The 57,671-nt window shown below is 46.1% G+C and carries 53 protein-coding genes, 1 tRNA gene, 1 pseudogene and 1 riboswitch (2 of these 56 running past the window's edge); of the genes and pseudogenes, 17 read left to right on the forward strand and 38 right to left on the reverse strand.

Going from position 1 to position 57,671, the window contains the following annotated elements; genetic code table 11:
- Positions 1 to 2,444: the 5' portion of a DNA polymerase III subunit alpha gene (locus tag CFX1CAM_RS05820; RefSeq protein ID WP_157891749.1), read on the reverse strand. The gene continues 634 nt to the left of window position 1, outside the view; 2,444 of the gene's 3,078 nt are visible here — the first part of the coding sequence; it begins with the start codon at positions 2,442 to 2,444; its stop codon lies off the left edge, out of view.
- Between the two features lie 425 nt (positions 2,445 to 2,869).
- Here CFX1CAM_RS05820 and CFX1CAM_RS05825 point away from each other — a divergent pair, with 425 nt between their 5' ends.
- From CFX1CAM_RS05825 to CFX1CAM_RS05840, 4 genes are read left to right on the forward strand one after another with little or no spacing between them, the layout of a single operon-like run.
- Positions 2,870 to 3,094 carry a FeoA family protein gene (locus CFX1CAM_RS05825; protein WP_087862116.1) on the forward strand — a complete coding sequence of 75 codons (225 nt, stop codon included), beginning with the start codon at positions 2,870 to 2,872 and terminating at the stop codon, positions 3,092 to 3,094.
- The gene (feoB, locus tag CFX1CAM_RS05830) at positions 3,094 to 5,007 is read left to right on the forward strand and encodes a ferrous iron transport protein B (protein ID WP_087862117.1); all 1,914 of its coding nucleotides are present in this window, start codon (positions 3,094 to 3,096) and stop codon (positions 5,005 to 5,007) included. The genes CFX1CAM_RS05825 and feoB overlap by 1 nt, the downstream gene beginning before the upstream one ends.
- 9 nt (positions 5,008 to 5,016) lie before the next feature.
- The gene (locus CFX1CAM_RS05835; RefSeq protein WP_087862118.1) at positions 5,017 to 5,586 is read left to right on the forward strand and encodes a class I SAM-dependent methyltransferase; all 570 of its coding nucleotides are present in this window, start codon (positions 5,017 to 5,019) and stop codon (positions 5,584 to 5,586) included.
- Between the two features lie 22 nt (positions 5,587 to 5,608).
- On the forward strand, positions 5,609 to 5,935 hold the full coding sequence (locus CFX1CAM_RS05840) for an SCP2 sterol-binding domain-containing protein (RefSeq protein ID WP_087862119.1): 327 nt from the start codon (positions 5,609 to 5,611) through the stop codon (positions 5,933 to 5,935).
- A gap of 54 nt (positions 5,936 to 5,989) precedes the next feature.
- Here the strand turns inward: CFX1CAM_RS05840 and CFX1CAM_RS05845 are convergent, their stop codons facing one another.
- The 4 genes from CFX1CAM_RS05845 to CFX1CAM_RS05860 form a co-directional block, all read right to left on the reverse strand.
- Entirely contained in the window at positions 5,990 to 6,337 is a 348-nt protein-coding gene (locus tag CFX1CAM_RS05845) for a metal-sulfur cluster assembly factor (RefSeq protein ID WP_087862120.1), read from the reverse strand.
- Positions 6,338 to 6,340: 3 nt separating this feature from the next.
- Entirely contained in the window at positions 6,341 to 6,622 is a 282-nt protein-coding gene (locus CFX1CAM_RS05850; protein WP_157891750.1) for a hypothetical protein, read from the reverse strand.
- 207 nt (positions 6,623 to 6,829) lie between these two features.
- The gene (locus CFX1CAM_RS05855) at positions 6,830 to 7,447 is read right to left on the reverse strand and encodes a hypothetical protein (protein WP_087862122.1); all 618 of its coding nucleotides are present in this window, start codon (positions 7,445 to 7,447) and stop codon (positions 6,830 to 6,832) included.
- Between the two features lie 13 nt (positions 7,448 to 7,460).
- Positions 7,461 to 7,967 carry a LysM peptidoglycan-binding domain-containing protein gene (locus tag CFX1CAM_RS05860; RefSeq protein ID WP_157891751.1) on the reverse strand — a complete coding sequence of 169 codons (507 nt, stop codon included), beginning with the start codon at positions 7,965 to 7,967 and terminating at the stop codon, positions 7,461 to 7,463.
- A 129-nt stretch (positions 7,968 to 8,096) separates the two neighbouring features.
- Between CFX1CAM_RS05860 and CFX1CAM_RS05865 the strand changes: the two genes are divergently transcribed.
- The 5 genes from CFX1CAM_RS05865 to CFX1CAM_RS05885 all read left to right on the forward strand — a co-directional run bounded on the left by CFX1CAM_RS05865 (position 8,097) and on the right by CFX1CAM_RS05885 (position 12,625).
- Positions 8,097 to 8,267, forward strand: a complete 171-nt coding sequence (locus tag CFX1CAM_RS05865) for a hypothetical protein (protein WP_087862124.1) — start codon at positions 8,097 to 8,099, stop codon at positions 8,265 to 8,267.
- A gap of 360 nt (positions 8,268 to 8,627) precedes the next feature.
- Positions 8,628 to 9,404 carry a Fe-S cluster assembly ATPase SufC gene (gene sufC / locus CFX1CAM_RS05870; protein ID WP_087862125.1) on the forward strand — a complete coding sequence of 259 codons (777 nt, stop codon included), beginning with the start codon at positions 8,628 to 8,630 and terminating at the stop codon, positions 9,402 to 9,404.
- A 21-nt stretch (positions 9,405 to 9,425) separates the two neighbouring features.
- Positions 9,426 to 10,838, forward strand: a complete 1,413-nt coding sequence (sufB, locus tag CFX1CAM_RS05875; RefSeq protein WP_087862126.1) for a Fe-S cluster assembly protein SufB — start codon at positions 9,426 to 9,428, stop codon at positions 10,836 to 10,838.
- Positions 10,839 to 10,896: 58 nt separating this feature from the next.
- A complete protein-coding gene (gene sufD, locus CFX1CAM_RS05880) occupies positions 10,897 to 12,258 on the forward strand; it encodes a Fe-S cluster assembly protein SufD (protein ID WP_157891752.1) in 1,362 nt (453 codons plus the stop codon).
- A gap of 73 nt (positions 12,259 to 12,331) precedes the next feature.
- On the forward strand, positions 12,332 to 12,625 hold the full coding sequence (locus tag CFX1CAM_RS05885) for a hypothetical protein (protein WP_087862128.1): 294 nt from the start codon (positions 12,332 to 12,334) through the stop codon (positions 12,623 to 12,625).
- A 108-nt stretch (positions 12,626 to 12,733) separates the two neighbouring features.
- Here CFX1CAM_RS05885 and CFX1CAM_RS05890 read toward each other — a convergent pair whose 3' ends face one another.
- From CFX1CAM_RS05890 to fdhD, 6 genes are all read right to left on the reverse strand, one after another.
- A complete protein-coding gene (locus CFX1CAM_RS05890; RefSeq protein WP_087862129.1) occupies positions 12,734 to 13,381 on the reverse strand; it encodes a PIG-L deacetylase family protein in 648 nt (215 codons plus the stop codon).
- A 6-nt stretch (positions 13,382 to 13,387) separates the two neighbouring features.
- On the reverse strand, positions 13,388 to 14,188 hold the full coding sequence (locus tag CFX1CAM_RS05895; RefSeq protein WP_087862130.1) for a class I SAM-dependent methyltransferase: 801 nt from the start codon (positions 14,186 to 14,188) through the stop codon (positions 13,388 to 13,390).
- A gap of 140 nt (positions 14,189 to 14,328) precedes the next feature.
- A complete protein-coding gene (gene hypB, locus CFX1CAM_RS05900) occupies positions 14,329 to 14,994 on the reverse strand; it encodes a hydrogenase nickel incorporation protein HypB (protein WP_087862131.1) in 666 nt (221 codons plus the stop codon).
- Positions 14,994 to 15,341 (reverse strand): hydrogenase maturation nickel metallochaperone HypA, encoded by a 348-nt coding sequence (hypA, locus tag CFX1CAM_RS05905; RefSeq protein WP_087862132.1) that lies wholly within the window; start codon positions 15,339 to 15,341, stop codon positions 14,994 to 14,996. Before hypA ends, hypB begins: the two co-directional genes overlap by 1 nt.
- Positions 15,342 to 15,388: 47 nt before the next feature.
- Positions 15,389 to 15,862, reverse strand: a complete 474-nt coding sequence (locus tag CFX1CAM_RS05910; protein ID WP_087862133.1) for a Crp/Fnr family transcriptional regulator — start codon at positions 15,860 to 15,862, stop codon at positions 15,389 to 15,391.
- 280 nt (positions 15,863 to 16,142) lie between these two features.
- A complete protein-coding gene (gene fdhD, locus CFX1CAM_RS05915; RefSeq protein ID WP_157891753.1) occupies positions 16,143 to 16,907 on the reverse strand; it encodes a formate dehydrogenase accessory sulfurtransferase FdhD in 765 nt (254 codons plus the stop codon).
- Positions 16,908 to 17,077: 170 nt separating this feature from the next.
- Here fdhD and mobA point away from each other — a divergent pair, with 170 nt between their 5' ends.
- Entirely contained in the window at positions 17,078 to 17,713 is a 636-nt protein-coding gene (gene mobA, locus CFX1CAM_RS05920; protein WP_269457031.1) for a molybdenum cofactor guanylyltransferase, read from the forward strand.
- Between the two features lie 49 nt (positions 17,714 to 17,762).
- On the opposite strand, the gene fdhF is transcribed toward mobA, so the two are convergent.
- The 11 genes from fdhF to CFX1CAM_RS05975 form a co-directional block, all read right to left on the reverse strand.
- Positions 17,763 to 20,522, reverse strand: coding sequence for a formate dehydrogenase subunit alpha (gene fdhF, locus CFX1CAM_RS05925; protein WP_087862136.1), 2,760 nt, complete (start codon positions 20,520 to 20,522; stop codon positions 17,763 to 17,765).
- A gap of 134 nt (positions 20,523 to 20,656) precedes the next feature.
- Entirely contained in the window at positions 20,657 to 22,273 is a 1,617-nt protein-coding gene (nuoF, locus tag CFX1CAM_RS05930; protein WP_231940965.1) for an NADH-quinone oxidoreductase subunit NuoF, read from the reverse strand.
- A gap of 13 nt (positions 22,274 to 22,286) precedes the next feature.
- The gene (nuoE, locus tag CFX1CAM_RS05935; RefSeq protein ID WP_087862138.1) at positions 22,287 to 22,766 is read right to left on the reverse strand and encodes an NADH-quinone oxidoreductase subunit NuoE; all 480 of its coding nucleotides are present in this window, start codon (positions 22,764 to 22,766) and stop codon (positions 22,287 to 22,289) included.
- Between the two features lie 24 nt (positions 22,767 to 22,790).
- On the reverse strand, positions 22,791 to 24,575 hold the full coding sequence (locus tag CFX1CAM_RS05940; protein ID WP_087862139.1) for an NADH-quinone oxidoreductase subunit NuoF: 1,785 nt from the start codon (positions 24,573 to 24,575) through the stop codon (positions 22,791 to 22,793).
- A gap of 55 nt (positions 24,576 to 24,630) precedes the next feature.
- Entirely contained in the window at positions 24,631 to 24,999 is a 369-nt protein-coding gene (locus CFX1CAM_RS05945) for a (2Fe-2S) ferredoxin domain-containing protein (protein WP_087862140.1), read from the reverse strand.
- Between the two features lie 5 nt (positions 25,000 to 25,004).
- The gene (locus tag CFX1CAM_RS05950) at positions 25,005 to 25,559 is read right to left on the reverse strand and encodes an ATP-binding protein (RefSeq protein WP_087862141.1); all 555 of its coding nucleotides are present in this window, start codon (positions 25,557 to 25,559) and stop codon (positions 25,005 to 25,007) included.
- The gene (locus tag CFX1CAM_RS05955; RefSeq protein ID WP_087862142.1) at positions 25,560 to 26,078 is read right to left on the reverse strand and encodes an NADH-quinone oxidoreductase subunit NuoE family protein; all 519 of its coding nucleotides are present in this window, start codon (positions 26,076 to 26,078) and stop codon (positions 25,560 to 25,562) included.
- Positions 26,079 to 26,212: 134 nt separating this feature from the next.
- A complete protein-coding gene (locus tag CFX1CAM_RS05960; protein WP_087862143.1) occupies positions 26,213 to 26,977 on the reverse strand; it encodes a PHP domain-containing protein in 765 nt (254 codons plus the stop codon).
- 1 nt (position 26,978) lies between these two features.
- Positions 26,979 to 27,329, reverse strand: coding sequence for a DRTGG domain-containing protein (locus tag CFX1CAM_RS05965; protein WP_087862144.1), 351 nt, complete (start codon positions 27,327 to 27,329; stop codon positions 26,979 to 26,981).
- Between the two features lie 30 nt (positions 27,330 to 27,359).
- A complete protein-coding gene (locus CFX1CAM_RS05970) occupies positions 27,360 to 28,331 on the reverse strand; it encodes a CBS domain-containing protein (RefSeq protein ID WP_087862145.1) in 972 nt (323 codons plus the stop codon).
- A gap of 13 nt (positions 28,332 to 28,344) precedes the next feature.
- Positions 28,345 to 28,716 carry a DRTGG domain-containing protein gene (locus tag CFX1CAM_RS05975; protein ID WP_087862146.1) on the reverse strand — a complete coding sequence of 124 codons (372 nt, stop codon included), beginning with the start codon at positions 28,714 to 28,716 and terminating at the stop codon, positions 28,345 to 28,347.
- 141 nt (positions 28,717 to 28,857) lie between these two features.
- On the opposite strand from CFX1CAM_RS05975, the gene hisS reads away from it, so the two are divergent.
- The 7 genes from hisS to CFX1CAM_RS06010 all read left to right on the forward strand — a co-directional run bounded on the left by hisS (position 28,858) and on the right by CFX1CAM_RS06010 (position 37,857).
- On the forward strand, positions 28,858 to 30,135 hold the full coding sequence (gene hisS, locus CFX1CAM_RS05980) for a histidine--tRNA ligase (protein WP_087862147.1): 1,278 nt from the start codon (positions 28,858 to 28,860) through the stop codon (positions 30,133 to 30,135).
- Positions 30,136 to 30,162: 27 nt separating this feature from the next.
- Positions 30,163 to 30,234 (forward strand) — tRNA-His (locus CFX1CAM_RS05985).
- A gap of 422 nt (positions 30,235 to 30,656) precedes the next feature.
- Positions 30,657 to 33,803 (forward strand): isoleucine--tRNA ligase, encoded by a 3,147-nt coding sequence (gene ileS / locus CFX1CAM_RS05990; protein WP_087862148.1) that lies wholly within the window; start codon positions 30,657 to 30,659, stop codon positions 33,801 to 33,803.
- Positions 33,804 to 33,821: 18 nt separating this feature from the next.
- Positions 33,822 to 34,352: a signal peptidase II gene (gene lspA, locus CFX1CAM_RS05995; protein WP_157891755.1), complete on the forward strand. Its 531-nt coding sequence runs from the start codon at positions 33,822 to 33,824 to the stop codon at positions 34,350 to 34,352.
- 11 nt (positions 34,353 to 34,363) lie between these two features.
- Positions 34,364 to 35,299, forward strand: coding sequence for an RluA family pseudouridine synthase (locus CFX1CAM_RS06000; RefSeq protein ID WP_087862150.1), 936 nt, complete (start codon positions 34,364 to 34,366; stop codon positions 35,297 to 35,299).
- Positions 35,299 to 36,339, forward strand: coding sequence for a low-specificity L-threonine aldolase (gene ltaE, locus CFX1CAM_RS06005; RefSeq protein ID WP_087862151.1), 1,041 nt, complete (start codon positions 35,299 to 35,301; stop codon positions 36,337 to 36,339). The genes CFX1CAM_RS06000 and ltaE overlap by 1 nt, the downstream gene beginning before the upstream one ends.
- A gap of 231 nt (positions 36,340 to 36,570) precedes the next feature.
- On the forward strand, positions 36,571 to 37,857 hold the full coding sequence (locus tag CFX1CAM_RS06010; protein ID WP_087862152.1) for a TolB family protein: 1,287 nt from the start codon (positions 36,571 to 36,573) through the stop codon (positions 37,855 to 37,857).
- A gap of 202 nt (positions 37,858 to 38,059) precedes the next feature.
- Here CFX1CAM_RS06010 and CFX1CAM_RS06015 read toward each other — a convergent pair whose 3' ends face one another.
- The 16 genes and pseudogenes from CFX1CAM_RS06015 to CFX1CAM_RS06085 all read right to left on the reverse strand — a co-directional run.
- Complete coding sequence (locus CFX1CAM_RS06015) at positions 38,060 to 39,034, reverse strand: 4Fe-4S binding protein (RefSeq protein ID WP_087862153.1); 975 nt, start codon at positions 39,032 to 39,034, stop codon at positions 38,060 to 38,062.
- Positions 39,035 to 39,048: 14 nt separating this feature from the next.
- Complete coding sequence (locus CFX1CAM_RS06020; RefSeq protein WP_087862154.1) at positions 39,049 to 39,906, reverse strand: FAD/NAD(P)-binding protein; 858 nt, start codon at positions 39,904 to 39,906, stop codon at positions 39,049 to 39,051.
- The gene (locus CFX1CAM_RS06025) at positions 39,899 to 40,918 is read right to left on the reverse strand and encodes a 4Fe-4S dicluster domain-containing protein (RefSeq protein WP_087862155.1); all 1,020 of its coding nucleotides are present in this window, start codon (positions 40,916 to 40,918) and stop codon (positions 39,899 to 39,901) included. Before CFX1CAM_RS06025 ends, CFX1CAM_RS06020 begins: the two co-directional genes overlap by 8 nt.
- 13 nt (positions 40,919 to 40,931) lie before the next feature.
- Positions 40,932 to 41,885 carry a 4Fe-4S dicluster domain-containing protein gene (locus tag CFX1CAM_RS06030; protein ID WP_087862156.1) on the reverse strand — a complete coding sequence of 318 codons (954 nt, stop codon included), beginning with the start codon at positions 41,883 to 41,885 and terminating at the stop codon, positions 40,932 to 40,934.
- Positions 41,878 to 42,318, reverse strand: coding sequence for a hydrogenase iron-sulfur subunit (locus CFX1CAM_RS06035; RefSeq protein WP_162287660.1), 441 nt, complete (start codon positions 42,316 to 42,318; stop codon positions 41,878 to 41,880). Before CFX1CAM_RS06035 ends, CFX1CAM_RS06030 begins: the two co-directional genes overlap by 8 nt.
- Positions 42,318 to 42,911: a 4Fe-4S dicluster domain-containing protein gene (locus CFX1CAM_RS06040; protein ID WP_087862158.1), complete on the reverse strand. Its 594-nt coding sequence runs from the start codon at positions 42,909 to 42,911 to the stop codon at positions 42,318 to 42,320. Before CFX1CAM_RS06040 ends, CFX1CAM_RS06035 begins: the two co-directional genes overlap by 1 nt.
- The gene (locus CFX1CAM_RS11740) at positions 42,908 to 43,462 is read right to left on the reverse strand and encodes a hydrogenase iron-sulfur subunit (protein ID WP_157891881.1); all 555 of its coding nucleotides are present in this window, start codon (positions 43,460 to 43,462) and stop codon (positions 42,908 to 42,910) included. The genes CFX1CAM_RS06040 and CFX1CAM_RS11740 overlap by 4 nt, the downstream gene beginning before the upstream one ends.
- A pseudogene (locus CFX1CAM_RS11745) lies at positions 43,442 to 45,439 on the reverse strand (FAD-dependent oxidoreductase); the annotation flags it as partial. The pseudogene CFX1CAM_RS11745 and the gene CFX1CAM_RS11740, both read right to left, overlap by 21 nt.
- Complete coding sequence (locus CFX1CAM_RS06050; protein WP_087862160.1) at positions 45,436 to 45,948, reverse strand: 4Fe-4S dicluster domain-containing protein; 513 nt, start codon at positions 45,946 to 45,948, stop codon at positions 45,436 to 45,438. The gene CFX1CAM_RS06050 and the pseudogene CFX1CAM_RS11745, both read right to left, overlap by 4 nt.
- Before the next feature lie 14 nt (positions 45,949 to 45,962).
- Positions 45,963 to 47,849, reverse strand: a complete 1,887-nt coding sequence (locus tag CFX1CAM_RS06055) for an aldehyde ferredoxin oxidoreductase family protein (protein WP_087862161.1) — start codon at positions 47,847 to 47,849, stop codon at positions 45,963 to 45,965.
- A gap of 244 nt (positions 47,850 to 48,093) precedes the next feature.
- Complete coding sequence (locus CFX1CAM_RS06060) at positions 48,094 to 49,698, reverse strand: ABC transporter ATP-binding protein (RefSeq protein ID WP_087862162.1); 1,605 nt, start codon at positions 49,696 to 49,698, stop codon at positions 48,094 to 48,096.
- Positions 49,691 to 50,707, reverse strand: a complete 1,017-nt coding sequence (locus CFX1CAM_RS06065; RefSeq protein WP_087862163.1) for an energy-coupling factor transporter transmembrane component T — start codon at positions 50,705 to 50,707, stop codon at positions 49,691 to 49,693. The genes CFX1CAM_RS06060 and CFX1CAM_RS06065 overlap by 8 nt, the downstream gene beginning before the upstream one ends.
- Positions 50,704 to 51,513: an ECF transporter S component gene (locus tag CFX1CAM_RS06070; RefSeq protein WP_087862164.1), complete on the reverse strand. Its 810-nt coding sequence runs from the start codon at positions 51,511 to 51,513 to the stop codon at positions 50,704 to 50,706. The genes CFX1CAM_RS06065 and CFX1CAM_RS06070 overlap by 4 nt, the downstream gene beginning before the upstream one ends.
- On the reverse strand, positions 51,510 to 53,942 hold the full coding sequence (locus CFX1CAM_RS06075; protein ID WP_087862165.1) for a prenyltransferase/squalene oxidase repeat-containing protein: 2,433 nt from the start codon (positions 53,940 to 53,942) through the stop codon (positions 51,510 to 51,512). Before CFX1CAM_RS06075 ends, CFX1CAM_RS06070 begins: the two co-directional genes overlap by 4 nt.
- Positions 53,943 to 54,078: 136 nt before the next feature.
- Positions 54,079 to 54,217, reverse strand: a riboswitch (cobalamin riboswitch).
- A 133-nt stretch (positions 54,218 to 54,350) separates the two neighbouring features.
- The gene (locus CFX1CAM_RS06080) at positions 54,351 to 55,817 is read right to left on the reverse strand and encodes a methylenetetrahydrofolate reductase C-terminal domain-containing protein (RefSeq protein ID WP_087862166.1); all 1,467 of its coding nucleotides are present in this window, start codon (positions 55,815 to 55,817) and stop codon (positions 54,351 to 54,353) included.
- A gap of 251 nt (positions 55,818 to 56,068) precedes the next feature.
- Positions 56,069 to 57,671, reverse strand: partial view of a C25 family cysteine peptidase gene (locus CFX1CAM_RS06085; protein ID WP_087862167.1) — the 3' portion only. It continues 1,061 nt past the right edge of the window; the window shows 1,603 of its 2,664 coding nt (coding positions 1,062-2,664); its start codon lies beyond the right edge, outside the window — the gene reads right to left on this strand; it ends in the stop codon at positions 56,069 to 56,071.

Here is a 57,671-nt window from a genome sequence, read left to right on the forward strand (position 1 = left end):
ATATAAAGGATGGGCAGTCCATTGGGATAAATGGTACGGAACCGTTCGTTGGAATGATTGACGTGCGGGGGATTAACCTTCAGACCTAATCGGCGGGCTTCCATCAAGTACACTCGTTGAGAATAATAGCCTCCTCCAAAGCCCAGCACAGCACACATAAATTCTGCTGGGTAATGGGTCTTGCACCAGGCGGAATTCCAGGCGAGTTGAGCATACGAGGCTGCATGAGCTTTAGGAAAACCATAGCCGGCAAAAGCAGCCATCATCTCCCAGATGCGTTCAGCCGTTTCAAAAGGAACGGCTTTTCGGTGGATAGCACCTGTAATAAAATTCTCCCGTAAGGTGTCCATGACGTTTCCAGCGTCAAAATGGCTCATCGCGCGTCGTAAAAGATCTGCCTGTGCGATGGAAAGCCCACCCAACTCATGTGCAATCCTTAATACCTGTTCCTGATACAGAATAACCCCCTGGGTTTCGCTTAACAAATCTTCAAGAGATTCATGAATATGGATTACCGCTTCTTCCTCGCGAAAACGGCGGACAAAGGCATCCCTCAGACCTCCTCTAAGCGGCCCTGGACGATACAAAGCCAGTGCGGTCATGATGTCTTCGACTGATTTTGCCCCGATCTCTCGCAGGGTAGCGCGCATGCCCGGGCTCTCAACTTGGAAACAACCAATTGTTTTTGCAGTTGAGATCGTGATAGCAGTTTTGGAGTCATCCTGAGGGATTTGTTCAAGGACTTGAAAACTATTCTGGTATTCTTTTTGATGCCAGGATTGAATTTGCTCAGCGACTTCGCCTAAAACGGTCAGCCCGCGGACGCCCAGTAAATCAATTTTTACCATGCCGAGCTTTTCAATTCCCAAAAGATCATACTGTGTATGATTAACACCAAGAGAAGTTGAATGCATGATGGGAATCAGGTCCTTTATAGGAAATGGGGCGATCACAATCCCGCCCGGGTGGACTGATAGGTGGCGTGGCATGTCAAGGATGGCTTTTGCATCATTGACGATGTCTTTGATAATGGGGTTTACACCCTCTCCTAAAAGTGATGAAAATGGATCGGCAGAGTCAACCTCAGGTATGGATCTGTAAGTAAAAGATGATGGGAGCTTATTTGAAAGTTGGCGCACCGTTGCTGGATCAAGCCCATAAGCTTTGGCAACATCAACCAATGCTGATTTGGGCCTGTAGCGGTTAATTGTGCCAACCATAGCAACCTGGTCAGGGTGGTATTTTTCGAACACATATTTAATCACCTCATCTCGTCGGTGTGATGCTATGTCCGTGTCAATATCCGGTGGTTTTTTACGTGCGGGGTTCAAGAAACGTTCAAAGTACAGATTTAGAGCGATGGGATCCGGGCTGGTGATGTTAAGCACATGTGCCACCAGTGAGGATGCTGCTGAGCCCCGTGACGATGTGGGAATGCCTAAATGACGTGTTTGTTCGAGAACGTCTTCCATGATTAGAAAGATTGGTTCATAGCCCATTTCAGAGATGATCGCAAGCTCTTGGTCGAGACGCGCTTTGATTTCTGGTGTGATCTGATGATAAATCCTTTTAGCGCCACCATAAGCGCGCATTCGAAGATAATCTGATTGGGATACACCATCAGGCGTTGGGAAGGTTGGGAAATGGGTTTGCCCGATTGGTAGATCAACATTACAGCGGTCAACAATATGAGAGAGGTTGGTGAGCGCGTCAGGATAATCTTGAAACCTGTGGAGGAAGTCTGCCCTGGTTGGAAAATGAAGTGGAAGACTCAATCGGTCTTTCTTGAGTTGTTGTGCAATGGGTTTGTTTTGGCGAATTGCAGAGAGCGTTTGGAAAAGAGCATGATCCTTCGGATCGCGATAGTGAATGTTCTGGCTGGCTACCAACGGCAAGTCGAGCTGCCTGGCGATTTGTATGACAGCCTGTTCATTTTTTAATGGTCCATTAGCATAACGCTGGATTTCGAAAAAACAGTCCTGGTCAAAAATCGTTTTCAGGTCAGAGAGCAAGTGCTGAGACAACTTCAATTCGGCAGGAGTATTGAAGAACAGCTCTCTGAATAAACCATTTTTACCTCCCAGAGTACAGATTAAACCCGCTCGATGTGCATGGAGCGTGTCACAATCGATTGAACGGTTGTCAACCAGGGTGATTGAACTCAGCCGAGAGAGGTTTGACCAACCCTCTTTATCTTTTGCTAAAAATCCAATTCTTCCGGTGTGACCATGATAAGTAAGATCAATTTCAAGCCCGAGAATGGGTTTGACGCCTGCTTGTAGGCATGCCTCATAGAATTCAATAGCGCCAGTCAGGTACTGGTAATCGGTCAACGCCAGCGCGTGGATGTCGAATTCCTGGGCGGTGAGTGCCAGGTCCTCTGGTGAAAGTAAGGATTCGAGAAGACTATAATATGAATGGGTGCGAAGATAAGCTAAGTTCATTTTGAGTATTCTCATCCAATGATCGAACAAATATTCTAATTCTATTATACATACTATTCGTTTGCGAGGCAAGATCAAAATAATCGGATGCTTCCGTAGGGAAAATTTCACAGAAGACTTCGCACGGTAATCGTACCCAAGGCAACTTCGTGTCTGGTTGTACACATAGTCGGTGGAAGTCCTGGTCAGAGAATGATGAGGGTGATCTCCTCAGAAAAATATCGGCAAGATGCCAATCAAGCCTGATGAAACAGGATACAGAAAATTTCCAGGATTTTGACCCTTCACATCGTTTTCAGTTATTCGTGTTACACACGATTTGCTGGAGCACAGGTTGTTCCTGAACTTAGTAATATCCACTGATTTTCGCTTGACTTGCCATGCTGAGGATATTAGAATAACTGGAGAATATTATACGAGGCTAAATGAAATTATTAGACGCACCTAAAAATGTTTTGTATAAAATTATCAACTATACAGGGGGCAGAGGAATTGATGCTAAGTTGCGCCAACTGGGTATTTACCCGGGCAGAACAATAAAGATTATTCGATATGCTCCGTTGGGTGGGCCTGTCATGGTTGAAGTAGACGGGCGTGCAGTTGCTATTGGTCGGGGCATTGCCGCAAAAATACAAGTTGAGAAGATTTAATGCGAATTGGATTAATTGGTCAGCCTAATTGTGGGAAAAGCACTTTATTTAACCAGGTAGCTGGATACAGGGCAGAAACTGGCAATTTTTCAGGAACGACGGTGACATTCACCGAATCAAAGGTTCGTCTTTTGGGCGGCATTGTGACCGTTGTTGATTTGCCAGGTGCTTATTCCCTGGCGGGGACAAACCCTGCTGAACAGGAAGTTATCAAATATCTAACGTCAAATGAAATTGATGTGGTCGTCAATGTTCTGGATGCATCCAACATCCAACACGGATTGTTGATGACCATTGAATTGCTCGAACTGAACATCCCAATGGTGATTGCCTTGAATATGATGGATGAGGCTGATCGGGCTGGCATTCATATTGATGTGGAAAAGCTGGAGGCCTTAATTGGACTTCCTGTTGTTCCGATGATTGCCTCTAAAGGGCGTGGTATCCAGCCTTTGTTTGTCAAAGCCTATCAGGTGGGACAAAAAAAACAAGTTCCCCCTCAACCCAAATACGACGAGCAAATTGAAGCTGCGATTGATGTGTTGGCTACCTCACTTCATGAGGTTGACAGTTATTTGAACCCCAGAGCCCTGGCGATTAAATTGCTGGAAGGAGACCAGTTTGTTTTAAAGGAACTCCCTGAGGAAAATTTGTCAATTAAAGCCGATCTTAAGGCCGTGAATGCATCTCTTGCCCATCAGTATGGAGGATCAGCGGATTGGACCATCAGTGATGCACGCTCAAAACTGGCTAACCAAATATCAGAGTCCGTGATCAAGCATGGCCTGCGAAAAATTTCGTTGCGCGACAAATTGGATAATGTTCTTTTGCATCCTTTTTGGGGGTATGTCGGGCTGATTATGATCATGTACTTATTTTTCCAAATTGTTTATTCGGTTGGTGGAATGATTGAAGAGCCAATGATGGGTGTATTTCAGAATTTTGAGGTCTGGATTGAAGCTCAATTTGCCAACCCGAAAGGATTTATTTCTCAAATCATCATTGGTTTAATGCAGGGCATTTCCGGCGGTATTGCAATTGTTTTACCTTACCTGGTGCCGTTTTTGGTTGGTCTTGGCATCCTGGAGGATGTAGGCTATCTTTCACGAGTAGCATTTTTGATGGACACATTGATGCATAAATTGGGTTTGCACGGGAAAGCAATCGTCCCGTTTATTCTCGGTTTTGGCTGTAATGTGCCTGCTATTATGTCAACCCGCATCCTGGAGGATAAACGCGAACGTTTCATTTCAGCCGCATTGTCTACATTAGTTCCATGTGCTGCGCGTTTGGCAGTCGTCTTTGGCCTGGTGGCATTCTACCTTGGTCCTGGGTTGGCATTGGCGATCTATTTGTTTGACCTCTTTGTAATCGCTTTTACCGCCGGAATGCTCAACAGGTTTTTGCCTGACGATTCTCCCGGGTTGATCCTGGAGATGCCCGTTTACCGTATCCCGACATTGCGGACGATTATTAATAAAGCCTGGTGGAGAATTCGAGAATTCGTCGTCGAGGCCTGGCCGTTACTGATCATCGGTAGCGTCGTCTTATCCTTTCTAAACTTTATCAATGCTTCCACTTACCTGAATATGCTGGTGCGCCCACTTTCATGGGTTTTAGGGCTGCCTGAACAGGTTGGTGTTCCGTTAATCTTTGGTGTACTTAGAAAAGAACTCTCCCTGGTCATGCTGGGTCAAGCTTTAGGGAGCATGGATTTTCCCACGGTAATGACACCAGTCCAGATGATCACATTTGCGGTGTTTGTAGTCTTTTATGTTCCCTGCCTGGCGACGATGCTGGTCATCCGCAAGGAAATTGGAGTCAAAGCGATGTGGTCAATTGTTGCTTTGACCACGCTGATTGCAACGGTGGCTGGTTTGGTCGCACGTATTATTGCTTCAATTTTCTATTAATTGGAAATCATGGCTAAATTCGATCATTTCAACCTGCTTGGGCCGTTTTATGATTGGATCTTTAGCCTGAGAAATTCATCGAAATTGGTGAAAATGGTAGACCTTTTTCCCCAACAAGCACTTCTGGATATTGGAGGTGGGACGGGAAGGGTCTCGGAAAATTTTTCAGGCATATCATCTTCAATTTTTGTTGCAGACCCTGCAATTAAAATGCTGCGGGAAGCTCACAAGAAAGGTTTAATGGTCATCATTGCCAACTCAGAGGCTTTACCATTTAGACCGGCAAGTTTTGAGCGGGTCATTATGATTGATGCTTTTCATCATGTTGCACAGCATCAACTGACCCTGGATGAGATTTGGCGCGTCTTAAAGCCGGGCGGTAGGCTGGTCATCGAGGAACCAAATATTCGCAACATCTTTGGAAAGCTTATTGCAATCGGTGAAAAAATCTTGCTCATGCGCAGCAAAATTATTGCTCCGGAAGAAATCATATCGATGTGCGCATTTCAAGATGTTGAGAATATCCGATTTGTTATAAAAAGCGCATTAGTTTGGGTTATGATAGATAAACGAGCTTAAAACGTTTAAAGGAGATTTGAAAATGGCTGAAATTGATGTGTATCAGATAATGAATTCGATTCCCGATTATTTCGATGCTGAGAAGGCACAAGGTGTCTCGGGACTGGTTCAATGTTCATTTTCAGGCGAACAGGCATCTGAATGGGTCATCAGAATTCATGATCAAACCTGCACAGTAGAACAAGGAACAACCTCAAATCCGGACTTGACAATTAAAGCCGATGCAAAAGATGGAGTCAAGCTTCTGACAGGCCAGTTGGATCCCATGCGTGCTTATATGTTAGGCAAAATTAAGGTCTTTGGGGATTTGGCATTGGGAATGAAATTAGTTAATTTCTTTAAAAGGTAACATAATTAACCAATTCGCGCATCCAATGTGAACAGCCTGTCGGAAATGGGTTCTTTAATATAATCCCCAATCGTCGCCGATGCCGTCTTCCATCATGGTTGGGTCCCAAGTCTCAGTACCATAGGTGATTTTTGTGGGAATTTTGAGAATTTCCTCAGCCTTAATGCGGGTGCTCTCCATTATTGTTGGCCCGTAAGGACAGAAAGGCGTGGTTAGGATCATGGTAACAACAGCATGATCATCTTCCAGGCTTACATTGCGAACTAACCCGATCTGGACAATGTTTAAGCCCAATTCGGGGTCAATTATTTCACTTAGTCCCTCTTCCACAAGGGGGACAAGTTCAGGATGAGTATTTTCGATATCCCAGATGGGGATGTTGCTATTATTTCCTTCAGTCATTTCTCATTTCACTTTGATTGGGATTTGAAAAAAACAGCCAACCGGGCTACGGGGAATGTAAGTTTCAATTTCATTATTTTCACCAATGAATTTTTGTTTGAGTGTTTTATCGATTGCCCAAATCACCGGGTGGTCGTAGAAGAAATGGTAATTAGAGCATGAAAAGCCGGTCAGGTTGTATGTGTCATCACGTGCTGTAAGATAATCCTTGAAGGATATCGTGTTTATTCCTACGGCTTTGACAAGGTCATTGATGGACGATTCGGAGAAAGATTTCGAGTTCATTAATAATTTCTCAGGGATGCTTTTCATCGTTAATAACTATAAGATTGCGAGCCTTATTATAGAAAGATATTGACTGTGATTTTAGCATGGGATATAAAAATGTCAATAAATATGGTAATAATGGTAAATAATATTACAGTTGCTGACAAACAAAAGAGATGCCTGATCCAGACATCTCTTTAATTTAGCAAATATTTTTGTGAATGACTATTCGTTGCCAGACTTGGCGAAGCTCATAATTGCGTTAGCAATCAAAGAGCCAGACATCGAACGGTGTTTGGATTCACCCATAGGGCTGGCGGCTAATAAGGCATTAATCAGAGCTTCTACATCGCTGCTGCCGCCTTGTTTTGCCTGGAAGTAAGCCATTCCTGCGAGAAGCAATTCATTGACGCCCAGTTTCTTTTCTTCTTCAACAGCTTCTTCTTTTTTCCCGATCAGCCCTGAAAGCAATGATCCTAATACTCCCCCTTGCTCCTTTTTGGGTTCCTTTTCTTCTTTCACATTGAGCAAGGATTTTACCAGAAGACCCAGGGTGTCAGGCTGGAGGTCTGTGCCGGCAAAGCTTAAGGCGGCATCAGCCAGACCTTGGGATAGAAGTTTTGCTGATCCGCTCTGAATTTCTTTTTCCACGACCTGGCTAGCATAACTGAGCTGTTCGTCAACTGGTTTATCAGACTTCTTCGATACAGCACTTTGAATAACGTCGAAAATTTTTACCATGTTATCGCCATGATCATGGTTATATTCATCGGCTGCATTGAGTGCTGTTTGCTGCTCTGTAAGTTGCGCGCTTACAGTTTTAAAAATGGAACTCAAATCCATGTTTTCCGCCGTTTTAATCTTTTAATTCTTCTGGCAGTTCAGGTATTTCCAGTTCCATCCCAGCCCGCACGTTCCTTTCATTGCCTTGGAGCAGTTCTGTATTATGCTCAAGCAATAATTGCCAGTAGGGTGGCGTGGCATGCTTGTAATATTTTAGCGCGATGTGGCTCAGGGTCTCATCCTCTTTGACAACGTGCGTTGCAATAATTGCCGCTTTTTTCTCGCTTTCAAGCTTTGCCCTTCGCTCTTCGATGGCTTTTCGCCGGGCTTCCGCCAATTCTTCCTGAGCTTTTTCTTTCTTTTTCTGCTCTTCAAGTTCTTTGGCTTTTTTCTCGGCTTCAGCTTTCAGCTGTTTTTCCTTGGCCTCTTGTGCTAATTTTGCCTCAAGAGCTTTTTTTGCTTCTTCGGCTTCTTTTTGTGCCTGTTCGAGTTGCTTCTTGCGTTCTTCTTCTTCCTTCTTCTTTTTTCCAAATAAACCCATTTTTAGATCCTTTCTAATAACGATTGTTAAATTGTTCATGAAAGATATTACCACCAAATGTTTTATTAGTAAAGTCGATCTTTGATTAGAATATTGAATGAAGCCTGAAACAAGTAGGAATGTGTTATAATAAAGCTGCAAATCCACTTATTAAAATAGGAGAAAAAAATGAGACTGAATGCCCCTAAGAAAATCGTATGGACGATTGCACTCATTGTTGGTTTGGTAGGAATCATTGCTCAACTGGTTGCAATACCTTTTCTTTCATCGATCAGCTTTTGGATTATGGGTCTCGCCTGGTTACTGCTGATTTTAAGCACAGTGTTAAAAGGGCTTTAACCCACCTTTCTTTACAAGTTTTTTCTAATCAAGGTGTTCGCTGGTGTAAAATAGCCGATCTTCAACCCTGTGCTCATTGATACAGCCGTAACGCAGAAACCGGGTTTGTATTGATTAGATACGGGGTTCTTCTTGCTTTAAAGCGACATCATGATTGTCATGGTAGGCAAGGAAGCAATCAAGAATTAGACAAAAAACCATCGCCCTAAACAGACTAATGCTTTTATTGATATTTTATTAGATTTTTACCTAAATTATTGACACTTGATTCTGACAATGCTATAATCTCGCGGGATTAAAAAATTCCGACAATTATGGTAGTATTTGATGTTATTCATCATATTTTGCTGAGGTTATTCAATGCCAAAACTAGAAATTAAAGACCTGTATGTTTCAGTTGAAGATAATCCGATCATAAAAGGGTTTAACCTCACCATCCAAGGAGGTGAGGTTCATGCCATAATGGGACCCAATGGTACGGGCAAGTCAACGCTGGCATACGCGGTGATGGGACATCCCAGGTATCAAATTACCCAGGGAGATATCTTGCTGGATGGGATCAGCTTGCTGGAGATGGCGCCGGATGAACGTTCGAGAGCTGGTATCTTCCTGGCTTTTCAATACCCTGTATCTATTCCTGGCGTAACTGTGGCTAATTTTCTGCGTACCGCTCTGAACGCACGCAGGCGCCACGCTGACCCACCTCAAGAAGATATTTCAATCCTGGAATATCGCAGGTTGCTAAAATCTAAAATGGATATGGTCGAGATGGAATACGCTTTTGGGGGGCGTTATTTGAACGAGGGCTTTTCTGGCGGTGAGAAGAAGCGGACAGAGATATTACAACTTGCGCTGCTGGAACCTACGTTCGCGATTTTAGATGAGACCGATTCCGGCTTAGATATCGACGCGATTCGTATCGTCTCAGAAGGCGTTAACACGCTTAAAGGTCCTAACATGGGAGTGATCGTCATCACGCACTATCAACGGATCTTGAATTATCTCAACCCGGATTTTGTGCATGTAATGTTTGATGGCAGAATTGTCGAATCTGGCGGTGAACAACTGGCACTACTGCTTGAAGAGCATGGGTATGATTGGGTCCGTGAAAAGTATGGACTACCAGCCGAGGCATAGTCACACGATTGGAGAATTTCAATGGGAAAAAACCCGGAGAAAAAAATCCTAACGCAATTAGGCGATTACCAATATGGTTTTAGCGATCCTGAAACCTATGTTTTTAAAAGCCGAAAAGGTTTAGATGAGGAAGTCGTTCGGCAAATTTCTGCCATGAAAGAAGAACCTGAATGGATGCTTGAGTTTCGCTTACGCGCCTACAGGCACTTTAAGCAGCGACCAATTCCAACTTGGGGTGCAGATCTGAGCGGATTGGACCTTGATGATATTTATTACTATGTCAAGCCAACCGAAGACCAGAGTCGAAGTTGGGACGATGTACCTGAAACCATCAAAGACACTTTTGATAAATTAGGCATTCCTGAGGCAGAACAAAAGTATTTATCAGGTGTAGGCGCACAATATGACTCAGAGATGATTTATCATAGCGTTCTGGAAAATTTAGAACGCCAAGGCGTGATCTTCCTTTCCATCGAAGAAGGCTTGCGCCAGCATCCGGACATCTTCCGAGAACATTTTTCTACAGTCGTGCCCATTCAGGACAACACCTTTGCAGCATTGAATAGTGCGGTTTGGTCGGGTGGTTCATTTGTGTATATCCCGCCTGGAGTGAAGGTTGATTTACCCTTACAGGCTTACTTTCGATTAAATGTCGCCAACATTGGTCAATTTGAGCGCTCTTTAATCATTGCTGACGAGGGCGCCCAGGTGCATTATGTTGAAGGCTGTACTGCACCTCTTTACACGACCCATTCATTACATAGTGGGGTAATTGAAATCATTGTCAAGAAGAACGCTCGTGTCCGTTATACAACGATCCAAAATTGGAGCAATAATGTCTACAACCTGGTAACACAGCGTGCCAAAGTATTTGAGAACGGGGTCATGGAGTGGGTGGATGCAAACCTGGGTTCAAAAATTACCATGAAATATCCCGCTTGCTTTCTAATGGAGCCTGGCGCCCATGGTGAGGTTTTATCGGTCGCCTTTGCCGGACCCGGTCAATACCAGGATGCAGGGGCTAAGGCGATCCATTTCGCGCCTGGAACCAGCAGCAAAATTATCTCTAAATCGATCAGCCGGGGAAATGGCAGATCAACCTATCGCGGGTTATTAAAAGTCCAGGCAGATGCTGAAGGCTCAAAATCAAATGTTGTGTGTGATGCCCTTCTATTAGATCCGGAATCGCGTTCGGATACTTATCCGACGATAGAGGTCAATACCCAGGATGTGAGCTTGGGTCACGAAGCGACCGTTTCAAAGGTGGGTGAAGATCAGCTCTTCTACCTGATGAGTCGCGGCTTAAGCGAAGAAGAGGCCACCACGATCATTGTTTCAGGGTTTATTGAACCACTGGTGAAAGAATTACCGATGGAATATGCAGTTGAGATGAACCGTTTGATCCAATTGCAGATGATTGGGTCGGTAGGCTAATGAAGAAAGTGGATTTTTATCAATGAATTCAGCGCCCAAACAAAACAAAAAACCAAGCATGAAGAGCCCCACAAGCAGTTTAGAGCCGTTTAAGTTTTCATCTGAAATGATTCCTCATAACGAAGATGCGTATTTGCGAAAATACCGGCAGACAGCCTGGGAAGCATACCAGGCTTTACCTTTCCCTGCACCCAAGGATGAACCCTGGCGCCGAACGGATATCCAGGAATTAGAAACCACGCGGTTTACGTTCCCAGAAAAAGAAAATCAAGCGACACCCAATATTCCACCAAAGAAATGTCTTGCTGCGATCACAAGCGATGAACGGCGTGCTGGGCAGATCATTTCCGGAATGGTAACGCCCGTAAATCAACTGGACCCTGACCTGGTTGACCGGGGAGTAATATTCACTGAATTTCGAACTGCTGAATTTGAGCATCCGCATGTGTTAAGGGAGTTGTTGAATCAGATCGTAAAACCTGACGAGGATAAATTTACTGCGCTTGCAGCGGCTTTGGCTCAGGACGGTGTTTTGCTTTATGTTCCTAAAGATGTCAAAATCAAAAAGCCCCTGCATAGCCTGTATTGTGGCTCGGGTGAATATCATGCTTTTATTAATCATCTGGTAGTCTGGCTGGAGGAGGGGGCACAGGTCACCTTTGTGCACGAATCAGTCTCGCCGCAAAGTGAAAACCGCGGCCAGATTTTCCATAATGGCATTGTTGAAATTTTCGTTGGGAAGGGTGCCAGTTTAAATTTTATTGAGTTACAATCCTGGGGTGAGAACGTATGGTCCTTTACCCGGGAGCGTGCCAAGATAATGGGAGATGGAGAGCTTGATTGGATTTATGGGGCGATGGGCACGCATTTGATGAAGAACTTTTCCGATGTCAACTTGATGGAACCCGGAGCAAATGCGCGCATGTCTGGCTTTTATTTTCCAAATGGTCGACAACACTTTGACCATGACACACAGCAAAACCATTTAGCGAAGGACACAACCAGCGACCTTCTATTCAAAGGCGCTCTTCTGGATGAAAGCCATTCAGTCTGGCAGGGTATGATCTACGTAGCACCAGGCGCAAACGGTACAGACGGGTATCAAGCCAATCGAAATCTGATTCTCAACAAAGGCGCTCGAGCGGATTCTATCCCTGGCCTGGAAATTATGGCAGATGATGTACGTTGTACACATGCTGCTACAGTGGGCAAGATTGATGAAAATGAGCTATTTTATTTACTCAGTCGGGGTATTCCCAGGGCAGAAGCTGAGCAGTTGATTGTGATGGGATTCTTTGCTAAGATTATGGAAAGAATACCCTTTGAGGGTATACAAAAAAGGTTCACAGAGACGATCCGAGAGAAGATGTCACGCGGTGAACCAAATTTGATTGAACGCATGATGCCTGTAGATAATTAAGCTCATATCTGCTACAATATCAGGTTGAAGCAGTAAATTACAAAATTATTTATTTTCACATTCAGGAGGTTAAATGGCCAGGTCACCATTTATGAGACCGCCAGATGATGAGGTCACATACCATGTTGGGGATTCAGTAGATGTTTTTTGCGATCATGAAAAAAATGGCGAACGGATTCGCGATTGGGCCCAGGGTATTGTTGTCCAGGTAGACGAGAAATTAGTTGCAGTTCAATTTCGGACGAATGTTTATTTAACGGATGGGTGGATGGTACCGGATCATATCCTGTGGTTTCCATTTGATTCAAAGCATCTCCGGATGGCAAAAAAAGATATCTCACGGCCTACCGGCTACCAGATCTATTAAAGTTTTTACCATTCCTTGGGATGTTACTGATGGAATTGTTTAAATAATACAAGGAACAATCGAATACTAAAAGGGGCTGTTCTTGAAAACCAGCCCCTTTTAGTTTCGCTAAAGGTTGCCAAATTGCCCGACAATCCGCAATATATCAAATCCTTCGGCGTAAGGTCGTTCTGCTAATGCGCCATGGCGGAGCGCCGTCGCTCGAATGATGTCTTCATTAAAATAATATTTATCCGCATAGGTTTTGTAGGCATCAAGGGCTTTGATTTTTGTTTCAAGCCCGTGTTCAGAGATTTCGACCAGGAAATCCGGAAAAAAGCCATAAGATGAGCGCAGAACATCAAATCCGAGCAAGGTTGTTCCTCGATAGGCGCGCAGCGCTTCTTCTGTGACGGTTTGATGGTCTTGATGAATGTCTTTTGCCGTGTGCACCAGGACCACTTCAGGCTGAAAACGTTTATTGAGGTCGATCATCACCTCGAGGATTTCCTGGCGGGATTCTTTCAATCGTCGAGTTGTGAAGTCATGCAGAATAACGTGTTCTTTCTGAACGCCCAAAATGCTCATGCTGGCATAGTGTTCTGCAACCAGATTGGTATGCAAGGGATTCTTCTGGTTATCCGACAGAGTCACACACACCACACGAGTCTGGGTAATGATATCCGCTATTAGTGCACCGCATCCCAATTCGATATCATCGGGATGTGCGCCGATACACAGGACTGTTTTGCCAAAAAAAGTCATATTTCGATTCATGAATGCCTACTTTTTTGCAAGGATACCGCCCACAACCTTCGTCATGACCAGTTTTCCGTCGCGTTGAAACCACTTTTCTGCCACCGTTGTGATTTTTGACATGATTTGTTCGAAATCTGTCTTTGATTCGAAGAAAGTGTTCCACAACAGGCGGTCTTCAGAAAGTGATGCTCGTGTGTAATCGATAAATGGGTTGACTTCAGGAAAGGTGAGGGGGTTTTCGAAGATGTGCAAAGCAACGTGTGAAAATTGCGCTTGTATCGTTTCAAAAATTTCTGAAGCATAGCGTGAACTGCCCGGCATAGGAGGGATATCCCGGTTGGTTGCTTCTCGGATAATATTATAAAACATCTGCTTGTTTTCAGGCATGGGACCAGTTGTAAACAAGGTTCCGCCTGGTTTAAGCACACGATGCATTTCACTGATGGTGAAGGGGATGTTTTCAGCATAGTAGATTGCAAAAGAGCAGGACACAAGATCGAAGGTTTCAGCCGAAAAGTTGAAAGGCTTGTTAAAGTCCATTTTCTGGAAAGTGACTCGATTACCTGCCTTCATGTTTTCTTCATCTGCTTTTTTTAACAATTCATCAGAGATGTCAGTGCCCGTAATGGCTGCTTTCCCGCTGAGATGCGCCAGGTATGAAAAACATTGTTTCCCTGATCCACAGCCGACATCAAGGATGGACATTTCCTGTTCCAGGGGAAGTACTTCTAACATCCATTTGTCAATGTCTTTTGCTCCATAAAGATCATGGATATTGATGCGGGTGAGTAAATCTTTGGTTGTTTCTTGAAATGATATTGTCATGTTTATCCTTGGTTCATTAAGCAAGTTGTCGATAAGTATAGCTAAAAAGTGCAGGCTTGGTCAAGTTATTTGTCGTAAACCAATATTTAGGAAAACTCTTTTTTGAATGTAAATTCGATTTGTGACCATGCTGGTAGAGGTTATTTTTTTGGAAGTTTGGATTTTAGCCATAACAACCAATCCTCAAGCCCTGCACCAGTTTTGCACGATAATGCAAAGGTTTCCAGACCAGGATTGAGGATTTCAACCCCCTGCCGAAAGTAGTCCATGTCAAAATCAAGATAAGGAAGAAGGTCGGTCTTGTTGATGATCAGCACTTCCAACCCCCGGTAAATATTTGGGTATTTGTAGGGTTTGTCATCCCCTTCAGGTACACTGGCGATAAGAACGTTGGCATGGGTGCCCAGTTTAAAGGCTGCAGGACAAATCAAATTGCCTACATTCTCTACGATGACCAGATCAAGATCTTCTATTGGCAATTGATTGAGCGCGTTTTCTACCATGACCGCATCCAGATGACATTCGCCTCCAGTGTTAATTTGAATAACCGGTATCCCGGCTGCACTGATCTTATCTGCGTCGATGGTCACTGGCGCAGTATCACCTTCGATGACGCCAATGCGGACCTTCTGATCAAGCAATGCCTTGATAGTGGCAAGGATCAGGCTGGTTTTCCCTGCGCCAGGTGATGCCATTAGATTAATCGCAAAAACATGATTTTCATCAAACCGACGGCGGTTTTCATTTGCCAATCGCTCGTTGGCATCAAAGATCTTTTCCACAATTGTGATACGTTTATTTGTCATCATTTCCTTTCAATTTCTATGCTTTCTAAATGGAATTCATCTCCGGAAAGCACTCGAATTCGGGTGCTATTGCACTTTGGACAGGGCGTTAATTCCTCAGCCAGTTGATATTGATGCTGGCAGTCCAGACACACCAATTCTGCAGGCACGCGTCTGAAATGAAGTTGTGCATTTTCGCATAGTGTATCTTTGCTGATCAAATTCCAGTAGAATTGGACCGAATCGTCCACAATACTGGACAGGCGACCAATCACCAGGTAAATATCAGTTACTCGTTTGGCCTGGGCTTTTCCCGCGTGTCTACAGGCGATTTCAAGTACGCTTTCAGTAACCGAGAGTTCATGCATTGCTTAAGTATAGTACTTGTCTGGGGAATTGTTTGAATCAAAACGATTTACTTGTGGCAAGAGATGATTTCAAGCAATTGCAACCGGTGTGTCAGGAGACGAGAGGCAACAATATTCGCCAAGCGTCTCATGATCACAAAGCCCAGGAAGCAGTCGGATTCACAACAAGCCATCAGTGATTGCGCAGAAAATTTGAGCATTTTAGATGAAGATTCAACAATCGCGGTGCAGGTCATCTGGCGAACAACCGGAGTTAAACTTGACCAGCCAACCACATCAAAAGCCTCAGCGATGGAAAACGGAAGGGATCCACGCCCGGGTACAAAACTTTCTAAACGGACTTTTCCCTCAAAAATCAGGTAAAGATGGGGATGCTGATCGCCTTCGTGAAAAATGGTAACACCCGGTTCGAGTGAAACCATCTCCGCAATGGCAGCTAAGCGAGTCATACTTTCGTGAGACAGGTCTAAAAACCAGGGAATCGATTGGATCACAGCGGTTGTTTGGGAGAGGTTCAGCATTAGATGACCTTTTAAAAAAGAATCCGAAAAGGATCGCTATTAAAATACTCGCCAACACAGGAAAATAAAATTGTATTATGTCATCAGGCATGCGTGACAAGCATCATGCACGAAGAAATAGTGCAAAAATGATTTGTGCTTTGATGAACTCCCTTCTTTTATCAAAGATGCGGACGTCATTATGATCAAGCTACTGTATGATTTCAGGATCGCACGACCAGGATTAACCGCTGGAGCCACAATCATAAAAAACTTGTTGGCGGTTTTTAATTTTCTTTGTTTACTTAAACTGGATCCGTTCCGGAAAGCTAAAGACCGAAAATTGTTTACCTCTTAAGTAACCGACAATTGCAACACCATATTTTTTTGCAATCTCTACCGCTTTAACGGTTGGCGTTGTTCTTGTTGCGATAATGGGGGCGGTTAATTTAATCGCTTTGTGGATCATCTCAGAACTGATTCTTCCGGAAAGTAGAATTATTTGGGGTGCGAACGGTTTCCCTTCAAGTAGAAACATTCCAGATATTTTGTCCAAGCAGTTGTGCCTTCCCAAATCTTCTGTGATGATGTTGATCCTTTCGCCATCACTTAATGCCGCACTGTGATACCCTCCTGCAACCTGATGAAGTTTTTGTTTTGCAGAAAACTCATCATAAAGCTTGATGAGCATTTCCGGATTAATCCTAAAAGAATTATTCATCTGACGTTTCTCAAGTTCACGGATGACCGTCAAACCTGTTGATGTTCGCATTAGGTTTAGATGTTCATCAATAGAGGAGAACAAAGAAACCTCAATCCTGGCCATATCTGGGCTGATATAAAGGTTTTTAATTTCGCTCAGGTCGCTGATTATTCCCTCATTCCAAAGAAAACCAAGTGCTAAGGCTTCAAGTTGAATTGGAGAACAGAAAAATGTTAACAACAGCGAGTTGTTGACCAGCAAATCAACGGATTGTTCTTCGATTATTTCCAGCTGCTCTATCGTGAATGTTGTGTTTCCAGTGTCATACTTGCATGTATTCAAAGTTTTGTTAGTGTTGGTCATCATTATTCCTGATTTTGATCTTAGTAGTTGTAAAATGGACATTTTTCAATTGATTGAGCCTATCTGCCTAATTGAAATCAAGCAACCACTCAATCAGAGCAAAGCGATGGCCAATATAGATAAAAGTCTCTAAATGAACTTTACCCATTATAATAAACAATGGATTAATGATGACAGAAAATAGAGACTTAAAAGCAACTGCCCTGAGCGTTGTAATCCAGGCGGGCGGAAAATCGATCAGAATGGGTGAAAACAAAGCGTTGATGTTTTTGTCAGGAAAACCGCTGATCCAGAGAGTTCTTGAACGCGTTAAACCCATTGCCCAGGAGCTATTTATCGTTACCAATGACATCCCCAGTTTTGAGTTTCTGGGAGAGAAGATGGTTAACGATTCGATTCCGAATATGGGCGCAATTGGTGGACTTTATACCGCTATGGACGTTAGCAACAACCACTATGTCGCAGTGGTTGCGTGTGATTTGCCATTTGTAAGTACCGCCATTTTGCTAAAAGGCCTTGAATTATTGGTGCAAAGCGATGCCGATGTCGCTATTCCAATGACAGGTCCATCTTTTTATGAACCATTGCATGCTGTTTATCGGCGAGGTCCCTGTAAAGAAGCAATATATCAATCGATTGTTTTGGATCAAAGGCGGCTGGTGTCCTGGCTTCCTCGGGTAAAGGTGATTGAATTAAGGCCAGATTTATACAGGGAGTTTGACCCGAGTGGCTTAGCCTTTTATAACATTAACACAAAAGATGATTTTCTAAAAGCCGAACAGATCATTGAAAAATCTTTAAAATAAAACAACCCCGTTGAACAAGCAACGGGGTTGCATTCTTCCAAGAAGACTTTTATACAGCTTCAATTTTTACCGCAGCGACTTTATATTCAGGGATTTTCGCAATAGGATCTAAGGCTGCTTTGGTCAAATAGTTGATGTTAGCATCGGGGAAGTGGAAATTCCCGTAGATCAATCCTTCTGGCACACGGTTCGTAACCCAAGCAGTGGCGATGATCTCGCCCCGGCGAGAGGTTACTTTGACTTTATTGATTTCTTCATTTAACCCAATAACACTGGCATCTTCCGGTGAAATTTCAATCAGTGCTTCGCCGTAGACCTCAAGCAGTTCTTTCACTCGACGAGTTTGTTCACCGCTATGCCAATGGTAAATCACACGACCGGTGGTCAGCATCATTGGATAATCATCGTCAGGAAGTTCTGCAGGATCAACATGGATGGCAGGAATTAAATTGCCTCTACCGCGTGTAAATTTCCCGATATGCAAGATGGGTGTTCCTGGATGGGTTGGGTCCGGACAAGGCCAGCAAAGAACCTCTCCATTATTCAAACGCTGATGTGAGATGCCGCCATAGCTGGGGGTAAGTGCCGCTACTTCAGCCATAATTTCACCGGAGTCAGCATAATCCCACGAGGAATAAGGAGCATCATTGATCTCACGTCCTCCCCGGGCAATGATTCTTTTTGCGATTTCCGCAGTGATATCCCAATCCTGCCTGGCTTCTCCGCGTTCAGATATCGCCTGCCGCACCATTTGAACCTTACGTTCAGTATTCGTGTAGGTGCCTGTTTTTTCAGCAAAGGTAACGCCGGGAAGCAGCACGTCTGCATACGCAGAAGTTTCGGTGGGGAAAATATCCTGTAGAGCCAAGAAGTCTAATTCCTCCAGGCAGTGGCGAACATGGTTAGAGTCGGGGTCAGTCATGGCAGGATTTTCACCCAGTATGTACAGAGCTTTTGTTTTGCCTTCAAGGACATCTGGGATGAGCTCTGTGACTGTTCTACCCACTTTATTAGAAAGGGACGTACCCCAAGCGCTCTCAAACTTCTGCTGTGCTGCTTCAGCGGTTACAGCCTGGTAACCCGGGTATACATTCACTAAACAGCCCATATCACAAGCGCCCTGGACATTATTCTGCCCACGCAAGGGGTTGACACCACCACCAGGGATTCCAAAATTACCCAACACCATTTGGAGTCCCGCAAGAGCAAATACATTATGAACGCCAACGGTATGTTGGGTGATACCCATTGCCCAAAATACGGCTAATGGTGCATTTTTTACCATGATTTCAACAGCACGGTAGAGTTGTGCAACCGGAACCCCCGTTATCTCTGAGACGACATTGGGCGGATATAGCTTTATATTTTCAGCATAGACATCAAAGTTCTCAGTTCGCTCATCAATGAAGATTCTATCCTCGTAGCCTTTTTCAAGAATGATATTCACCAAGCCATTGATGAGGGCGATATCGGTGCCTGGTTTTTGTTGAATGTGCATTACAGCAAAATCACAAAGCTCAATCCGACGCGGGTCTGCTACAATCAAATGAACATTACGATTTAGCACCGCCTGGCGCATCTTCGCGCCAAAGACTGGATGTTGTTCGGTTGTATTTGAACCAATCACCAGGATTGAGTTTGCACTCGCATAGACATCTGCCATCGAATTGGTCATCGCACCCGACCCTAGGGCCGTGGCAAGACCCGCAACGGTGCTTGAATGGCACAATCGGGCGCAGTGATCGACGTTGTTCGTGCCAATCACCTGGCGGCCGAACTTGTTCATTAAGTAGTTCTCTTCATTGGTGCACTTTGCCGATGAAAGCACGCCAACACTGTCCGGCCCATAGGTGTCTCGTGCGGTAGCTAATTTCTCTGCAACGATATCGAGAGCAGTATCCCACGAGGTTTCAACCCAAGGGCCTCGATCGGCTTTCGATGGACGCGCTTCACCCTTAAGGAGATATTCGCGGACCAAGGGTTTGGTCAATCGATCATCATGGTGCACATACGAGAAACCGAAACGCCCTTTGACGCACAGATGCATTCCGTTGGCTGGCGCTGCAGGGTTTGAGGTCACCCGAACGACGCGATCGTCGATGACATTCAGGTCAAATTGACAGCCAACGCCACAATAATTGCAGGTTGTTGTGACCAATTTTTCTGCAGGTCCAACATGGATCGTTGGCTTTAGCGAGAGCGCTCCGGTGGGACAATAAGCGACGCAGGCGCCACAAGATTCACAACGGGCATCGAGCAAATCTTCATCAAATCCGGCAACAATATGGGCATCAAAACCTCTTTCTGAAACACCCCAAACGAAACGGCCCTGGATTTCCGCACATGCCCTGACACATCTTGTGCACAAGATGCATTTGTTCATGTCGACAAAAATGAAGGGATTTGGATCAGAGTCAACTTCAAAGCGGGCTTTTGAAGACATATGGGCGTAAGGGTCCAGCCCATAATGCCGTGCCCACTTGAATAATTCATTATCCGTTTCATCGGGTTTATAGCCGGTGTCGTGGTAAACGCTGAGGAGAAGTTTCAGCACAGATTGGCGTGATGAGGTTAATGTCTCATTTTCTGTTTCAACTTCCATACCTTCAGAGACAGGCGTCGTACATGATGTCACCAGGCCTTTTGCCCCTTTAACACTAACCAGGCACATTCTGCAGGCACCCGTCGGCGAAAGGTCCTTGTGGTAGCACAGCGTTGGGATGGTGATATTTGCGTGTTCCGCTGCCTCTAAAATTGTCCATGTGCTTTCAGCTTCTATTTCGATGCCGTTTATGGTTAATTTTGTCATATTAATTCCTTCCAGTTGTTACTGAAGATACCAATAAAAGTCCGATCTTGAACCGATTGATTGTTTTCTCAAATTCGATTATTTATTTATCAGTCAAGCCAAGCCATAAGTTATACCAACAAAATAATGAGGCATCAAGCCTGCATCGGGCAAACCCCGACAGGACAGACACCCAGGCGAATATGTGCTTCTACCTCGGCACGGAAATAAGTCAGCATGTCTTTGATTGGTGTACCCGCAGTTTGACCCAGGCCACAATTTGAAAGATCGGTCAACTCTTGACTCAATTGCTGCAGTTCGTCCAGGTCCTCTAGGGTACCTTTGCCCTTTGCAATGCCATCCAATAAATCGTAAGCTCTTTTTGTGCCAATTCGGCAGGGTGTACACTTTCCACAGCTTTCGACTTTGAAGAAATTGATCAGAACCTTGGCAAGATCCACAATGCAGACCTCGTCGTTGCAAATCAATAAAGCACCGGAACCAAGAGAAACGCCTGCTTTTTTGAAGGATTCAAAATCCATCGGTGCATCCTGGAGGCTGGCCGGAATGATCGAGCCACTTGATCCACCCGTTTGAGCCATTTTAAAGGTGCCGGTTTTCATGCCTTTTGCGTAAATTGAGATAACCTCGCGCAGGGTGATCCCCATAGGAACTTCAATCAGCCCGGTAACATTGACATTACCCAGGATTGTGTATACTTTTGTTCCAGGGCTTGAGGGTGTTCCCAGGCTGCGATACCAATCAGCGCCATTTCTAATAATCGGCGGGATGTTGGCAAAGGTTTCCACATTATTGATTAGAGTGGGTTTGCCCCACAAGCCATAGGTTGTGGGGTAGGGTGGCCTGTTACGAGGTTCCCCTCGCCTACCCTCAATTGATTCAATGAGTGCGGTTTCTTCACCGCAAATATAGGCACCTGCACCTGCATGAACGTGTACCTTAAAGTTCAAACCTGAACCAAAAATATTCTCTCCCAGAAAACCATATTGTTCGGCTTGTTTGATTGCAGTTTCCATGCGTTCAATTGCCAGTTGATATTCACCGCGGATGTAGATATAACCCTCATCAGCACCAACAGCATAGGCGGAGATCAACATCGCTTCAAGGATCGCATGAGGATCTCCCTCAAGAACAACACGGTCTTTGAAGGTGCCCGGTTCGCTTTCGTCCGCATTGCAAATCACATATTTTTTGTCGCTATTTGTACTTCTTACAAATCCCCATTTTAAGCCTGCAGGGAATCCTGCGCCGCCGCGGCCTTGCAATCCGGAGGCTTTAATCAAATCTATGACCTCATCCGGAGACATTTCAAGAGCCATGCCAAGCGCCTGGTACCCATCGTTTGCGATGTAATCTTCGATGTCTTCCGGGTCGATTAATCCAACATTTTTCAAAACAACCCGGTTTTCCGCGGGCAAAGTTCCTTTTCGAGCAGACAGCCAGGCAACTTTACCGGACAGCTCATGTGCCGGGGCACGCTTTTCATCGACAATGCGACCCTTGTAGAGATGCTCTTCGACGATGTGTGGTACATCTGCCGGTGTTACAGGACCGTAAATTACAGCCTCGGGGTAAATGATGACCAGGGGGGAGGCATAGCTTGACCCAAGATCCGTTGCCAAAGTGAGAGAAACTTCATCGGCAAGGTTATATTGGGACAATTGTTGTTGAAATTCCGAAAATATTTTTTCCGATCCACGCATTCGGCTTTCGGGATCATTGGAAACAAGAATCATTGATCGCACACTCATAATTTAACTTCTCCTAATCATACCGGCTGAGAATAATCTTCACCTGTTCAGGTGTGACGTTCCCATACATGTCTGTATCAATCAAGATGACGGGCCCAACACCACATACGCCCAGGCAGCTTGTCGTCAGCAAGGTCCATTTGTTGTCAGGGCTCGTTTGACCGGGCTCCAGATTCAGTGCCTCTTGCAGGGCTAAAAAGACCTCTCTTCCGCCCACAACGTGGCAGGGAGCACTTTCACAGAACTGGATGACGTGTTTTCCGCGTGGCTGGGTTGAAAGCATCCGATAAAAAGTGGCGACAGAAAAAATCTCTTTTGTGGGCAGGCCCATCAAACCAGACAATTCCTTAATTGCAGATTGTGAAATATACCCAAATTTGTTTGTGATAGCTTGCAGTACAGGGATGAGATCTGCGCGTGTTGAACCAATATTTTCAACAACTTCTCGGATATCGTCTAAGTTCTGTACATCTTTGTTTTGATCAGATGTCATATCTTTCTCCTCTTGTAGGTTGAATTATGTGATGCGAATGGCATCAAACTGGCATACCTGGTAGCAAATTCCGCATTTGATACAGATATCCTGGTCAATGACGTGGGTTTCTTTGCGCTCCCCAGAGATGGCAGTAACCGGGCAGTTGCGTGCACACACTGTACATCCTGTGCATGGTCCGTCTAAAATTTCAAATGTGATCAACGACCGGCACACTTTTGCAGGACATCGTTTTTCGTAAATGTGTGCTTTATACTCATCCATAAAGTGAGTTAATGTGGAGACGACAGGATTTGGCGCACCTTGCCCAAGACCACAAAGGCTGTTTTGACGAATTTGTTCGCTGAGCTCCTGCAATTCAACAAGATCGTCTTCGGTTCCACGACCATCACAAATGCCTTCGAGAATTTCAAGCAAGCGATGCGTTCCGACCCGACATGGGACGCACTTACCACATGATTCATCCTGGGTGAATTCCATGAAGAAACGCGCGATGTCCACCATGCAAGTATCTTCATCCATGACAATCATGCCGCCCGACCCCATAATTGAGCCAGCCTGACCAAGGGTCTCATAGTCGACCGGTAAATCAAGGAGACTTTCAGGCAAACATCCACCCATTGGGCCACCAGTTTGAATCGCTTTGAATTTCTTATCTCCTTTGATACCACCACCGACTTCATAAACAATATCTCTTAATGAAATACCAAAGGGGACTTCAATTAAACCCGTGTGTTTTACATCACCAGCTAAAGCAAAAGTTTTCGTTCCTTTGCTTTTTTCAGTACCCATGCTCGAGAACCAATCCGCGCCTTTTAAAATAATCTGCGGGACGTTCGCGTAGGTTTCAACATTGTTGATGTTAGTCGGCTTACCCCACAATCCTTTAACTGCCGGGAAAGGCGGCCTGGCACGCGGTTCCCCACGCTTGCCTTCAATTGATGCTAATAATGCGGTTTCCTCTCCACAGACAAAGGCACCTGCTCCCACCCGAACTTCCAAATCGAAGCTGAAATCAGTTCCCATAATATTCTTGCCCAGCAGTCCGAAAGAACGAGCTTGTTTAATAGCCAGGTTCACGGTACTGACGGCGATGGGGTACTCTGCTCGACAGTAGATATAACCCTGCCTGGCACCTACTGCGTAGGCGGCAATGATCATGCCCTCAATTACCGAATGAGGATCACCTTCTAAAACGCGACGATTCATGAAAGCGCCAGGGTCTCCCTCGTCTGCGTTACAGACGATATACTTGATATCGCCTTCAGCTTGTTTTGCAAATCGCCATTTTAAACCGGTTGGAAAGCCTGCGCCACCCCGTCCACGTAGTTTTGCATCCAGTATTTCCTGGATGACATCATCAGGGGACATCTCACTGAGGACTTTGCCAAGCGCCAAATAACCATCATATGCAAAATAGTCTTCAATATTACGAGGATCGATGACGCCAATGTTGCGAAGAACAACCCTGATTTCTTTTGTCTTGGGTGCGCTCAGTTCTTCATCAATAGAATCTGTCATCACAGCTTCATATTGTTTTAAAATGCGGCCTTTGATGAAATGTTCTTCTACCAGGCGGGGGATATCATAATATGTCAGGTTGGTATAATGGGTCCCTTCGGGATATATCATCAAATCCGGCCCAAAGAGCTGAGGATCCCCTATACGAGCAGTTTCAAGGATTTGAACTTCGTCAACCAAGCCCTGCTTAATTAATTCATCTTGCAAGCTGGTGATTAATTCGTATGCACCTTTCTCGACGCATACCGGGTCAACGGAAACAAGCACAGTCGATCTGTAAAAAGCCATAGTTTTCCTTTTAATTTGTCAATCTATAGTCAAGTGAAAAAGCATCTATTGTTTTTTAACTTTTCACTGTGTAATCGGAACAAATGTTGCCTTTGACAACATGTTCTTCCATGATGATTTTCGCTATTTCAGGCGAGACCAAACCATAAGTCACTTTTTCTTCACCAGGAAGAATTACCTGGACAACGGGTTCATAAGAATCAATGCCAATATTACCGGTTTGGCGGATGATAATGTCTTCCAGGTTGTGGTGGTCTACGTAGTCAAGGATGGCTTTGAGGGTTTCTCTGGCGCCTGCAGCAATACCAACTGTTCCCATCCCAACGATGATTTCTGTTTTGCCGGATTGTGATTTTAATTCCTGCTTTTTTAAAGCTTCTTCTCTAATACGTTTCAAATCGTCAAGTGATTTAATAACTGGCATAGTTTCTAATCTCCTTTTTCGTTTAGAACTTCCATAATACTTTCAGTAATAAAAGATCGGATGAAACGGATCACTTCTGGTTCTGTGATCGATACACCATCCAGTTCTTTTTTAACTTCATGATCATCAAAATTGAATTCTCTCCCATTCCTTTTCACTGTGAATACCCAGTTAATTTCCGGTGTGCCAAGAAGGAGCGTTAATAATGTATCGACAATGTTTCCTAATGGCATTCTATCAATATGACTGTGCTTAAACACAACACTAATATGGGTGCCTTTCCCTAATTCAGATTTGATTGAAAACCATCCGTCACATGATTCAGCTGCATATTTCAAGAGAGGGATGCCAAGTCCAACCGCTCTTTCAGTGCGGCTTGTCGTAAAAGGATCAGTGATACTCTTTACCGTTTCTTCGGACATCCCTTTGCCATTATCAATGATTTTAATTGTAAGCGTATCTTCGATCAGATTCTCATCGATCAAAATGCTGATTCTATCAGCACCTGCGGTGACACTGTTTGCCGCGATATCCAGTATATGCAGGCAAAGCTCTCTCAATTATTCCGTCTCACTTTTAATAATATCTTGAAGGATTCTAGGGAATCTGTTTGGTTGCACTCGTCCGTGAATGTTGTCATCAACAACGACAACTGGTGCCTGGCTGCAAGCGCCAACACAACGACAGAGCTCTAAGGTAATCAAACCGTCTTCAGTGGTTTCACCGGGTTCAATGTTCAGGATCTGCTTTGCCTTGTCAATAATCTGGTTGATGCCGCTTACATAGCATGCCGTTCCAACGCAGAATTTAACGGTGTGTTTGCCGCGTGGCGTGGTGGTGAAAAACGAATAAAAAGAGACAACTCCATGAATGCGGCTGATTGGTTCACCGAGTTTTTCTGCGACATAAGCTTGCATCGCCTGTGAGATGAAGCCAATTTCTGACTGTAACTCGTTCAGCACCACCATGGTTGCTCCAACAGCGCCTTCATTTTCTTGAAGGATCCGGTCGATAATCTCTTTTTGTTCAGGTATGTTGAGAGGGTCACCTGCGGGTATCTTGTTAATTGTTTTCGGCATCGATATTTATTCTCCAAATAAGTCACAAATCGCATACGCGCGTTGATATCGGTTGAAAATTTAACCAGAGATCAGTCTAATCCGACTTTCAATTCTGGTCAATACACAAATGTCATATTTAAGGGGGAAAATCATCAAAAGGGTGAACATAAACAAAAATGCCGCCCACTTTCATTTTTAAGAGCCATTTTCATCTCCGCGATCGTTGGATTGGCGATCAAAAATTGGTTAACACCCAAAAAATCATCCAGGTAGTGAACATCCCCACTTTGGATGAGCGGATAATTTCTGGTCTGGGGATGCTTTTCCCAAGCTTGATCAACAGTGATGTGGCGGGAAATTTCAAGGGCTACTATAGGCAGGTCAGGCGGAACAAAACCTAAATGATAAAAAAGTCCAAATACCTGGCGGTTGACGTGTGCCGGAATAAATAACCCTCCTAAATCATCGACGGCATAAAAAACTCTATCAAAGCTGAGGTTCGTAGCTGTAATTAAAAGTTGTTTTTTGCGGCGTAAAAATTCACCTGTCGCATCGACGACAAATTGCTCACCAAAAAACTCGATGTTATTTTCTAAACGGGGGAGGTTTTTGTCTACCAAAGATTGCAAGTCCAGCAATTGGTCCAGTTCATCAAATAAGCAGAGGACGTGAACATCCTCCTGGGTTTGTATCTCTATTCCAGGCAGGACAGTCAGTCCTGTACCCTGGGCTGCTTCCATGACAGCGCTGATGTTGTCGCTGGCGTTGTGATCTGTAATGGCGATCAGATTAAGTCCACGTTCCCGGGCTGCACTCACGATTAATGGGGGAATCATTTCGATGCCCGCACACGGTGACAGCACGGTATGGATGTGCAGCTCAGATCGGAATATTTTTAACTGAATTTTGTCTGGCACATTAAGCCTGAGACCCTCGTAAACCAAGTTCCCAAAGGCGTCCGACCACCTCAAAATTAGATGCTTTTGTGGCGAGGATGGTCACCTCTTTTTCGTTGGCTTTTTCGATTGTGTCATCATCTGGCTGTGCATCTTCGGTGACGATGATGGCTGCCAGGTCTAAAAGAGCAGCTACTGCTACAATGTTGCCATGAGCCATGAGTGTGATCCACAAACCATCTGGTTCAGCACCGGTCATTACACAACTGAGTAAGTCCGAGCAATAACCGCTGCCAACTGGCACGGCTGAAAAATCAACCGGTTCAGTGAGGACTTTCAAATCTAATTTTTGTATAATCTCATTTAATTGCATATTGTCTCTCCTCTTTTGGTTGTGAACAGGTTATTCCTCTTTTGCCTTTGTTTCGTTATTTTCATTCAAATACATGATCATGTAAAGATTTGTGCCGCGTTCTCTTGAGGAAATTAATCGCATTTCATCAACACAACGATTGATATTTACCAGGCCCATTCCAGCGCCAAACCCCATTTCTCGGATTTCATGTGGAGCTGTTGAATAACCTGTTTGCATAGCCTTTTCAATATCAACAATTCCGGGGCCATCATCGTAAGCTTCCATGGTGATCTTGTAGGGTTCGATTTCAACTCGAAGCGACCCACCATGGTTTGTGTGGATGATCAGGTTCATTTCAGCTTCGTAAACCGCGATGCCACAACGACGGGCAAGCTGGGGTGATGCGCCCAGGCGCAGGAGTGCGCGTTTGATCTTGCTGGAGGCATTGCCTCCATGCACGAAGTCGCCCTTCCGGATATCATAACGCAGGATCAGGCTGGTGCGACCGGAAACAATATCTTCAAACAAGTGGCTGGCTCGATATCGAATGATCTCTTCTTCGTGGTAGTCACGTTGAAGTGCAGTAAGAAGCCCATTGGAAATGTCTCCTTTGGTGATGATCCCCACTAAATGTCCTTCGGCATCCAACACAGGAAGTCGACCAAACTTGGTTCGTGCAAAGGTCTTTAAGGCTTCAATCACCGGATCATTTGCGTTTACAGTAATTGGTGATGTGGTCATGTATTCTCGGACTGATCCGTTAAGGTCATTATTTCTTAATGATCGAATAAGATCTTCCAAACTGAGGATTCCGATCAATTCGCCTTCTAATGTAACCGGTGCGCCAGAGAACCTGTTTTCTTGAAAGATGGATAAAACAGTCTCCATTTTCATTTCAGGGTCAAGACAAATGGGGTCTTTCGTCATCACCTCGTGAATGCGCAGTTCATACGCCAGTTCTTCAGCCCTGGTGATGTCACTTGCATACAAATCGGTAATTTTCTGTTTTTGAGTCGCCATAATCCCTCAATTTTTATGTATTTAAATCTTCGAGTGATTGCTTTTCAAAACTCTTCATGCCGGCTTTATATAGAATTCCACAAGCCTCAAACAATCCGAGGTTTGTGGTAATGATCGAAATGTTCTCTTCGTTAGCGAGATCAATAGTATCTTCTTTTGGCTGTTTGCCCCGGACAAATATGATGGCATGAATATCTGCAATTATCGCTGTGCGGATGACTTGAGGATTGCATAAGCCGGTCAGCAGAGCAGCCCCCGGGCTGATTGATGCCAGTACATCACTCATCAGATCCGCTCCCATCGCACCATCAATTTTTTCATTCGGATCGTAATGATCCGTTAGAAGTTTTCCTTCAACCAGTGAGATAATCTCTTTTAATTTCATAGTTCCCTTTCACCCAATGATATTGTTCTTGTATATATTCTATCTTATAACTGTGAAAGCTTCACCACTTAAGGTTAAATATTTTTTGACGCGGTAGAATTACAATGTTTAATTAACAACTGAATTGAACTTGAGGCGATCATGGCAGAGATTATTCGTAGTGTGAAGGGCACACGGGACTTTTATCCTGAGCAAATGACTGTGCGGCGCTGGATGTTTGATAAAATACGCACGGTTTCCACCCTGTTCGGTTATCAGGAATATGAAGGTCCCTGCCTGGAATTTATTGACTTATATGCAGCAAAGTCAGGTGAAGAGCTGGTCAAAGAGCAGGCCTTTGTTTTTTCAACCCCTGGCGATGATTTATTGACCTTGCGTCCTGAATTAACGCCAACACTGGCCCGAATGGTAGCTCAACAACAATATGAGTTGACCTTTCCACTTCGGTGGTGGTCAATAGGGCCTTTCTGGCGTTATGAGCAACCTCAGCGCGGACGTACCCGAGAGTTTTATCAATGGAATATTGATTTAATTGGCACAGAATCGGTTGCCGCAGATGTAGAGATCGTGGCTGTCGCCGCAATGTTCATGCAAGAAGTTGGTCTGTCTGCCGACCAGGTACGGATCACGGTGAATAATCGTCGCTTGATGGACCAGGTGTTTTCCAGATTGTCGATCAATAGGGAGTTGCGCTCTTCTGTATTTCGTCTCGTGGACAAGTTAGAAAAATTATCCAAACAGGCATGGAGTAACCAGGCAATTGAAACTGGCTTGTCTTATGATCAGGTGGATGGACTTTTAAAACAACTGGAAAATGAATCGCTCTGGTATGATTCGCCGGAGCTGATTGAATTTTTTGAGTTGATTAATACCTTTGGGGTGCAAGATTACGTTGTCTTTGATCCTAAATTGGTCAGGGGGCTGGATTACTACACGGGGACTGTGTTTGAAGCCTTCGAAATTGGCGGACAATCCCGGGCAATTCTTGGCGGTGGACGCTATGACAACCTGGTAGCTGATGTGGGTGGTAAACCCCTTCCTGGTGTGGGTTTTGCAATGGGCGACGTGGTGATTGAACTGGTACTGCACGATGCGGGTGTGATCCCTGATGGGTTGGGTGATACGGTCCAAATACTGGTCACCGTGTTCGATAGCGAGACTGTCCCTGAATCATTGCGCCTGGCAACAGAGATCAGGCAGGCAGGTTACCGTGTGGTGGTCTATCCCGATGCGGACAAGCTCGGAAAGCAATTCAAATTTGCTGATAAACGCGATATTCCCATAGCGGTGATCCTTGGCCCGGATGAGATCAATGCTGGAATGGTTGCGATAAAAAACCTAAAAACTCGTGAACAAGTCACGGTTGCGCGCGAAATCCTGCTGGAGCAAATAGAAAAATTCTTGCCATGCCATTCCTGATGTGATAGAATAATTGGCATCCCTATGGTGCCTGTAGCTCAATGGTGGAGCGCCTCACTGTGGATGAGGAGGTTGTGGGTTCGACCCCCATCAGGCACCCAGAATGAAAAGCCCATCAGCGGGCTTTTTTGTTTATGACTTCCGATTAACAAAGACAACACACTTAACAGAATAATTGACCCTTGGATGCGTTTGTGGCATAATATAGGAATTGAAAATGTGAAAAACTGGCATTGATGGAAACGAGTACACGTTCCGCTGGCTAACAGCGATCCCGGGTGGGTGGGAGCCGGGAAGTCATGACCGTTGAAAATCCTTCCGGAGTCGCAATCTGAACCTCCAGTACGGAAAAGTAAGTGCGCCAGAGTCACCCTCTGTTATCAAAGTGCGGTTATCTCAACAATTGATGAAACCGGATGAGGTGCCCATATGATTATGGGAACCAGGGTGGTACCGCGAGTACACTGCTCGTCCCTGATTTGGGACGATTTATTTTTAAATAGGTAATGTTTGGAGGACCGATGTTTGAACCTGTTTCATCACGATTGAATGTTAATTTGCTGGAATCAGAAGTACTTCGTTTCTGGCAGAAAAAAGGAATTTTTCAATTATCGATGGATATCCGCCGGGATGGGCCTAAATACGTCTTTTATGAGGGTCCTCCCACAGCAAACGGCAAACCAGGTGTTCACCATGTGCTGGCGCGCGTATTTAAGGACATGTTCCCGCGCTACAAGTGCATGCAGGGTTATCATATCACCCGACGTGGCGGTTGGGATACTCACGGTCTGCCGGTAGAAATCGAGGTTGAAAAAAGCCTGGGATTTACTAACAAACAAGAGATCGAAGATTACGGGATTGCTAAATTTAACCAACTTTGCAAAGAGTCGGTATTCACTTACATCAGAGACTGGGAAAAACTGACCGACCGCATCGGGTTTTGGGTTGATATGAATGATGCTTATATCACCTATAAAAATGAATACATTGAATCGGTGTGGTGGTTGCTGAAAAGAATATGGGATAAAGGTTTGCTTTACCAGGGGTTCAAAGTCGTGCCTTACTGTCCGCGTTGTGGAACGCCGCTATCTGATCACGAGGTGGCACAGGGCTACGAACAGGTGTCTGACCCTTCGATTTTTGTGCGCATGCCGCTTGTTGATGAAGAAAGAACGTCTCTTCTGGTGTGGACCACCACTCCATGGACGTTACCGGGCAATGTGGCGGTCGCTGCTCACCCAGATGTTGAATACGTGAAAGTCTCCCTGGGCGAAGGCAGGGAACAAGAATTCTTGATCCTGGCCAAACCCTTGTTGGAGACCGTTTTGGGTGACACTGACTACAAGGTAGTCAAAACGTTCAAAGGCAAAGCGCTTAAAGGGAAACATTACCAACCGCTTTACACCTTTATGCCTGTTGAAAAGAATGCCCATTATGTGGTTATGGCTGATTTTGTGACCATTGAAGATGGTACCGGCCTGGTTCATATTGCTCCAGCATTTGGCGTGGATGATATGCAGATGTCGATTGAATTTGACCTGCCGATTTTGATGACGGTCAATGATTCTGGACGGTTTACCAGTGATGTTCGCCCTTGGGCGGGGATGTGGGTCAAAGATGCTGATGCCTTAATCATCGAAGAACTTCAAAAACGGGGATTGATGTATGCTGTGGACACCTACACCCATACCTATCCCTTTTGCTGGCGTTGCGACACCCCGTTGCTGTACTACGCGCGACCAACCTGGTTCATCCGCACCAGTGCACTGAAAGACCGTCTTGTTGCTCTGAATGAGAACGTTAACTGGTACCCTGAATATATTAAACACGGTCGGTTTGGCAACTGGTTGAATAATAATGTCGATTGGGCACTGGGGCGGGAGCGCTATTGGGGAACACCATTGCCGGTTTGGGAATGTGATTCCTGCCATCACCAGGTTTGTGTGGGCTCCATTGAAGAGATGAGTGCATATGCCGGTCGTGATCTGGGTGACCTGGATTTGCACCGCCCGTATGTCGACCAGGTACATTTTGAATGTCCGGAATGTCATGGACGTATGAGTCGGGTTGTTGAACTGATCGACGTATGGTTTGATTCGGGATCAATGCCTGTGGCACAATGGCATTATCCCTTTGAGAACGAAGATAAATTCGAGGAACAATTCCCGGCTGACTTCATTTGCGAGGCTGTAGATCAGACTCGCGGCTGGTTTTACACCTTGCATGCAATCAGCACACTGGCATTTGACAGCCATTGTTTCAATAATGTGATCTGCCTTGGGTTGGTCATGGACAAGGATGGCGGCAAAATGTCAAAATCGCGTGGAAATGTGGTTGAACCCTGGGATGTGATCAACAAACATGGCGCAGATGCCTTGCGCTGGTATTTGTATACCGCCAGTCCTCCCGGACAGGAACGCCGCTTTTCACAGGACCTCGTGGGAGAGGTTGTGCGCACCTTTACGTTAACGCTGTGGAACACGTATTCCTTTTTTGTTACCTACGCTAACCTTGATCAGTGGTCCCCTGACCAGGCAATCTCACCAAAATACAGCGATCTTGACCGCTGGCTGCTTTCGTCATTACATACACTGATTAAGGATGTAACTGAAGCTTATGAGCATTACAACGTGCTCGGTGCTACACGACCGATAGAAAAATTCGTCGACCAGCTCTCTAACTGGTATTTGCGACGCTCACGCCGGCGCTACTGGAAAGCTGAATCCGACTCAGACAAAGCGGCAGCGTACGCAACGCTGTATGAGGCGTTGAAAACCCTGGCTTTTCTTATCGCTCCTACCATGCCCTTCCTGGCTGATGCACTTTACCGCAACCTGGTCCTCAGTGTTGACCCTGACGCTCCTCAATCCGTTCACCTGGCAGACTGGCCGAAATTTGACCCCGAGAAAATTGATGAAAAATTGAACCGTGAAATGGCTACGGTGATGAAGCTGACTTCCCTGGGACACGCTGCGCGCAACGCTGAAAACCTTAAAGTCAGGCAACCGCTTTCTGAAGCAGCCTTTGTTGTTGGAAACCTGGATGAACAAACGGTGGTAGCAGACTACGCAGACCTGCTTAAAGACGAGCTGAATGTTAAGAACGTTAGCCTTTTGGGCAGCGCCAGCGAAGCCGTGACCTTCAGCATTAACCCCTTGCCCAAACAATTGGGCCAGCGATTTAAGGCGCAATATCCCCAGGTACGCAAAGCCTTAATGGATCTTCCCGCTGATCAAACTGCCAGGAAATTGTTGGATGGCGAGGATTTGATCATCACTTTGAACGGCGAATCGGTCCATATTACGGCAGAGGAGGTTGAGGTTCGCGCAGAGGCGAAATCTGGTTACGCCGTCGCCTCAGAAGGCGCATATCTGGCCGCCCTGGTAACCCATCTTACACAGGACCTGGTTCACGAAGGCCTTGTGCGAGAGTTTGTTCGACGGGTACAATCCCTTCGGAAAGACGCAGAGTTTGATATCGCCGACCGAATACACCTGTATTACACGGCCACGAAGGTCCTGGACACCGCAATCCAGGCATTTCGCGAGTACATCATGGAGGAAACACTCGCTGTTGCGCTGATCGTTGGCGAGACCCCTGAAGACCTGCCCTTACTACAGGACGAATTTGATGGTGAATCGGTACGAATTTCAATAAAAAAGGCCTGACACCATCAGGAGAAGATATTGAAAAAAATTATCAAATCACACGGGTTACTGGTTGCAATTGCCATCCTGATCATTGCACTGGATCAGATTTTAAAAGCAATCGTGCGTTCAAACCTTAATTTTGGTGAAAGCTGGTCTCCCTTTTCAGGCTTTTTAAAATCATTTATTCGGGTCGTACACTGGGAAAATTATGGTGCAGCTTTTGGTTTGTTCCAGGGTGGTGGAGTCGTGTTTGGGCTGCTGGCGGCAGTTGTTTCGCTGGTTATCATCATCTTCTATTCACGGATCCCCCATGAACATGTGCTTATGCGAGTTGCTCTGGCCATGCAAATGGGTGGCGCGCTTGGGAATTTGATCGACCGGATCAGGTTTGGCCCGGTCACAGATTTTATCGCCGTTGGTACGTTTCCGGTATTTAATATTGCCGATGCCAGTATTACAGTTGGGGTCGCCCTGCTGCTGTTTGCCCTTTGGTATGATGAGCGTAAAGAGAAAGCGAGACTTCGAGCCTCAGAAACCGCTCAGCAGGACCATTCAGAGACTGTTTAAAACGGCTTATCATGAAATCAACTCGTTATCAATTCGAAGTCAAATCCGATGACATGGTGCGGATTGATAAATATCTTTCCGAATGCCTGCCAGATATTTCACGGGCTAAGATAAAACGATTAATCGAAGCTGGATTTGTTACCCTGGATGGCGTGACGGTTGAAAAAGCGGGGTTGAAGGCAAAACCCGGTGACCAGTTGGATATCCTGCTGATGCTTGAACAGGACTCTGGTTTAGTGCCAGAGCGACTCCCCCTGGATATCATTTTTGAAAATGACCAGATCATCGTGGTCAACAAACCATCAGGCATGGTGGTCCATCCCGGTGCGGGCAATCATACGGGCACGTTGGTCAATGCTTTGCTGGCACATTTTCCGCCGATCAGGGATGTCGGGGCGGTCGATCGACCCGGGATCGTGCATCGTTTGGATAAAGAGACCTCGGGTGTAATGGTATTTGCCAAAACGGAAAAAGCTTATCGCTGGTTGGTAAAACAGTTTAAATCCCAGGATGTTTATAAATCTTACCTGGCCCTGGTCGACGGTCATCCACCAACACCTACCGGGCGCATTGAAGCACCGATTGCACGTGACAGCCGCACACGCACGCGGATGGTTGTAGGTGTGCAAGGTCAGGGGAAACCCGCAGTCAGTGAATATCACCTATTGCGGGAATTTAATCGCCATACGCTTTTAGAGGTTCATCCCATTACTGGGCGCACACACCAGATTCGAGTTCATCTCAGTTATCTGGGCGTACCCGTTGTGGGTGATACGCTCTATGGTCGACGGAGACCGAGCATTTCATTAGGACGGATTTTCTTACATGCTAAAACGCTGCAGTTGAGATTGCCTGGAGAGCGCAATCTACGGAATTTTGAAGCTCCAGTGCCGGATGCTTTGCAATCTGTTTTATTAGAATTACAGGAACAAGAGGAGCGGCTGTGATGAGTTGGATCGACTTGCGTTCAGATACACTAACCTTGCCGACCGAGAAAATGCGATCGGCAATGGCCTCTGCTGAATTAGGCGATGACGTTTATGGAGAAGATCCGACCATCAACCGTTTGCAAGAATTAGCTGCAGCGCGAATGGGGAAGGAAGCTGCTCTGTTCGTCCCATCTGGCACGATGGGAAACCTGGCCGCGGTACTTGCTCACTGCGGGCGCGGCGATGAGGTCATCATGGGCAATTTTGCCCACACATACATCTATGAAGCTGGTGGAATCTCTGCCCTGGGTGGCGTTCACCCATTTACCATCCCTAACCAACCTGACGGCACTTTGCTGAAATGTGACATTAAACAGGCTATTCGTGAAGACAATCCGCATTTCCCGATATCAAAATTATTGATCCTTGAAAACACTCACAATCGTTGCGGGGGCGTGTCTTTGTCGCGGGCATACATGCTGGAAGCTGCGCAAATTGCCCGGGAGGGTGGGCTGGCAATCCATCTGGATGGCGCCAGGATTTTTAATGCTGCCATCGATCAGGACGTTCCTGTTGTGGACCTGGTCGATATGGTTGATTCGGTAACATTCTGCCTCAGTAAAGGGCTATGTGCCCCGGTTGGATCGGTGCTTTGCGGCAGCCAGGAGTTTATCGCAAAAGCGCATCGCGTCCGAAAGCAACTCGGAGGTGGCATGCGGCAGGCGGGTGTTCTGGCGGCAGCCGGCATTATTGCATTGGAGGAAATGGTTGATCGACTGAGTGAGGACCATCAGCGTGCGGAAGCCCTGGCAGCAGGGTTGCGTGAAGTGCCTGGCTTGTTGTTGGACAAAGGTTCACCGAATACCAATATGGTCTACGTAAAAATTGAGGAAAACCAGGGGTTGACTGCCCAAGAATGTGCCGCAAGGCTCAAGGAAGAAGGTGTTCTGGTGGGCATCACGGGCTCACGACATTTCCGCATGGTGTGCCATTATTGGATCAGGGATGACCACGTACCGGTCGTGATAAAGGCTTTCAAAAAAGCTTTATTTGTATAAATCTGTTTAAATCCAAATAAAAAACGAAAACCTTCGCATAGTATAACAGTGAAAATCTAATACTTTCGCTTTTTTGCAGAGTTAATCATTCGTTGTTTAATTCTGAAGAAATGCGATAATTCGATCAATAATATAATATTAAAATATTATATAAACGTAAATAAACTATTGATTTCAGATTTGACACTCCCTATACTTAATCATATTCATTGAACTGCGATAGGAGAAAAAATGAAGAAAGAAACAACATTAATATATTTAGTCATACTGACCGCTTTGGGTGTGACAATCGCCTGTGCAATGCCTGGTTTAACTCAAAAACAACCCTCTATTGAAACAGTTGAATCACCACTTCTTGAAAAAACTGAAGAACTGATCGTTGATCGTGTTGCAACAACTGAAATAGGAGTTGAGCCAACTGAACCGGTAGTAGATACTATTATAGCAACTGAAGTAGAAGTTGAGCCAACTGAACCAGTAGTAGCTTCAACGGATGCTGAAATACGTCCTACCAGTTTACCAAATGCAGGGCAAATATCTTATATACATGACGGGAAATTGTGGGTTTATCGGGTTGATAGCGGAAAAACGCTCCCAATTTTTACTTTTTTAGACGGGCAGGAATATGGATCGCAATATCCTCGCGCACGCTTCTCACCCGATGGTCGTTACCTGGCATTTAACTTAGGTAATGCATCCTGGATAGAGGATTTTGAAACGGGTGATACCATCAATTTCAGCCCGTTTGGTGATTTTTTTTCCTGGACAGGGAATGGTGCAGAACTTTTTGCGATAAGAGGCGCAATGGGATGCCTCGCGATTGAGAACCTCGAGGACCAGGATCTGCTAAATTTTGATATTGTCAAACTTGACGTTAAAAATCTAAGCCATTCCAGCCTGGTTGCCAATATCGGTGGTGGATTGCGCGTTATGGGCGCGATTTCTCCGAACGGTGAATGGGCCAGTATTAATAATTGTAGATGTTTTTCTGAATGCAGCCCTTATAGTATATGGCATTTGCCTTCCCTCAGTGTCATTGCACCGCCTGCTAGTGTTGAAGCCGGAAACTTTGCTTTTTCCTCAGATAGCCAAACAATGGTGTTTTGGGACGAGCAAACCTATGATTATGTTGAAACCCCGTTATATAAAGCTGCTACAGATTACCATGGTTTCATCGCCTTGTTTTCTGCACCAAATGCGCAACCTGTAAATGCTCTCTGGTCACCGGATGACAACTGGATTGGATTCACCAGTGTGCATTTTGAGCATGAACTTACTGAAACAGATCGATGCGTTTGGATAGTAAAGCCGGATGGATCACGCCTGACAGGAGTTGAATGTGGATTTTCTGATTTAGTTGCCTGGTCACCAGATTCAACCCAAATCCTATTCAGTAAAAAGGAAAGTGCTATAAAACAGCTATATATTTACAACATCATTTCAGGTTCAAAGATAGCCATTCCTATTCAGGTAAAACCATATACTTACAGGTTTATTGACTGGGGTAGGCTCCCATAAATTATTGAATCTCGGTTCATTAATGTAGTAGCAACTTTATTATGGTTAATTAAAGGATCTTCATTCCTCGCAATCAAAAATGATTAGGTAATTAATAATCAAAAATTTGGTTCTGCAAATTGAGCTGTGGTCAGAGAATAAATCAAAAAACACAACTTAAGTTGTGTTTTTGATTTAGGCTTTGTCAACTTGCTCTGGTTAATTATTCTTCTTTTGGATGAGCCGGGAGTGTATGCCCGCGCAAAGCGACAATCAAATCTTTGCGCCGCAAAGCCCGTTTTCGATCAATCTCAACTGCGCCGGCTTTGTCATCGGCTAGTTTACGAAGCGCTTCAATCCATGAACCGCTTTTGGTGTCTGTGGGTTGGGTTCGCCAGCGTTCAACTTTGATTGCCAACGCTTCTGGATTGACCAGTTTCTGGTAGGTGCGAGTTACAGACACCCCCGAAGATTCAAAGGTAAACTCTTCTTCGACAAACTCCGGTTTGATCGGGCAGGCATGCATACAAGAGCCGCATTTGATGCAGAAATAATCTGCCAGCACCAGCTCACCCTCGCTGTTAATATGCAATGCTCGTGTCGGACACACATCTGCACAGGCCAGGCAGCCTTCGACGCACCTATCGCGATGCAGTTCCACGCTGCCTTGCCAGCGCTGGGTAACTTGAAAGGCACCCTTGCTTGCGACTTCACATTGCCGACAGCGGATGCAATCCTCATATTTGACGACCATGGTGTCTTTGTCTTCGTCGTAGCTGATGATGTGGGTTGGGCAGTTGTTGATGACCAGGTCTTTCAATGAAAAGTCGAAGGCATCTCTATCAAAGGTGAGGTTCCCACGTATCTCTGGGAAGGTGTTGTATTTCAATACCGGGTTTTCGGGTTGATCGTTAATTGTGATTGAAATTGCATGCACCGTGCAGGTCTCCACACAGATGCCGCACATCACGCACAGGTCCGGGTCCACATCCACAGAAGGCTTGACTGCCATTCGACCGTCGATAATCTCTCCAGGGACATGGGTCAGGGCTTCCTTGGGACACACTGTGGGTCCCATCTGACAGCCTACACAGCGATCTAGGTCCCAGGTCATCAGGTAATGCCTGGTGACCATCGGACGCTCTAAAGTCATTAAATGTTCTGTCCGGGTTTTAATTGTGTTTCCGCGAGAACTCATGGTTTACTCCAATTTTAAATATCGTTAGGAAGCTCCTGCAATTCTTTAAGGCTGAAAACGGGGCCGTCTATGCAAATATATTTCGAGCCGATATTACAGCGGCCACATTTCCCGATACCGCATTTCATGCGCTTTTCTAAAGATGTGTATATATCTTCGGGTGGAAAACCAAGCTCAACGAGAACCGGCAGGGTAAATTTCGTCATGATCGGAGGACCGCACACCACAGCAACAGCATTTTCCGGTGAGGGTGCAACTTCTCTGACGACATCGGGGACATAACCGACATGATGGCTCCAATCCTCTTCAGGGACGTCGATCGCCTGGTGAATTTGCATATCATCCCGCTGATGCCAGCTCTGGATATCGTGTTTATACATGCACAAACCGGAGTTGCGGGCACCGTAAATCACAACCAGTTGATCAAAATCCGGACGGTTTTGAGGGTGATGGACGTGTTTGGTTAGAGCATATAACGTTGAAAACGCACACCCGCCACCGATAATCACTAGGGTTTTGCCTTTCCAATTAGCGAGAGGAAAGCCATTACCCAGGGGACCACGCATACCGATTGGGTCGCCAGGCTGGAGGGTGTGGGCATATTGTGTAAAGGTACCCAATTTTTGGATTGTAAAGCGCACAAAATCACCTTCCCAGGCTGCTGACGCGACGCCAAAGGGTGCTTCGCCCTTGCCAAAAATTGATAATTGGCAGAATTGGCCGGGATTGTACTTGTCAAAAAATTCAACCTGATCTTTTTCCCGGTCAAAAGTTAATTCCAGGGTTTTAAGGGAGCGATCATTTGATTCATAATATGCTCGAACAACATGCATTGGGATGGGTTTATAGGGATTGTGTCCATTGTCATGCATGGACGACCTCGCTTTCCTGTTTGCTGGCTGCTCGCAACATCGCTCGAATATCCAGGCCTACCGGGCAATAGCGGATACAGCGTCCACAGCCCGTGCAGCCAATCTCGCCAACGTGATCAAGCCAATAACTGTATTTATGCATCAAACGCTGGCGGGTTCTCTCCTTCTTTGACGGTCTGGGGTTATGTCCAGAGGCTTCCTGGGAGTAAATCCGAAACATACAGGTGTCCCAATTACGGATACGTTCCTGTCTTTGCCTCTCATCGACAATGTCAAAGCAAAAACAGGTGGGGCAAAGGAAAGTACAAACACCGCAACCCAGACAAGATTCTGAAATTCTCTCCCAGTAAGTGCTTTCAAAAATCAAGTCCAGTTTGTGCTTTAAACCTTTCGTTTCGAAGGCGGGCGCCATGCTTTCATATGCTTTTTTCTGTATGCGATTAACTTGATTGATTTGTTCTTCTGTTGCTGTGGGAAGATCGTCAAACAATTCCTGCGCTTTTTCTGTTAACACCTGGACAGAGAAGGAATCACCCAAATCTGTTAATAACGCATCTAAACCTGTCTGGTTGAACGGACTGCCACCGACGGTTGTGCAAAAACAGGTATGAGGAGGAGTGTTGCACCCCAATCCGACAATGACTGTTGCCTTTCGGCGGGCCTGCCAATAGGGGTCATTGTATTCTTCAGCCAGAAATACTGTATCCATCAAAGCTACTGCGCTTGCGTCACAGGGGCGCACTCCGAACAGAAGCCGAGGCTCAGGGGTTAATCGCAGGTCTTCAAAGCGACCGAGCCGGCTGTTGTATTTCAACATTATCTCTGATTGCGGTAAAAAATGTGCTTTGGGAGGGAAACGCGTGTTGTGTGGATTATCCAATTCTATGGGTTCTGCTGTATCAAATGGCAGGAACTGGCTGTAACTTTCCACTTTTTGAGGCACGTAAACATCGAAGTGCTTTTTCCAGGCGGATAATACCTGCTTTAACTTTTTCTTTTCAAGAATGTACATTATCGTTTATTCCTCATGCCACAAAGCGCTTTTTATCATCCATGTTGAAAGCGGCAAACGGCGGCTGTGTCTCTGCATCCATGCCGGTTTCAAATTGATAGATTTCCAGTATGTCCTCATTGAGCTTGTCCGTCAGGTATGTCATCTTAATGTCCATTGGACATGCTCTTTCGCAAGCGCCACAGCTTGTGCAGCGACCAGACTGGTGAAACGCGCGAATAATATGCCATGCGTGGGTTCCGGCAGGAGAGACTGAGCTTTCGGTCCAACGCGGCTGGTTGTGATCGACAAAACACTCTGTGCAATAGCACATCGGGCAGGCTTCTCGGCAGGCATAACAACGAATACAACGTTCCGCTTCTTGCCGAAACCAGTCGTAGCGTTCATCCCTAGACAACGCTTGGAAGGCAGCAACTTTTTCTCGAACAAGGTTAGGGTTGCCTTCGGGCAAAGGTTCTCCGATGAGGATATCAACGTTGACCGGGTTGGGATGCAAACACCGTAAACATGAATCATGCAACACATCCTCTTTTGCAAAGGTGTGTTCAGCCCCCTGGTAATGGATTGTGATTACATCTTGATCTTCAGAATAAGCTGTGATCTCTTCGCCAGTGCGTTCAATTAGCTTGCGCAAATCAACAATGCCCTGGCAAGGGATGCCAATAAGGGTCAAATTCTCACGGAGGTGCTGCTTTTCAACCAGTAAAGCGTTAACGGAACGACTTTCGCAGCCACGGACGACCATGCCGATGCGGGTTTCAGCAGGATATCTCGGGAGATAATTAGCCAGATTATTTTGACACAAACCGTTGTATTCCAGCTCATCAAGCGAGTCTCCCTGTCTGAAAAATGATGGTTGCGGGCGTAGGGGAGAATCAGCGTGCTTGAAGGCGATAAATACATCGACACTTTGCTCTTTGAGCAGTTTTTCAATCTCAGCGCGTAATTTGGCTTTAAGTTCAGTCATTTGAACCTCCGGAAAGTGCGCTGACTCGAGTTGCTAATTGTTTTTCGGGCTGAAGTTCTTTTAAAAATACTTCAAAATCAGCCAATTCTCGCTGAATCCGACCGAGATCCTGTAGGTCTAACCATACAAAGCGCACCCGTTCACGATCAAAGCCGATGTAGTCAAGCAAATTCAGAAACGCATCATGTTGCCTTAACGCACTCAAATTTCCCTCTTTGAAATGGCATTTTTCTGGCAAGCACCCACTGATCATAATTCCATCAACACCACCCTGAATCGCATTTAAGATATACAACGGGTTGATGCGTCCGGTGCAGGATAGTTTCGCCAAATGAATTGAAGAAGGCAGATTGTGGTCAACCCAATACTGATCTGCTTCGGAAAATAAACACCACAGACATTGAAATAAGGCAATTTTTGGCTTGTATTCCATTAGAGTGTCACTTTCTGATGATCCAACCAGCCCCATAAAGCATCGATCAATTTTTCATCGGAAAAATCGTCAGGGATTTTAATCGATGTCGAGCGGCAAATTGCAGAGCACACGCCACAAGCCATGCAAAGCCCCGGGTCCACTTTGGCCACCGGTATTTCGCCGCGGTAGGGGACCCTGGTTTTTTCCAGGATGATTGCGTCATAGGGACAAGCTTCCACGCATAAACCGCAGGCAACACATGTTTGCTGATTGACAACGGCTGTTTGGATTACCGTTGTCTGGTTTTGTTCAACAGCGATTTTTTTCACTGCGGTGATAACTCCGGAAATGTGGATTTTCTGTGGACATGCCGGGTAACACAAATCGCAGGAGGAACAAAGCCAGGTTGTTGGGCTGTTATAGGCGTCTGAGCGCATTTCCATCATCACCATTTTCAAAAGGCGCCGTGGATTGTAATCCGGTTCGACTTTTTGCTGGATCATGCACTGGCTGGTGCAAGTTCCGCAGGAAAAACACAGCTCAACGAATTCACCACCCGGGATGGCTTTAACTTCTTCCGCAAAGGACTTAAAAGTGGTTGGATCGTTCATTCGGTCTCCTTTGCTTTTAGGATCGCTTCAACAAGGGTATCCGAGTAGTCCATGGATTCCGACACTCCAGGCACACCGGGGAATTTCTTCAATCGTTTTTCCATTTCCGGCTTAAGCCTTTCAATTTCATCATGGAGAACATCTGGAGGGATGCTGTCCAATGTCGCTTGCATTTCATTCAAAACACGTGCGTATTTATCGCCTTCAGCAGCGCTGATCCACTCCACTCGGAAACGACCATCGGTCATCTCCATGCGTTCAAACGCTCTTTTCAAACGATCAGCTCGTTTAGCACCAATCAACTGACCGGTGATATAGTGGCAGTCCTGTGGGTGACAGCCTGAATACAGAACCGCACCTGCGCCTAACCGGTAAGCTTCGTAGATGAAATCCGAGTCCATGCGAGCTGAGCACATGACACGTAATCCGCGCTCATTGGCAGTGTATTCGAAATGGCTGGTGCCCGCCAAATCTGCACCGCCATAGGAACACCATTGGCAACGAAATGCGAGGATCTTTTCTTCGGGTTTATCCGCCAGCACCGCTCGCATTTGCGCTAAAATCTGGGCGTCTGTATAGTGCAGTTGGGTGATCGCATCTTCAGGACACTCTGCCACACAGGCACCGCAGCCGTGGCATTTGGCGATAACCACTTCAGCAGGGTCCTTGACATCGAAGATATTAATGGCGCCATACGGGCAAACCTTAGCACAAATTCCACATGCACGTCCCTTGGTTGTTGCAGAACAGCGTTCAGGCCAAACTACAGCAATCGTTGGTTCAATTTCCCATTTTTCTGAAAGGAGAATGCGGCTGGCACGGGATGCAGCAGCAGAGCCCTGAGCCACGCTGCTGGGGATATCCTTGGGTCCCTGACAGGCGCCAGCGAAAAAGATGCCGTCGGTTGGGCTGTCCATCGGTCGCAGCTTGGGGTGATATTCCATGAACCAACCACCGGGGCTTTGAGCCACATTCAATACAGAACTCATGTGGTTCTGATCGGGCTGTGGGATGGCGGCCTGGTTCAGCATCACCATGTCGTATTCTTTTTCAATCACGCAGCCCAGGGTGATATCCTCGGAGTGGATGATGAGATTGTGCGTTTCTGCATCTTCGGTGATCATACTGGGTCGTCCCTGAATGAAATGGATGCCCATTTCACGGGCACGATCATAAAACTCCTCGTACCCTTTGGAAGGTGTGCGAATGTCGATATAGTAGATGGTAATATCAACATCCGGATTTGCTTGTTTCAAGAGGACCGCGTTCTTGATCGAATACATGCAGCAGAAATTCGAGCAAGATTCGATATAGCGCTTGTCTCGAGAGCCTACACAATTAATAAAAGCTAATCTTTGTGGATTTTTTCGATCACTGGGGCGGATAAGGTTGCCAGCTGTGGGACCGGCGGAATTATTAAGCCGTTCCATTTCCATCGAAGTGATCACATTGGGGAAGCGACCGTAGCCATATTCTTCCATGACGCTTGGGTCAAAATGAGAGAAGCCGGTCGCAACCACAATGGCTCCGATTTCTTCCTTAACGATTTTGTCTTGAAGGGTGAAATCAATAGCCTCCAATGCGCCGCAAGCTTCAACGCATTTATAGCAATGAATGCAGGCATCCATGTCAATTGAATAAACCAATGGCACGGATTGGCTCATTGGGACATAGATTGCTTTTCTCGGCGCCAGGTCCATTTCAAAATAATTTGGGACCTCAATCGGGCACACTTTAACGCATTCGCCGCACCCATTACAGCGGTCGGCCAATACAAATTTGGATTTTTCGCGTAGCGTAACGACAAAATTGCCGACAAAACCTTCCACCTGCTCAACTTCTGTGGAAGTTCTCACATCAATTCGGGGTTGACGCGCCGCGTCAACCATTTTTGGTGCGAGAATTCATATACTACAGTCCATGGTTGGGAAGGTTTTATTAAGCTGGGCCATAACCCCGCCAATGGTCGGTTCCTTCTCAACCAGGATAGTTTCGATTCCCTGTTCTGCCAGGTCTAAAGCAGCGCTGATTCCAGCTACTCCGCCGCCAATCACCATGGCTTTGTGCGTCACCGGTACGTCGATCATATCAAGCGGTGTCAAAAAGCGGGATTTGGCAACTGCCGCGGCAGTTAAATCCATCGATTTTTGCAGCGCCCCCTCTCGATCGTGACCATGAGCCCAGGTGCATTGTTCGCGAATGTTAGCCATTTCCATTAAGAAGGGGTTTAAACCCGCTTCAGAAACAGCCGCTCGAAACGTAGGCTCATGCATGCGGACAGAGCATGCGGAAACGACCACACGGTTAAGCTTGTATTTTTCGATATCTTCTTTTATCAGCCGTTGACCTGAGTCAGCGCAGGCATACAGGGTATCGGTTGCGTGCACGACATCGGGAAGTCCCTCTGCGAATTTTACAACTTCTTCAGGAGGGATGACCCCGGCGATGTTGCTGCCGCAGTGGCAGATATAGACGCCAATCCGCAATTCTTCTTCTTTGTTATTTTGTTCGTCAGGAAGATCACTCATCGAGGATCCTTTGCTTTTTGTGGAAATTCAAGGCTGGTTTTAACCAGTTTACGGCGGGTGCGCTGTGCTCGTTGGTCGGGCGTGGTGTATTCAAGCGCATCCTTCGGGCAGATCAAGACGCACTGGGGCCCATCTTCCTCGTTTTCACAACCATCGCAAATTTCAGCCAATTTCGTTCGAGGATTAATTGTGATGGCGCCGAACTCACAGGCTTCGATGCACCATGCGCATCCATCGCACTTGGTCGGATCAACCCGAATGATGCCTGTGTCCACGTCTTGTGAAAGGGCATCGCGTGGGCAGGCGATCACACAGGGCGCATTTTCGCAGGTGCGGCAGGCAACAGCTGTAATCAAAACCTCATCAACCCTGACTGTTCGGATTCGGCTGCGATAAGAATTGAATTCACCGTTTTTAGTATATGAACAGATGTATTCACACAACTGACAGCCAATACATAGTTCAGGATCACAGACGATATATTTGTACTTCGATGTTGATGCTACCATTATTCATTTTCTCCTTATACACCGATTTCTTCTGCGACATCTTCCATGCCGAGGTCGATCAGCAGTTTTTTGGGGATTAATCCTTCTTCTGTCCATCCCTTGGCATTGTAATAAATCTTCTTAAGATAGGCGAGTTCGTCTTCCGTAACAACATGACCAGCGGAAGGCCCAATGGTCATAGGTTCGTTTTTCCAGCGATAGGGCAAATCATCATCCTTCTGCGTCCAACCTTCACGGATGTTGAACGCTTTTTTAATCGTAATGGCCCGAACGCCTATTAGATCGACCTCGTCATAATCGAAGTTCCAGCCCGTCGTTGCATTGATTAATTTTGCGATTGTTGGCCAGGCTCCTGCTCGATCGGCTTTGCCTGTGAAACAGCGCCTGATGAATTTGCACAATGGGAGGGTGTCGTAAACAGCAGCATATTCTTCCGTTCCTGCTGCGACTTTTCCGCGAGTTTCGTCAACCGTGAAGCGATTTGTTTCTCCCTGAATATCCGGGTCGTAGGCTGCGGTTCGATTATGACAGGGACCTCTTGTTCCCGTTGCTAAACCAACCGCAAAGGTTTTTAGGGCGCGAGCGTCATAACCCGGGGTTTCCAATCCTTTTACTTGCATCGCCCATTTCCAAGAATCGGTTCCTCGTTCATTGTCTAAATGTTTTGATGCTCGACGGGTTCCCTCAGCCAGAATATCTCCGATGCCTTCTCTATTCCTGATCATCTTTGCCAGGATGACAGCACCTTCACCGTTACCAAAATTGAGTTCGATGCCTTCAGGTGCTTCTTCACATTTGAAATCTTCTTTGACCAGGACTCCGCGCTCATAGCATTCCATCGCATAAGAAATCGTAACACCCATGGACATAGCATCCATCCCACAGCGATCCGCAATATCAACCAGTTGGATCGCTGCTGTCATATCACCAATTCCTAAATTCGAGCTGACAGCCTGGAGGCATTCGTATTCAACACCTGTCATCGCTCCCGTAAAAGGGCCTCTTTTAACAATTGACATTTGCTCGCAGCCAATGGGGCACTGTGTACAGCCAATTACCTTGACTTTATGGTGTTCATCAAGGTATTCGCCGCTGACCAGGTGAGCAAACTCGAAAACGCCCTCCTGGTAATTGCGCGTAGGCAACAATCCGAGCTTATTCATGTTGAGCATGTTGGTGGATGTGCCGTAGAGACGATATTTCTCAGTATAGGGACCCTGGGCTGATTCAGTGATATCGAAGGACATTTTAAGCAATGTATCTGGATCAGCGACTGTGATACCGTGGGTGCCGCGCACAGCTACTGCCTTAAGTTTTTTGCTGCCCCACACGGCGCCATGACCGGTTCTTCCAGCTTGTCGCCCATCATTGGTCACATTGGCAAAGCGAACCATTTTTTCACCGGCAACGCCGATTGTCGCCGCACGCAGTTGATCGTCACCGTAGATATCACGGATCTTTTCTTCAGTTTCATAGGTCCCTAAACCCATAAGTTTATCAGCAGGAAAAAATTCCACCCGATCGTCGTCGACCATGATGTAGATCCAGTTTGGACTTTGACCATGAATAACTATTCCATCCCACTGAGCCCGTTTTAAGACAATCGAGAACCAGCTTCCTGAAAGGCTGTCGCCAATGAATCCCGTTAACGGAGATTTTGACGCGATGGCATATTTACCTCCTACGGGGACAGGCGTTCCTGCGAAAACTCCATTGGCAATGCAAATTGGATTACCGGGTCCATAAGGATCACAACCTACTTCGATGTTTTCCCAGCATAAGCGGGATGCCATAGAAACACCGCCGATGTAAATTTTGTACCATTCTTCTGGTTTTTCTTCAGCCCAAAATTTACGTTCATTAAGGTCAATGTGCAATATCTTTCCACTATATCCATACATATGACTATTCTCCTAAAATAATGATTCTATGGATGGTTATTCAATGCTGATGTCCGCTCGATGCATTCTATGTTGCTTCAACTGTTAATTCGCAAAAATAAACAATAAAACATTTTATTTATACTCATGGATGGTTTATCTCCATAGTGCAAGATGTAATAAATCCAGGTGAGTATAATCAATAACCGTTTTGGTAACAAACCCGGTTTACACAGGGGTTATTTTACCATAAAACAGATCCTGTTCACTGGAGATCGAGGTCAGGGGGTATGTCATCCGGAGTGATCCATCCTGTGTCTGTGAACACTCGGGCGGTTTGGGTTTGGTAAGCAGGGAATTCAGTAAAGGCAGTTCTTGGAGCACCACAAAACATAAGGTTGCCATTTTCAAGGATTACAACACGATCTGCCAGCCGGGCTGCAAACTCAACATCATGGGTAACCAGTAATATGGCTTTGCCAAGCTGACGCCAGTGATGAAACAGAAAGTTCAAGCGTTTTTTTGCATCATAATCCATCCCGCGAGTGGGCTCATCAAGGAAAATAATCCTGGGGTCGTGAACAGTCACCGCTGCTAAAGCAGTTCGTTGTCGTTCACCAACGGAAAGGTCGCGCGGGTACTGGTCGCCAAGATGACCAAGGTCAAAGGATTTTAGAAAAACATAAAAATCCAACCCTTCTGCATCCTTGCCATGGTTTTTCAAGGTAATTTTTAACTCGTCTATCACCGATTCTGCAAAGAGTAGATCATTAGGGTTTTGGGGCAGGTAGGCAATCTCTTGAATAATTTCAGCAAATTGAAGGTTGTCGGTGTCGGCGCCCATCAGCGTTACCTTTCCTGAATGCGGGATCATTTTCAGCACAGATCGTAAAAGCGTTGTTTTTCCCGCACCATTGGGGCCCATCAAAACAAGGATTTCGCCTCGATGTAAATTGAAACTGACATCATTTAAAATCAATTGATCATTCAAACGGGCGGACAAGCCATCGATTTCCAGGCATGCAGGTTGTGAATCCTGTGGTTTGCAATGCTTTTCAATTTGATTTATAGGTTTGTGGGCAAGTCTAACTTGTGGGAAGGTCGCCGGGGTTAAGGGTAGGGGCGAAAATTTCAGGCGTTGAGCGATTTCGACGATTGGCGGCACCTGATCCATGAGCGGCAATATTTCCTGGGGTTTGCCAATAATCGCTCTCCGTTCAGCATTCAGATTAAGGATCATGTCTGTGTATGGCAACAAGCGTTCCAGACGGTGTTCAGAAATCAATACGGTCAGATTAAGATGGTTTTTTAGTTCGATAACGAATTTCAACACCTCATCTGCCGAAATAGGGTCCAACTGAGAGGTGGGCTCATCCAAAATAAGGACCAAGGGTTGCGTCACCAATGCGCTGGCGATGGCAACTTTCTGCTGTTCGCCCCCAGAAATTTCTGAAAGGTTTTTCTTGCGCAAAGGGGATAATCGCACCATTTGGAGTACTTCCTGGATGCGGCGTTCCATTTCTTGCCTGGGCACCCCCGCATTCTCTAACGAAAATGCAATTTCATCTTCAATGACATCAAATACGAACTGAGATTCGGGTTCCTGAAACACAAAACCGACTTTGTGTGCCATCACCTCAACCCCTTCGGCAATCGGGTCGGACCCAAACACCTGGATTTTCCCAGCGATAATGCCTCCAGAGAAATGGGGGACGAGGCCGTTAATACATCTCAGCAGAGTGGATTTCCCACTTCCTGAAGCGCCAGTCACCAGGGTTAACGTGCCAGGGATAATTTCAAAGTTCACGTCTTCGAACACAGCTTGTGAACGAAGCGAGTATCGGAAAGTTAAATCAGTAAACTTAATCATGTCGTTTTATGATCATCGGTACAAAAGGTAAAATGCAGAAAAGTAAGCCGATCGTTTGGAGCGTAGGAATGCTCAAATAGGGGTAAGGTGAGTAATTCAGTGAGGGCATACCGTCTGCCCACCTAAGATAAATAAAAAGGACTAAATAAAGCACAATGACGATGGTAATCATGATATCCATCGGTTTCCATTCTTCGAGGTGATAGCGCGTGATCTTAGAATGTTTACCAACGGTCATCAATGTCAGCAGGATAAGCCCGAAACCAATCACAAATAATGGGGCTGACAGATAGCGAGGATAATTGAATAGTTGCAAAATCCAACCCGAAAAGACGAAGAAGGCGCCCAGGATCAAGCTGACCAGATTGCCCGGAGCTTTGAGATCGATTGGTTGATGAAACCCTCGAGTGGTCATTGATTCCGCAAGCAGGAAAGCGTTTTCTAAACTGGTCACCAGCAAGGGAATAAAGATCGGCAGCCAATCGACGATCTTTTTCATTGGGTTACCGCGGATCATTTGGGCTTCTTTAATCTCTCGTGCGCGTTTTTGGATGGATGGAAAAAAGGTCAGAGAAATGGTGACCATCATGGCAATCGGGTGGAAAGCTCGCGGAATTAGCCAGGTGAGCTGTTTGATGCTCAATGCCAGGTTGATGACATTAAACAAAATGTATAGCGCACCGATGACCAGCCCATTGATCGCTCCATAAACCAGGCTGTCAAGCGTGAAGTTGCCGCCAATCAGCGGCCATTTCTGTGGAATAGTGAATAAGATTGTCTGCCCCACATGCGAGAAAATCCCATTGATCAGTGTGGATAGGAGGATCATTGCTAATAAAAACCGCAGATTTGCCAGAACCCAGTTTTTAATTTTCTTTTCCCGAGCTAAGCTCTGCCCAAAAAACAGCAAACCCACCAGAATCAAACTAAGATAAACTGGATTGCGGGTTGAAAGGATGAAAACCATAACGACCAGCAGCCATATCATCCAAACGATGGAATGAATCATTGTTCAGGCTCTCCCTGGATTTGGAACGAAAAACGCTGCTTGAAACGTTGAAAAACCTTCAACACAGACGCTGTCATTATGGAGATAATTAAAATATTTCCCACCGCGCGCATGATATCCCACACCAGAGAAGTCGCCAGGTAATACGCAACGTATCGCTGGAGGTTTTCCAGCGCACCAGCATTGTGAGAAAAAGTCTGCCCAGCGCCTGCGCCTAAAAAAGGCCAGAACCACAGGTTCATGATTGCCCCATACAATATGCCCCACAAACCACCGAATCCGCTTAACAGGATAATCTCAACTGGCTTCCCGCGCCAGGCGAATTTATTGACCAAAAATGTCACAAGAATTGCACTCTGGCCAACCCAGCCGGCTGTGATCATCTGGCCCGGTAGCCAGGGTCCGATGCCGCCAGTAATGATTGCTGAAACCAGCAAGGTCATCGCGCCGACCAGAAATCCGATCCGGCTGCCAAAATAATAGCCCGAGAGGATAATCAAGAAGAAAGTAGGGCTGAAACCGCCCGGTCCCGGAATGGCATTCTCTAAAAACCGCAAACCAGCATTGATAGCCGTCAGTACCGCCAGAAACGCAATCATTTTGCTATCCAGCAGAGAAGTTTGGGCTTCAAAAATGACAATCATCAAGCATAATAGAATGATCAGGCTGACCATGATCGGGAAAGAAGCTGCCTGATTGTCAATATCCCTTGCCTGGGTGAAGAAAAAAGGCGATGCCAGGCTAAACAAGCCCAGGAAGATGACAATCAGGTCGGTAGCCAGCCTTAGCAAACGAGTTTTGTTCATTTTTTCCTGAATAACAACCAAACAACAAGCGCAATAACCAGGACACCCAGCACTCCGATGATAATGAGTGGTGTGGTCGATAAGGGTTTGGTTTCTGATTGCGGATCTGTCGTTGTGCTCTCGATATCCTGTGAATAGGGTTTCACTGAAAATTTTTGCGCCTGGTTTACATTTGCTGCAGTTTTATTAAGGTCGTAATAATGGAGATATGGCTGTGCAGCGTAATTTTTTAACTGGTTTTCTCCACAGATGACTTGGATATGAGGGGTGTATTCGGGCGGAGGTGACGGGAAGCGCTCCCAACTGACGAGATACCAGGCTTCCAAATTCCCTGGTAGAACATCAATATCACCAGCGCCAGAGGTGTGAAAGATCCATTCGCGGCCATCCCAATGCCAGTAAGACCAATAGAGGGTGCCGTCTTGAGGGTTTGAGCGGTTCATGATGCTGTTTATGAATCCGTCCTGATCTTCGTAAGGAATGCCAGAATTCTTCAGTAAAGCCAAACCGGAGATGGATTTTCCTTCAATATTGACACAGGCGGTTGTGATTGTATCCTGTTCATCCTGAATCACCAGACCAACTGAATTAGTGGGCACCTCAAATGTGTGTTGGATGTAATAATGACCCCCGATGAGCGCCAGAAGGGCTGCAGTCGTTGCCATCAAATTATCATCGACGAAGTCTTCAGAAAACATGAACGCGCCGGATGGTTTTTGATAGGTAAACAGATCCGGGATGGGGGTGCCGTTTGATTGTGTGCGCCATTCATCGGGGTGGAGATCTGAGGCATTTAAAGCCATGATTACAAAACTGGTTGTGCTGGCATCGCCCCAACCGCCGCTTTCAAGCTGTTGACCACGCAGATAATTGAAGCCATTTTGGATTGCATCATCGCCTGATGAAAGTCCGGATGCGAGCAAGGCTTGCAGCGCTAAGGCTGTGCTGTCCGCCCAGGTGCCAAACCCCGTTGCGTATTCCCAGCCGCCATCTTCTCTTTGCAGGTCGAGCAAGGTTTGCAGGGCTCCTTCAGGGATTTCAACATTGGCGGCTTTCAAACCCAGTAAGCTCAGCGCCTGATGCCAGGTATTTTCAGGATCACCAAATGCAGCGGTGTCCGGATTGTAGCTCTCGATCAGTGCTTGGACCAGGTTGAGTCCGTTAAAATTAGTCGGGTCCTGGCCAGGAGCAACAAGGCCAATGATTGATTTGCCGATGGCATCCGGACCGCTCGCGATGTATGCTTCCAAATTGTTTGCGAGGAAAGTTAGTGGCGACCGGTCGTTGATCGCGATGGTCTGCGGGTCCCATCCGGCAGCTTGGGCGGCGATGATCACATCCAGTGTTTGCCCGGTTGATCCCCAACCCCCGTCATCGTCCTGAGCATCAAAAACAAACGCAAAGGCTCGACCGACTCTGCGCACATGGCCAAGATCATAAAGCGGCTGATCCGAAAGTCCCAGAATCCCATCTGCAGTTCCGTACGCGTTGATGTAATCAGCCCCAAACGCCCCATTCTCTTGCTGAATGTGCAGCAAGGCGTCTAAAGGTGATCCATCTTCTTTAGTCCACAAAGGATCAGTCAGTTGATGTCCTGCTGCATAAAGGCTCTGCAAGATCATACCTGTTACATTGGCGCTGGTGGTGGAATCCCATTCGGTTTGCCATCCGCCATTGGATTGCTGGTTTTCACCAATGAAGTCCAGGGCAAGCAAAATTTCAGGGTCGTTTTCGTGTAGATAATCTGATGACAACAACGCCATGACCGCCAGCGGGGTCATGTCCAGCGTGCTGCCAAAGCCGTCGTCCCAGCTGCCATCAGCCTGTTGGGCTTGTGAAAGCCAGGTAACTGAATCTTGTGGAACGGATGCGTAAGCAGAAGCCAAGCCAAGGATTGCCCATACCTGGTCAGTGACATTGTTGGGGGTAGCCTTGCCAAAAACTCCGGAGTTTGGGTCATATTGATCGTTAATTAAATAGGGCAGGTTGATCCTCTCAGAACCAAAAGCATACGGATCCTGGTTGGCTGCTGCAACCGCGGTGAGTAACTGCCCAGCCCGGGCAAGGTTGAGCTCCGACTCGCCATTTTCGCTTTGAAAAATCCAATCATAGCCCTGGTTTGCCAGATAATCGACCGGGGTCAATCCTTGCGAGCTGGTCAGCACTTCCTGGGGCAACCGGGATGCCGCCAGAGCCAGCACGACCCGAACCGAAACCGCCACGCTGGATGATTCATCGATCCAGCGAATGCCGCCGTCGTCATTTTGCTGTGTTTTTAGATACTCAACTGCTTGAAGGATGGCTGTGTGAACGTCCACCTCTGAGCTCACCGATTGCGCTCTTGTGTTGTGCAATAACGGCGCAAATGCAAGAGAAAGCAATGTCAAAAAAACGATAAAAAATTGGGCTTTTCGTAACGGGGTTTCCATATTTTTTCTCCTTAACATAATAACAAACGACCTTTTTTGTGAAAAGGTCGTTAACCACAAACCGCCCTGCTGGGCGGCCTGTTGAGATCGGCTGAAAAAGCTTTGATGCCGGTTCCCAACTTGCCTTTCCACGAAGTTGTTTGGGACATAAAGGGCAGGTTGTCGGGCTCCACCAATCGTGTTACCGTTGCGGGACAGCGCTGGACTTTCACCAGCTTCCCCTTTTTTACACCTTGCATCCGGGCGTGAGGTGTACCCTTTATGAAATTGTATTATGAAGGCATTTTATTGCTTTTCCAGTATGCTGTCAAGCGATTATGGTAGAAAATTTAAATATTGATTGTTAAAGGAGAGGTAAACCAGGAAAGGTCATGTTTGTTGGACAAAACTAGATCGCTTTTATTATATTCATTCTCTTAGCCCGCTCTCAATCAGTACCTTTTTGAGATGGTCGGTATTGGGTACAGCCATAAAGTGTAGGCCTCGAATACCCGGAAGGGCGCGTAATTTCTCGATCAGTTCCAGGCAGATTTTCAATGCCTCAGTTGATGTGTTTTTGGCGTCAGCCAGGCGCTGCATAATATCGTCCGGGATAACCACACCGGGGAGTTGCCGCAGATATTTGGCTGCTGCCAGGCTTTTAATGGGCGCGACTCCGGCAATTAGATGCACCCGGCTGAGCAGGTTTCTCTTCTCTAACTCCTCCAGGTAAGCTTCAAAACGAGGCAGGTCAAAGATGAGGTTGGTCTGGATGAATTGTGTCCCCGCGTTGATTTTTTTCTCCGCTCGAAGTGCTTGAAACCGCGGCTCGGACGCAAAAGGTGCCGCAGCTGAGCCGAGAAAATACGATGGTGGATGATCCATAGTGCGTCCATCGAGGAACACTCCTTCATCGCGCAGCTTGCGGGCGATCCACACTGCCTGGATGCTGTCCAAGTCCCAGGCGTCCATATGGCTGAATGGCGCAATAGCCTTGATGGGATGATCGCCGGTGACCAGCAACAGGTTGCGAATTCCAGCGGCTGAGGCTCCGATCAGGCTCGCCTGTAAACTGAGCCGGTTGCGATCGCGGGTTGTCATCTGCAGCACCGGTTCGATACCTGAGGTTAAAGCTTGTTGTGCACATGCAAAGGCAGAGAGGCGCGGAATGGCTGAGGCATTGTCAGTGATATTAACCGCGTCGACCAATCCTGAGAGCTCTGCTAACTTGGCATCCAGGACAGGAAAATTGTCCTCAGCCGGCGGTACGATTTCGCAGGTCAGGACAAATTTGCCCTCCGAGAGCAACTTCTCCAGGCTTGATACGGGCTCGTGCGGCTTAGGTGGATGTGGGTAGGCATCGCCATCCCACCAGGCGGGTTGGCGGATGTCTTTGAAAAAACGCTCCCATTTGCTCTTCCTCTCCGTGGTTGAAGAACGAAAGATTGTTGAAATCGTCCTTAACTTTCCATGTGAGTTGATTTTGTTATATACATCTCTCAATGCGCTGGTGCCTGCCTTATCCCAATCAAGTGGTGGAAAAACCTCAAGGAGTTTTTCCAGCCGGTTCATTTTTTCAGCGCGTACGTAGATGGCATGCCAGATACAGGGGCGGGATTCATCAACGCAGCAACTTTCAGGGGTGGAACCGCCGCAGGGACCATTGCGGTAGCCTTTAGGGCATGCCATGGGGCAGATGAAAGCGGTTTCTTGCAGCAGGCAGTTGCCACACATACGGCAACCCCATATCAACCCCTTGAAACTTCTTTCAAGGGCTTCCTCTAAACGCTCAGAAAAGCTGCGCTTTTTGAACGGGTAAAAGGGTGGTTGCCAGCGGCGAGAAGGTGTGAGAATAGGCATAATGGTAAAAATATTACCATACTTTGGGTTTGCCATAAGCAAGTCGTGAATTGTGAGTAGGTTTTTTTTTGCTGGGATTCACCACAGTGATCGTGTATAGAGAGCGTTGATCCTATTTCATATTTTTATGATGCGTCTCGGTTCAGTGATCGTAAATCATATGCCAATTGACTTTACCTGATTAAAAATCAAATCAAAAAGCTACCACAGGGATCCCTGAGGTAGCTTTTTAAATTGTGGCTATAGAGATAAGATGGGAGGTGTTTGAGAGAAAAAGCCACAAATCTTTACCGTGAGGTGGTGAATTTCACCAGTTTGCCTTTCTTATCAAAAGTCATACGAGCAAAATGATGGTGTGCGGTGTGCTGGTTTTCTTCAAAGGATTTTTTCAGTGTCACCACATAGCGTTCAGGCGCGCCTGATTGGTCTGTATTTGTTTCGGAACCAATTTTTGAACCAGCAAACCCCTTCGATTTTTTATAGCTCATTTGGGCGTTTTCCAAACCCGGAAGGTACTTCTCTACCACTTTCTTTACCTGTTTATTAACCTGTTTGGGCATATCCTTTTCATCACTGGAAGAGAGCATATCATAGTCGCTGATCGTCTTTAACGCAGGATAGGATTTGAACCGGAACAGCGCTTTAGGCATGGTCTGCAAGCCATCGTGTTGAGCAAGGGGATCTCCATAGAGGACAAAGGAAAGCAAGGTCTTTTGGTCCTCGCCATCGAGAAATCCCTGGAGTCTGATCATTTCCTCAGCCAGTAGCAACTTGGCTTGCATTAATGCATACCCTGCGGGCAAGCCTTCAGCGATTTTCTTCCAGAATGTATTGGCTAACAAATCTGCAGCAATCAATGGGGGTGTCACGGAGCCATAAGAAATACAGGTTGATCCGACAAAGGTTTGTGTGCCCGTATCCAGACACTTCAAAGAAATCGCCTCCTCACATTGCTTGTCAATGATATGCGCACCATAACAGGCTTCGGTTAAAACTAATTTTGGCGCAGAATTGTTTTCATCAAACATGGTTGGGGTTAAAGCAACCGGGTAATCGGGGCCATTCGAAAATGATGAAAAGTCTTTCTGCCCATACCAGTCAGGGCCGTCCTTGATTCCATGCAGATTGAAATAACCCAATTTGAGCCCGTGGTCACCGTTCAGATGAATACTATTGGCATGGTTCGGGGGCGACAGTTGCAAGTTCTTAGAATCGCCAATAGTTTTGTAGACTTCGGTCGAAGCTCTGTGCCAGATTTCAGCAGAATAACCAAGTTGAGATTTATTTTGATTCAAGCTGCTCCCCAGGTTGTTGAATATTTGCAGGAACCAGTTTATGAAGGTGGTAATGTTTAGCATCAGTGTTTTGCTATTCTTGCTGCGCTTCTGATATTGATGGGTCAAATTCCTAATTTGTTCTAAAAGTAAGCCAGCATCTGGACCGGCTTCACCGGGCAAACGACCGACAGGCCATTGTGCGACGAAGTAATTTTCATCGATACAGGCGTAGGGATTGTCTGAGGGCACATCCATGTCATCGTCAAAAGTTGGGTTGGGTAGGTTGTGAAAAGGAACAATTTCGGGACCTCCCACGATGAGCAATGCGCCGATCATCTCGCCACGTTTTGCCAGTGCCTGGTCGAGATCAGCCAATGCCAGCTTGATTTGCCAGGGATCATTGCCGATCACAGGTTTAATCCCCATGGGTGCAAGCTGCTCTGGATCATCCGGGTAAAACAATGATGCTCCCCAATCCGGCAAATTCTGGATCAGGCTGACCAGCTCGTTCAACAAACCGTCGATAACCATTGCCGTATTCGGGCCATAGAATTTTTCAAGCTGTCCCTTCGAGGTCATCACAACGTATACGGGAAAGCGATTGTCCGCCCGT

Origin of the sequence: Brevefilum fermentans, from assembly GCF_900184705.1 — a bacterium.
Classification (GTDB): domain Bacteria; phylum Chloroflexota; class Anaerolineae; order Anaerolineales; family Anaerolineaceae; genus Brevifilum; species Brevifilum fermentans.

Excerpts from the sequence above, each read along its gene's own strand:
- CFX1CAM_RS06000 (WP_087862150.1), top strand. The coding sequence starts at position 34,364 with ATGAAATCAACTCGTTATCAATTCGAAGTCAAATCCGATGACATGGTG.
- CFX1CAM_RS06065 (WP_087862163.1), bottom strand. The coding sequence starts at position 50,707 with ATGATTCATTCCATCGTTTGGATGATATGGCTGCTGGTCGTTATGGTT.
- CFX1CAM_RS06035 (WP_162287660.1), bottom strand. The coding sequence starts at position 42,318 with ATGGAATACAAGCCAAAAATTGCCTTATTTCAATGTCTGTGGTGTTTA.
- CFX1CAM_RS05910 (WP_087862133.1), bottom strand. The coding sequence starts at position 15,862 with ATGCTGAACCTCTCCCAAACAACCGCTGTGATCCAATCGATTCCCTGG.
- CFX1CAM_RS05955 (WP_087862142.1), bottom strand. The coding sequence starts at position 26,078 with ATGCCGAAAACAATTAACAAGATACCCGCAGGTGACCCTCTCAACATA.
- CFX1CAM_RS05845 (WP_087862120.1), bottom strand. The coding sequence starts at position 6,337 with ATGACTGAAGGAAATAATAGCAACATCCCCATCTGGGATATCGAAAAT.
- hisS (WP_087862147.1), top strand. The coding sequence starts at position 28,858 with ATGGCAGAGATTATTCGTAGTGTGAAGGGCACACGGGACTTTTATCCT.
- CFX1CAM_RS05855 (WP_087862122.1), bottom strand. The coding sequence starts at position 7,447 with ATGGATTTGAGTTCCATTTTTAAAACTGTAAGCGCGCAACTTACAGAG.
- CFX1CAM_RS05895 (WP_087862130.1), bottom strand. The coding sequence starts at position 14,188 with ATGACAATATCATTTCAAGAAACAACCAAAGATTTACTCACCCGCATC.
- nuoF (WP_231940965.1), bottom strand. The coding sequence starts at position 22,273 with ATGAGTGTGCGATCAATGATTCTTGTTTCCAATGATCCCGAAAGCCGA.
- sufB (WP_087862126.1), top strand. The coding sequence starts at position 9,426 with ATGGGAAAAAACCCGGAGAAAAAAATCCTAACGCAATTAGGCGATTAC.
- CFX1CAM_RS06020 (WP_087862154.1), bottom strand. The coding sequence starts at position 39,906 with ATGCATGACAATGGACACAATCCCTATAAACCCATCCCAATGCATGTT.
- CFX1CAM_RS06010 (WP_087862152.1), top strand. The coding sequence starts at position 36,571 with ATGAAGAAAGAAACAACATTAATATATTTAGTCATACTGACCGCTTTG.
- CFX1CAM_RS06060 (WP_087862162.1), bottom strand. The coding sequence starts at position 49,698 with ATGATTAAGTTTACTGATTTAACTTTCCGATACTCGCTTCGTTCACAA.
- CFX1CAM_RS05840 (WP_087862119.1), top strand. The coding sequence starts at position 5,609 with ATGGCTGAAATTGATGTGTATCAGATAATGAATTCGATTCCCGATTAT.
- CFX1CAM_RS06080 (WP_087862166.1), bottom strand. The coding sequence starts at position 55,817 with ATGGCAAACCCAAAGTATGGTAATATTTTTACCATTATGCCTATTCTC.
- CFX1CAM_RS05945 (WP_087862140.1), bottom strand. The coding sequence starts at position 24,999 with ATGCCAGTTATTAAATCACTTGACGATTTGAAACGTATTAGAGAAGAA.
- sufC (WP_087862125.1), top strand. The coding sequence starts at position 8,628 with ATGCCAAAACTAGAAATTAAAGACCTGTATGTTTCAGTTGAAGATAAT.
- CFX1CAM_RS05850 (WP_157891750.1), bottom strand. The coding sequence starts at position 6,622 with ATGAACTCGAAATCTTTCTCCGAATCGTCCATCAATGACCTTGTCAAA.
- CFX1CAM_RS05885 (WP_087862128.1), top strand. The coding sequence starts at position 12,332 with ATGGCCAGGTCACCATTTATGAGACCGCCAGATGATGAGGTCACATAC.
- hypA (WP_087862132.1), bottom strand. The coding sequence starts at position 15,341 with ATGCATGAACTCTCGGTTACTGAAAGCGTACTTGAAATCGCCTGTAGA.
- CFX1CAM_RS05965 (WP_087862144.1), bottom strand. The coding sequence starts at position 27,329 with ATGCAATTAAATGAGATTATACAAAAATTAGATTTGAAAGTCCTCACT.
- CFX1CAM_RS11740 (WP_157891881.1), bottom strand. The coding sequence starts at position 43,462 with ATGCGAGCGGTGCTGGCGGATAAACCCGAAGAAAAGATCCTCGCATTT.
- CFX1CAM_RS06025 (WP_087862155.1), bottom strand. The coding sequence starts at position 40,918 with ATGTACATTCTTGAAAAGAAAAAGTTAAAGCAGGTATTATCCGCCTGG.
- CFX1CAM_RS06075 (WP_087862165.1), bottom strand. The coding sequence starts at position 53,942 with ATGGAAACCCCGTTACGAAAAGCCCAATTTTTTATCGTTTTTTTGACA.
- ltaE (WP_087862151.1), top strand. The coding sequence starts at position 35,299 with ATGAGTTGGATCGACTTGCGTTCAGATACACTAACCTTGCCGACCGAG.
- sufD (WP_157891752.1), top strand. The coding sequence starts at position 10,897 with ATGAAGAGCCCCACAAGCAGTTTAGAGCCGTTTAAGTTTTCATCTGAA.
- hypB (WP_087862131.1), bottom strand. The coding sequence starts at position 14,994 with ATGACAAATAAACGTATCACAATTGTGGAAAAGATCTTTGATGCCAAC.
- CFX1CAM_RS06030 (WP_087862156.1), bottom strand. The coding sequence starts at position 41,885 with ATGACTGAACTTAAAGCCAAATTACGCGCTGAGATTGAAAAACTGCTC.
- CFX1CAM_RS06070 (WP_087862164.1), bottom strand. The coding sequence starts at position 51,513 with ATGAACAAAACTCGTTTGCTAAGGCTGGCTACCGACCTGATTGTCATC.
- CFX1CAM_RS05975 (WP_087862146.1), bottom strand. The coding sequence starts at position 28,716 with ATGAAATTAAAAGAGATTATCTCACTGGTTGAAGGAAAACTTCTAACG.
- CFX1CAM_RS06055 (WP_087862161.1), bottom strand. The coding sequence starts at position 47,849 with ATGTATGGATATAGTGGAAAGATATTGCACATTGACCTTAATGAACGT.
- CFX1CAM_RS05825 (WP_087862116.1), top strand. The coding sequence starts at position 2,870 with ATGAAATTATTAGACGCACCTAAAAATGTTTTGTATAAAATTATCAAC.
- CFX1CAM_RS05860 (WP_157891751.1), bottom strand. The coding sequence starts at position 7,967 with ATGAACAATTTAACAATCGTTATTAGAAAGGATCTAAAAATGGGTTTA.
- CFX1CAM_RS05940 (WP_087862139.1), bottom strand. The coding sequence starts at position 24,575 with ATGGCTTTTTACAGATCGACTGTGCTTGTTTCCGTTGACCCGGTATGC.
- mobA (WP_269457031.1), top strand. The coding sequence starts at position 17,078 with ATGACAGAAAATAGAGACTTAAAAGCAACTGCCCTGAGCGTTGTAATC.
- nuoE (WP_087862138.1), bottom strand. The coding sequence starts at position 22,766 with ATGACATCTGATCAAAACAAAGATGTACAGAACTTAGACGATATCCGA.
- fdhD (WP_157891753.1), bottom strand. The coding sequence starts at position 16,907 with ATGACCAACACTAACAAAACTTTGAATACATGCAAGTATGACACTGGA.
- CFX1CAM_RS05835 (WP_087862118.1), top strand. The coding sequence starts at position 5,017 with ATGGCTAAATTCGATCATTTCAACCTGCTTGGGCCGTTTTATGATTGG.
- CFX1CAM_RS06015 (WP_087862153.1), bottom strand. The coding sequence starts at position 39,034 with ATGAGTTCTCGCGGAAACACAATTAAAACCCGGACAGAACATTTAATG.
- fdhF (WP_087862136.1), bottom strand. The coding sequence starts at position 20,522 with ATGACAAAATTAACCATAAACGGCATCGAAATAGAAGCTGAAAGCACA.
- CFX1CAM_RS06040 (WP_087862158.1), bottom strand. The coding sequence starts at position 42,911 with ATGAACGATCCAACCACTTTTAAGTCCTTTGCGGAAGAAGTTAAAGCC.
- feoB (WP_087862117.1), top strand. The coding sequence starts at position 3,094 with ATGCGAATTGGATTAATTGGTCAGCCTAATTGTGGGAAAAGCACTTTA.
- ileS (WP_087862148.1), top strand. The coding sequence starts at position 30,657 with ATGTTTGAACCTGTTTCATCACGATTGAATGTTAATTTGCTGGAATCA.
- CFX1CAM_RS05890 (WP_087862129.1), bottom strand. The coding sequence starts at position 13,381 with ATGAATCGAAATATGACTTTTTTTGGCAAAACAGTCCTGTGTATCGGC.
- CFX1CAM_RS05865 (WP_087862124.1), top strand. The coding sequence starts at position 8,097 with ATGAGACTGAATGCCCCTAAGAAAATCGTATGGACGATTGCACTCATT.
- CFX1CAM_RS06050 (WP_087862160.1), bottom strand. The coding sequence starts at position 45,948 with ATGGTAGCATCAACATCGAAGTACAAATATATCGTCTGTGATCCTGAA.
- CFX1CAM_RS05970 (WP_087862145.1), bottom strand. The coding sequence starts at position 28,331 with ATGGCGACTCAAAAACAGAAAATTACCGATTTGTATGCAAGTGACATC.